The organism is Bacteroides sp. 1_1_14, assembly GCF_000162515.1.
In the GTDB taxonomy this organism is placed as follows: domain Bacteria; phylum Bacteroidota; class Bacteroidia; order Bacteroidales; family Bacteroidaceae; genus Bacteroides; species Bacteroides thetaiotaomicron.
In genome coordinates this window covers 692,879-737,299 of record NZ_GG774704.1, presented here as the reverse complement: position 1 = coordinate 737,299, position 44,421 = coordinate 692,879, and the positions used below count along the sequence as shown (strand labels likewise).

Sequence of the window (44,421 nt, the reverse complement as noted above, 5' to 3'; positions counted from 1 at the left end):
ACTATCACACCATCGGGGAAAGTAATAGAAGCTCCTTTTATTACTTCTGATGGTTGCAGAACATAGGAGTCTGAATGCATCTCCGGGTGAGACAAAGGAAAATCATATTCGCGCTTTATATGCGTAAGAGCTGTTTCAGGAGAATGATTGCATTCTTCCAAAAGGGCATCGTAACGCATGGTGGTAACATCCAAGCCGTGACGATGCATCCATTGACGGACACTTTTTATTCTTACCTTGTACTGACGGCAGAAAGAATGAAAACTTAAATGAGGAATAGAAGCATCGCGAAGATGAGCCTTGTAGTCCGCAATAATTAAGGGGTAAATGGGGTTGGCTTCCATGTTTTTTGAGCCAAAGGTAAGAAAATACAAAAATTAAGGAAAGATGGCATCGCGGAGACGCTTACAGACGGCAAAAAGCGTAAAACTCTTGCCGTCACTTAGCCATCAGCATTTGCCGTCACCGCTATTGGTCTATATATTAATACTTTATTCTAAAAAGTGACGGGTGACGATAAAAAACATAGTTTCAACTCTAAAATAATTATTTTATCTTAAGGGCAAAACCTCCTCCCGGTGCCAGATGAACTTTCAGTTTACCGTCCTTCTTTATCGGGAAGGACTCACACTTATAATCACGACCTGCCCGATGAGCATTCACACCATCTTTAAACAAAGTAGCATGATAAGATTTATCACCCAGGAAAGAACAATCGACTTCAATATCACGTGCACTCCAATCTGTAATTCCACCTACATACCAGACATCCCCTTTCCGGCGTGCTGTCACAATATACTCTCCCATTTTACCGTCAAGAACGATACTTTCATCCCATACAGTTGGTATTTCTGCGATAAATGCCGTTGATTCCGGTTCGCGCATATAGTTGCTCGGAGTATCGCACAACATATTAAAAGGAGATTCAAACACCACGTACAAGGCTAGTTGGCGGCAACGGGTTCCCTGACTCATCGGTTCTGAATAACAAGGATAATAGTTACCCTTGGAAGCATTCCTCATCGCCCCCTGCGTATAATCCATCGGACCGGAAACCTGACGGATGAAAGGAATCATCACATCATACTTCACCTGATCTACTGACGGTGAACTCCATTTCATCTGCTCCAACCCATTGACTCCTTCGAAATTCAACACATTCGGATAAGTACGGTTCAATCCGGCAGGCTTATGAGTGCCGTGCAGGTCAAGAATCAGCTTGTATTTAGCACACATTTCAGCGGCACGATAGTTGAATGCAGTCATTTCCTGATCGTCACGGTCCATAAAGTCCACTTTGAAACCCTTTACTCCCATTTCGGCATAATGACGGCACACATTTTCCATATCACATTCGAATGCATGATAACCGGCCCAAAGGATGATACCTACATTTTTGGAAGCTGCGTAATCTACCAGTTCTTTCAGGTCAATCTCCTTGACAACCTGCATCAAATCCGCCTGTAAGTTCACTGCCCATCCCTCGTCAAGTATCACATACTCGATACCGTTTGCAGAAGCAAAGTCTATATATGCCTTATAAGTCGGATTATTTACTCCGGTCACAAAATCAACGCCATCCAGATTCCAGTCATTCCACCAGTCCCAAGCAACCTTTCCCGGTTTAATCCATGAAAGATCGGACATACGTGAAGGCGCACCTAACAGGTAGCTGAGATTGGTAGCGGCAAGGTCCTTATCGGTGGTAGTAACCACGGCTATACGCCAGGGGAAGTTTCTCGGCTTATCCACTTTGGCAATGTAGTCTTCATGCTCCTTCACCAACATCTGAAGCTGGTTGTGACCACCCTGTACCGTACGCTTCGGATAAGGAGCATGCATACTGCTCAGACGATTCGCGCCTTCCGAAGCAGAAAGATAAAGTCCCGGATAATTTTCCAGATCGGACTCTGTGATACAGACTTTCACTCCATCGCCCGCATCTACTACCAACGGCAAGAACATCAAGCGCTGTTTATTCAGCTTCGACAGTTTGTCCGTTGTATACGTATTCTCGAAAGAATTAAAAAACTGGGAGTTATAATCGCCATCTTTACCGCTTTTTACATAAGGCACGGAGGCAGTCATATCCGATGGAAAACAATAATCAGATACTTCTGTCACCACATGAAAAGGCTTCTTCCCCTGATTCACAAAACGGTAGGCGATACCGTCATTGTATGCACGAAACTCTACATTCCAGTCTTTTTTGAAACGCAAGGTCAGTCCATTATAATGATTTCTCAATTCGCTGGCACGGTAGAAAGGAGATGGTATCATCTCGTCCACACTCTTCCTGAAAGTTCCGGATAATTTCGCATTTTCTCCCCAGACAGTCCCGTTATCCAACGTCATTGATATGGGAGAAGGAGTCAGAATCTGCCTGCCGTTGCATGTAATGTCATAAGTCAGCCGGTCGCCAATGGTTATTGTCGTTTTCAGATTTCCATCAGGTGAGGCTAGTGTAAATTGCTTCTGAGCTTGCAACGAAAGCGTACACAAGACACATAATAATAAAAATGTAAGTTTTTTCATGGTTGTAACTAATATATTAGATTTCAAAATAATTATTCCGCAATAAAGCGCTTTGTCTGTACATCACGACTGTTCGTACCTATCATCACGTCAAACTCTCCCGATTCGTAGATATATTGCAGCCCGGAATTATAAAATTTCAGGTCATCTTCCGTAAGTACAAACTTCACTTCACGGCTTTCTCCTTTTTTCAGGAAGATACGATCGAAGCCTTTCAGCTCTTTCACCGGACGCGCTACTTCCGCATAGATATCACGCAAATAGATTTGTACCGTTTCATAGCCGTCATGGTTCCCTTTGTTGGTGACGGTAACGGAAGCTGTCAGGTTTCCATTTTTCGGCAAGGTTTCCGAACTGAGCTGCAGGTCGCCATATACAAAGTCGGTATAACTCAAACCGTATCCGAAAGGATAAAGAGGTTCGTTACTCTCATCCAGATAGTTGCTGGCATACCGGTTGAAAACACGGTTGTCCGGGTCCGGACGTCCGGTGTTCAAATGATTGTAGAACAAAGGAAGTTGCCCTACCGAACGAGGGAAGGTAGTAGTCAGCTTACCGCACGGGACGGCTTTGCCAAACAGAACATCGGCAACGGCATCCCCTGTCTCACTACCTCCGAACCATACATTCAGAATAGAAGGAATGTGTTCGCTTTCCCAGTTCAAGATCAAAGGACGACCGGTGAACAGGAGCAGTACCACAGGCTTACCTGTTTTCACCAATGCTTTCAATAAGTCCTGCTGAGCGTCAGGGATTTCCAGATTAGTACGGGAAGGAGATTCACCACTCATTTCCGCACATTCACCCACAGCAGCCACAATCACATCGGCACGGGCAGCCGTACGCAATGCCTCGGCCAGCAGTTGCTGATCATTACCACGTTCCAACGGACGGATGCCGACAGCTCCTTTTTCCATTTCCGCATCATAATATACATTGCTGCCTTTGGCATAAAGTATTTCAGCCTTGTCTCCTACTGCCGACCGGATTCCTTCGAGTAATGTACCATGTCTGGACGGAGTACAGGTCATGCTCCACATTCCGCACATATTATTGCGTGCATCTGCCATCGGACCTATTAATGCAATTTTCCCTTTTTCCTCCAACGGAAGCAGGTGATTCTCATTTTTCAGTAGAACAAACGTCTCTGCCGCAACCTCGCGTGCAACTGCACGGTGCTCAGGTGTATAAAGTTCTTTTTCCGCACGTAACGTATCGCAATATTTATATGGATCGGCAAACAAGCCCAGTTTATACTTAGCCTCCAGCACACGACGGCAAGCTGCATCAATCTGTGCTTCGGTGACTTTCCCCTCTTTCAGCGATTCTTCCAACGTATTGAGAAAGCCGCAGGAAACCATGTCCATATCCGTCCCCGCCTGCAAAGCACGGACAGAGGCTTCCTTCAAAGGAGCCACACCATGAATGGACATTTCAGCAATGGAATTGTAGTCTGTGACCAAAAGTCCCTGAAATCCCCATTCGTCACGAAGCACGTCTGTCAACAGCCATTTATTTGCCGTAGCCGGTATGCCGTCTACTATATTAAAAGAACTCATCACACTACCGACACCAGCCTCAACCGCCGCCCGATAAGGAGCAAAATATTCGTTATACATACGCAGATGGCTCATGTCGACTGTATTATAATCCTTACCGGCTTCTGATGCTCCATAGAGGGCGAAATGTTTTACACAAGAAAGGATTTCATCTTTTCCCTGCATACTGTCACCTTGATAACCGTGCACATAGGCCTTTGCCAACAGTGAACCCAGATAAGGGTCCTCACCGCTTCCTTCGGCAATACGTCCCCAACGGGCATCCCGGCAGATATCTACCATCGGGCTGAATGTCCAGCAAATGCCATCCGCACTGGCTTCAATGGCAGAAATCCGCGCCATCCGCTGAATAGCCAACGTATCCCAACTGCATGAGAGGGCCAACGGTATCGGGAAAATCGTTTCATAACCATGTATGACGTCCGCCCCGACTATCAAGGGAATTTTCAATCGGGTTTCTTCCACTGCCAGCCGTTGCAGGTCATAGATTTTTTTTGATTCCTTTTACATTGAAAAAGCCACCGATCTCTTCTTTGCGAATCATATCACTAAGCTCACTATTCATCACCGAGCCTGTCACCAAGTCGCCACCGGAAGGAAGGTTCAACTGTCCCAGCTTCTCACGGATCGTCATTTTACCCATCAGGTCTGTGACAAAGCGATCCATCTCTACCTCTTTTCCCCCACCAGACTCCGAACAGGAAAAGAATATAATGCCACAAATGGCACCAAACACCAGATTTCTTATTTTCATAAGCTCTTCAAATTATTTATTTACTTTTCTGACTTTACCTTCTATACAATAACGGCAACATCGGTCAACAGAATCTATTTCGCCAAAGTTAACACTTCCTTCTAAATAATGAGACATATACCCGCAAAATAGATTATTTATTTCTGTCAACTGAATCTATATACAATAGACGGTTCAGAAAGAAAAAGCCACATTAATTATGTTACATAAAGTATAGGTTAAGAAAGAATCAATATGCAAATCGAGAGAATTATTCGAATTTAAAGCATATAAAGCCAAAAATCCCTCCAAAGAAAAAAACTTTGGAGGGATCTTCTGTATACTACTCTGTATACAATCTATTTCATCTTATATACGAGTGTTCCACCTTTCAGAATATCTTCATGAGAAATCGTATTCTTTGTATAAGGTTCGCCATTCAGCGTGATACTATCCACATATTTATGTTCCTTCGACAAGTTTTCAGCGATCACAGTAAAGGTCTTTCCATCAGCCAGATGTAACACAATCTTCGGTAACTGAGGAGCACCGAATACATAATCACCGCTTACCGGATCTACCGGATAGAAACCCATTGCACTGAACATATACCATGCGGACATCTGACCACAGTCATCATTACCACAAAGTCCGTCAGGCTTGTTCTTATATTGAGTATCAAAGATTTCACGGACTAGTTCCTGTGTACGTTCCGGACGACCTGCCAAAGCATATAAATAAGTAACATGATGACTTGGCTCATTACCATGTGCATACTGTCCGATCAAACCTGTCACATCAGCCTGAGTTGTTTCCAGTTTCACTGTAAACAGGGAATCCAGTTTGTTCAGGAAAGGTTCTTCTCCACCGAAGAGAGCAATCAAACTGGGAACATCGTGTTGCACATGCCAGGTATATTGCCATGCATTTCCTTCCGTATAGTCACCGCCTGTACTTTCCGCATGTCCTACATCACTAGGATTAAACGGAGATTTCCAGGTTCCGTCAGCTTTACGCGGACGCATAAAATTCGTCTGTGAATCGAATAAGTTCTTATAATAATCTGCACGTTTCGCAAAGTAAGCAGCATCTTCTTCTTTTTCCATACGACGGGCCATGTCAGCTGCCGCATAATCGTCATATACCGATTCCAGAGTTGAAGAGACGGATTCCGCTTTTGTCAGGTCGGTCGGGAAATATCCGTATTTCGTATACACTTCCCAGTCGGACTTCAACGGATGAGATACAGTCTGTGTCTTCTTCACCATATTGAAAGCACGTTCCGCATCAAAGCCACGGAAACCTTTTCGGTAGGCTTCAGCAATAACAGACACACCATGATTGCCGATCATACAGAAGTTTTCTTTTCCCCACAATGCCCAAATAGGCAGGAAGCCTTGTACTTCACCTTGTTCTATCAATGAATTAACAAAGCCATCCACACGTTCGGGAACCATTAATGTATAGAATGGATGAGCGGCACGATAAGTATCCCATAAAGAGAAGGTTGAATAGAATGTTCCTGTTCCGGCCTTCACAATCGAATCGGCAGCATTACGATACATACCGTCTACGTCTGAAATCTGGTTAGGCTGAATCAGTGCGTGATAGAAACAAGTATAGAAATTCGTCTTTTCATCATCCGTACCCTCTACGTCGATGCGACTCAGATAGCTGTTCCATTCGTCATGGGCAGCCAGCTTCACACCGTCAAAGTTCCAGTCTGGTATTTCAGCCTGCAAGTTCTTCTTTGCCCCCTCTACGCTGGTAGTCGAAAGAGCCACCTTCATCATCAGTTCATCTCCCGGCTTCAAGTCGAAAGTAGCAATGATTCGCTTTCCTTTCTCAGTTTCTCCCATCGGAAGGTAAAGCGAATCTATTACCGGACGGTTAAACTTCATCACAAAGAAATAGTCCTGATCGACCCAGACCGTGTTATTCACGTGTCCGGTCAGCGTCTGAGCATCTTCCCAGTTCACCTCGCAACTATTCACTTGTGAATGATATTGTTCTTCTCTCCAGGCAGGTCCGTGCTGCAAGTCAATCAGCAGAGAAGCTGAATCCGCTTTATGATATGTATAACGATGAAGAGCCGCATGGATAGAAGCAGTCAGTTCCGCCTTTACCTGCGGATCGGATAATTCGACTGTATAATATCCCGGAGTAGCAGCTTCCTTGTCTTTTGGGAAATGGCTGCGGTAAGCATCCCATGCACGGGCACGGGTACCAGTAACCGGCATCACCAGAATATCACCCAAATCCATACATCCGGTTCCGTTCAGATGAGTCTGAGTGAAGCCCCAGATCAGAGAGTCCTGATAAGTATATTCCGAACAATATCTCCAACCTACTGCACCCGTCACCGGACTGGTCTGTATCATTCCGAAAGGATAGCAAGCTCCGGGGAATGTATGCCCATTGTCAGCAGCACCAATAAAGGTATTCACATACTGGGTGTAATCTTCCGTTTCCGCTTGCTCCGTCGGAGAACAGGAAGTGTACATAAACAGTCCCGCCAAAGCAACGGCCATCACAGGGGATTTTCTTTTCATGATAATCATAATGTTAAGTTAATGCTACAAATTTAGAGAATAATTCTCAATGCTACACTAAAATACAATAGAAAAATGGTCCCCAAGTCCGATCATTCAAAATTTATATCTACCCTGTTCCGGGCAGCATTCTAAAAGCAAATAAACCTGATTCATTGTGACAAAACAAAAATTCGCACGACTTATTGAATAAATATCAACTCAATTATTTATCTTTGTTAGCTTTAAAACAAGCTGACTCAAAAAAACAATAGTATAATGAAAGATTTCTTGAAATTTACGCTTGCTACTGTGACCGGTATCATCCTGTCAAGCATTGTATTATTTATTATCGGCATGGTAACATTGTTCGGCATTGTATCAACCGCAGATACAGAAACAATAGTGAAAAAGAATTCTGTGATGATGCTCGACCTGAACGGTGTATTAGTCGAACGCACTCAGGAGAGTCCGTTAGGTATCTTATCACAGTTGTTCAGCGACGACTCCAATACATACGGGCTGGACGATATTCTTTCTTCCATCAAAAAAGCAAAAGAAAATGAAAATATCAAAGGAATTTATCTGCAGGCAAGTATGCTCGGAACTTCGTATGCATCTTTGCAGGAAATCCGTAACGCATTGCTCGACTTTAAAGAAAGCGGAAAGTTCATCATAGCCTACGGAGATAGCTATACACAAGGACTTTATTATCTTTCCAGTGTAGCGGACAAGGTATTGCTCAATCCGAAAGGAATGATTGAGTGGAAAGGCATCGCTTCCGCTCCTCTGTTTTATAAAGACTTACTGCAAAAGATCGGGGTAGAAATGCAGATATTTAAAGTAGGTACTTATAAATCCGCCGTAGAACCGTTTATTTCTACAGAAATGAGTCCTGCCAATCGTGAACAGGTGACAGCTTTTATCAACTCGATCTGGGGACAGGTTACCGAAGGGGTATCTGCTTCCCGCAGCCTCCCCGTAGATTCACTGAATGCTTTAGCTGACCGTATGCTGATGTTTTATCCGGCAGAGGAAAGTGTGCAATGTGGCTTGGCGGACACATTGATTTACCGCAATGATGTTCGCAATTATCTTAAACAGTGGGTGGACTTGAAAGAAGATGACCGCCTTCCGGTGCTAGGGTTGAGTGATATGATCAATGTGAAAAAAAACATGCCGAAAGATAAAAGCGGTAACATCGTAGCGGTCTATTATGCCTCCGGAGAAATCACAGATTACAGCAGTTCTTCAACTTCTGAAGAGGGAATTGTAGGCACAAAAGTTATTCGTGACTTGCGTAAGCTAAAAGATGACGAGGATGTAAAAGCTGTCGTTCTCCGTGTTAATTCACCGGGTGGAAGTGCTTTTGCATCCGAACAAATCTGGCATGCCGTGAAAGAACTGAAAACAGAGAAACCAGTAATTGTTTCTATGGGTGATTATGCCGCATCAGGTGGTTATTATATCTCTTGTGTAGCCGATACAATCGTTGCAGAGCCGACTACATTGACGGGATCCATCGGAATTTTCGGTATGGTACCAAATGTTAAGGAATTATCAGAAAAGATCGGTTTGACCTACGATGTGGTAAAAACAAATAAATTTTCAGATTTTGGAAATATCATGCGTCCTTTCAATCAGGATGAGAAGACACTGATGCAGATGATGATTACCCAAGGTTATGATACATTCGTCAATCGCTGCGCTGAGGGGCGCCATATGAGCAAAGAGGCCATTGAGAAAATAGCTGAAGGTCGTGTATGGACAGGAGAAGCTGCTAAAGAACTTGGACTGGTAGACGTACTCGGAGGTATTGATACAGCTTTGGAGATTGCTGTCAGGAAAGCAGGAATCGAAGGATATACAGTTGTTTCTTATCCGGCAAAACAAGACCTCCTTTCTTCACTGCTCAATACGAAACCCACTAATAATTATGTGGAATCACAAATATTGAAAAGCAAGTTAGGAGAGTATTATCAACAATTCGGTATGCTGAAAAATTTAAAAGAGCGTTCCATGATTCAGGCACGCATTCCGTTTGAACTAAATATCAAGTAAACTGTACTGCATGGACGAACACTTTATCAAGATACATAAGTGGCTTTACCCTGTCTCATGGATTTACGGGGCAGTGGTAACAGTAAGAAACAAACTCTTTGACTGGGGATTCCTCCGGTCAAAGAGTTTTGGTGTTCCTGTCATCTGCATCGGCAACCTGTCTGTAGGCGGCACGGGAAAGACGCCGCACACCGAATATCTGATAAAGCTGCTTCGTGATAACTATCATGTGGCAGTATTAAGCCGGGGATATAAAAGGCATAGCCGAGGATATGTGCTTGCCACTCCCCAAAGTACTGCACGCAGCATCGGTGACGAGCCTTACCAGATGCATACCAAGTTCCCGTCTGTCACACTAGCTGTCGATGAGAACCGCTGCCATGGCATAGAACAATTACTATCCATCAAAGAACCGTCCATTGAAGTTGTATTGCTGGATGATGCTTTCCAGCACCGTTACGTCAAGCCGGGACTAAGCATCCTGCTGACGGATTATCACCGCCTCTTCTGCGACGATACTTTACTTCCGGCAGGTCGTCTGCGCGAGTCTGTCAACGGTAAAAACCGGGCACAAATCGTCATTGTCACAAAGTGTCCGCAGGATATTAAGCCGATTGACTATAATATTATCACAAAACGACTGAACCTTTATCCTTATCAACAGTTATACTTCTCATCGTTTCGTTATGGAAATCTGCAACCGGTATTTCCATCAGCAAATTCAGAGATTGATTCTACAGTGAATGAGTTACCGCTGAGTGCTTTAACGAATACGGATATTTTGCTGGTAACGGGCATTGCATCACCTGCACCTATTCTCGAAAAGTTGAAAATATATACCGATCAGATTGATTCGCTTTCATTCGACGACCATCATCATTTCAGTCATCGGGACATACAACAGATCAAGGAACGATTCGGAAAACTGAAAGGTGAACATAAACTGATTGTCACCACCGAGAAAGATGCAACCCGCCTGATTCATCATCCGGCATTGAGCGAGGAACTGAAACCGTTTATTTACGCCTTGCCGATTGAGATTGAGATATTACAAAATCAACAAGATAAATTTAACCAACACATTATTGGCTATGTTAGAGAAAATACAAGAAACAGCAGCTTTTCTAAAAGGGAAAATGCACACCAGTCCTGAAACAGCCATCATCCTTGGCACCGGACTTGGCAGTTTGGCAGACGAGATCACCGAGAAGTATGAAATAAAGTATTCGGATATTCCTAACTTCCCGGTGTCTACTGTCGAAGGTCATAGCGGTAAACTGATTTTCGGCAAGTTGGGCAACAAAGACATCATGGCAATGCAAGGGCGTTTTCATTATTATGAAGGTTATTCCATGAAGGAAGTGACTTTCCCTGTACGTGTAATGCGTGAGCTGGGTATCAAAACATTGTTTGTATCCAACGCCAGCGGTGGTACAAACGAAGCTTTTGAAATCGGTGACCTAATGATTATCACCGATCATATCAACTACTTCCCCGAACATCCGCTTCGTGGCAAGAATATTCCTTATGGTCCACGCTTCCCGGATATGAGCGAAGCATATGATAAGGAACTGATTCGTAAAGCTGACGAGATTGCTCAGGAAAAAGGCATTAAGGTACAACATGGAATTTATATCGGTACGCAAGGCCCTACTTTCGAGACTCCTGCTGAATATAAACTATTCCACATTCTGGGTGCCGATGCAGTCGGTATGTCTACCGTTCCCGAAGTGATCGTAGCCAACCACTGCGGAATCAAGGTATTTGGAATCTCCGTCATCACTGACTTGGGAGTAGAAGGAAAAATTGTAGAAGTATCGCATGAAGAAGTTCAGAAGGCAGCGGACGCAGCCCAACCTAAAATGACCACTATCATGCGTGAACTTATCAACCGTGCTTAATACTAAACTCTATTTATGCGAACTGAAATAGCAACTCTCGGCGAGTTCGGTCTGATCGACCGCCTCACCGAGGGAATTAAACCAGAAAACGAATCAACCAAATACGGAGTGGGTGATGATGCCGCCGTCCTCTCCTACCCTTCGGAGAAACAACTATTAGTAACAACCGACTTATTAATGGAAGGTGTTCATTTCGACCTGACTTATGTCCCTCTGAAACATCTGGGATATAAATCGGCCGTAGTCAATTTCTCCGATATCTATGCAATGAACGGTACGCCCCGGCAGATCACCGTATCGCTCGCTCTTTCCAAACGCTTCAGCGTAGAGGACATGGAAGAGCTTTATTCAGGCATTCGTCTGGCATGCCAACAGTATCATGTTGACATTATCGGAGGCGATACATCCTCTTCTCTTACGGGACTTGCCATCAGCATCACCTGTATCGGAGATGCCGATAAAGACAAAGTGGTCTACCGCAACGGAGCCAAAGACACTGACTTAATCTGTGTCAGCGGTGACTTGGGCGCCGCCTATATGGGTCTGCAACTCCTGGAACGTGAGAAAACAGTACTGAAGGGTGAAAAAGATATCCAACCGGACTTCACCGGCAAAGAATACTTACTGGAACGCCAGTTGAAACCGGAAGCCCGTAAAGATATCATCGAAAAACTGGCGGCTGCCAATATTGTCCCCACATCCATGATGGACATCTCCGATGGTCTGTCGTCCGAATTAATGCATATCTGCAAACAAAGTAATACGGGATGCCGTGTCTATGAGGAACATATTCCTATTGACTATCAGACGGCTGTCATGGCAGAAGAATTCAACATGAACCTGACCACTTGTGCCATGAATGGCGGTGAAGATTATGAATTGCTTTTCACTGTCCCCATCGCCGATCATGAGAAAGTATCACAGATGGAGGGAATCCGCCTCATCGGGCATATCACCAAACCCGAACTCGGTTGCGCATTGATTACCCGTGACGGACAAGAATTTGAATTGAAGGCTCAGGGATGGAATCCGCTAAAAGAAGATAAATAGATTTTCTCAGTTATATACTGAAAAATATTTCATTCCATACAACACTGATAATAAGCAAAGTAGCTTTTTATCAGTGTTTTTTATTTATAGAAGCCTTGCAGAATCCAAAACTTTAACTACCTTTGCAACCGCAAAAGAGAAATAACTGAGTTGAATTAGCCTTACGGTGCCATAGCTCAGTTGGTAGAGCAAAGGACTGAAAATCCTTGTGTCCCCGGTTCGATTCCTGGTGGCACCACTTTAAGAGAAAACAAAACGATGTAAATCCCTGAATTTCAAAGAAGTTCAGGGATTTTTCTTTTCCAAGAATAGGCAAAATTAGTGGGACTAAAGCAAACTGTACGTCCTTATTCGGGGGACGGTTTTAGAAAGCCCCGAATGTTCCACTACTCAATAGTTACTTCGTTCTTTTACAGCACGTTGCGCTATTTTACATAACAGAGTCCTCGGTTCGATTTCCTAACTTTGTATCATTAAAAATTGAGCAGTATGGAAAGAAAAAGATTCAGCGTTTTGTTCTTCATCAAGCGTAGCAAACTGTTAAAAAACGGGGAAGCTCCCGTGCGTGTACGCGTCACTTATGACCGTTTATATGTGGAACTTCAACTAAAACGAAGTGTAAAAGTCCCACTTTGGTCGCAGGACAAAGAGAAATCAATAGGCAAAGACCGCAATTCCGTAGAACTAAACCATTACATTGATGCCTTGCGTGTGAAATTCTATCAAATCTATCAAGATCTAGAACTGGAGGGAAAGATTATTTCTGCCCGTGCCATCGTAAACCGCTATCAGGGAAAGGACGAAACTTTCAAGACATTATATAATGTATTCAAGGAACATAACGACAACTGCCGGAAACTAATCGGAACGGATTATGCCGACATTACCGTAAGACGTTACGATAATTGTCTGAAATATCTCATGGAACTGGTAAAACGGGATTATAAGGTAGATGATATGCTGTTGCGTGAGGTGAACGGGGAACTTGTCCGCAAATTCGACCTGTACCTAAAGGCAGAAAAGCATTGTGCACAGAATACCGTTATCCGGTACATGAAATGCTTTAAGAAAGTGATAAACCTTGCCATTGCCAACGAGTGGCTGACGAAGAACCCGTTTGCCGGAATCAAGTTTCACGAGGTGGAGGTAAACAAGCAGTTCCTAAGCCAAGCCGAAATAAACCGGATATGGCAGAAAGAGTTCAAGATTGAACGGCTGGAACTGGTGCGGGATGTTTTCATCTTCTGCGTATATACATTTGTTGCACTAACTAATGTATGCTTGATTATCAATAAATTGCAAACCAATAATAAAGGTATAGGTAATGGTTTAGAAACCACCTATCTTCATCATTTTGCATGATTCCCAATCATTTCAAATAACTCAATGCGAAGATAATATTATTTTAAGAATTAACCAAATTCTGATAATCAAAATCATACAAATCCGGTGAATTGCCGGCTATGGTTGCTGAAATTTATATTTCAATCCATATTCTTCCAGTTTGCTGTACAGTGTTGTACGTCCTATTCCGAGCAGTTCAGCGGCAACCTTGCGGTTCCCGTTTGCCTGCTTTAACGCACGTAAAATCCGTTCCTTATCCTCTGTGTCATTGCGCAGGGCGAAGCTGACAGGTGAGTTAGGTTTTGTTACGGCAAGTTCCAGATGTTCTTTCGTGACAAGTCCTGTCTGTGCCTGCAACACCGCACCCATGATTTTCTGCCGAAGCTCACGGACATTTCCCGGCCAAGCATGGGTCAGCAATGTCTTCCGGGCTTCCCCGTCAAAACCGATAATATTACATTCCAGTTCATTGTTCGCAATCTCACGAAAAAACTCCGCCAGCGGCATGATGTCCTCCTGACAGTCACGCAATGGCGGAACGGTTATCTCAAAATCATGCAGACGGTACAGCAAGTCCTGACGAAAACGCTTCTCATTGACCGCCTTTTCCAGATTCTCGTTGGTAGCGGCAATGATACGGATATTGAAACTCTTATCCGCTCTGTCTCCTATCGGGCGGTATCGCCGTTCTTGTATGGCACGCAGAAGCATCTGTTGGGTTTCCGGTGCGAGATTACCCACTTCGTCCAAAAACAGCGTACCGCCTTCCGCCTCATGGAAATAACCTTTCTTGGCACTGTCCGCACCAGTGAACGCCCCTTTGACGTGTCCGAAGAATGCCGACGGCGCAAGCTCTTTGGTGAGTGAACCGCAGTCCACAGCCACGAATGGCTTGCCGGAACGTTTGCTTTTATCATGCAGATGGTGGGCGATATGCTCCTTGCCCGTGCCGTTCTCTCCGAATATCAGTACGCTCATGTCGGTAGGGGCTACCAGCCTTATCCGGTGCATGATTTTCTGAAAGGCGGAACCGTCACGGGCAAACACGGGCATACGGCTTCGCCCGATATTCCGTTCTTTCAGTATGGTACGGAGCAGAGGCACGAGTTTGTCCTCCACGAGTTGTTTGGGTATGTAGTCCAGCGAACCGAGTTTCATGCTTTCAACTGCCGTATGCACTTCGGCATAGTCGGTCATGATGATGAACGGCTGCGTCATACCCTCCTTGCGCATCCAACGCAACAGGTCGATGCCGTCACCATCGGGTAAGCGCAGGTCGGAAACCACTATGTCCCCGTCAGCGGCTTGTTGCAGAAGTTTCCTTGCTGTCGAGAGGTGGAAAGCCTGCACGGTACGGAATCCCTCACGTACCAGCAGGTTGCAGACAAACTCGCAATACACGATATTATCTTCCACCACGATGATTTTTGTCTTATCCATTGTTGTATTTCTTCCTTTCTTCTTTTGCCAGCCGGATTATCTCCGAACCCTTATCCAGCACGGCTCTTACGGCATTGCCTATTGCTTTGTCGTCAGGTGTGCCATTGTGATGAGTCAGTTTATAAAGTTCCCTCAACGGTCTGTCGGCACGGAGTATCTCCCAAGAGCTGCGCAGGTGGTGTGTTAGGGCGTCCAGTTCCGGAAGGTCTTTCCGTTGTTCCGCATACCTGAGCGACTGCATTTCCTTTTCGGTTTCCGTTATCAATTTCTCCAGCATGACGGCTTCATTGCCGTATGACAGCAGAGAGGTGAAATCCGGCTTTTCATTCTGTTTGCCTTTTATGGCGCACTTGTCAGAAATCTCCATCAGTTCCGATATGGAGAACGGTTTGAGCAGGCATCCGGCAAATCCACGTTCTATAAGTTCCTCCTTGCTGCAACTGCTCGAAGCGGTTGTCACGACCACCGGAATGGTCCTTGAATTTCCCACGTTGGAAGCACGCAACAATTCCAATAACTCAAAGCCGTTTATATCCGGCATGTTCAGATCCGTAAGCAACAGACTGTATTCCTTTTTTCCTTACCATTTCCATAAGTTCTGCCGCATCGTTGCAAGTGTCGCAGTGTATCCCTTCCTGTGCATACATTTCTTTCAGCATCAGAAGCAAAACTTCGTCATTATCGATAGCAATTACTTCATGGAATGTTCTGTTATGGTGAACTTGTGTTTTATTTATCTGTTCCGGCAGTTCCTCGGCTGTCTGCATGGGGATTTCCACCGTGAAACGGCTACCTTTGCCCTTATCGCTCTCCAGCCGGATTATGCCGCCGAGCATTGTCACAATACGCTGAACAATGGAAAGACCTAATCCGAAGCCGTCCTTTGCGGCAGCGTTGGACAAACGTTCAAACGCACCGAACACACGTTGCTGTTCCTCTTCGGTCATGCCCGTACCCGTATCTTTGACGATAAGTTTCAACATACCGTTATCATATCCCATTGTCAGAGAAACGCTACCATTCTCCGTGAATTTGATGGCGTTTGACAATAGATTATTTCCGATTTGCAGGATGCGTTCCTTATCTGTACATACAAAGGCATCCTTGTGGCAATGTATTGTCAGAGTCAGTCCTTTATTTATGGCGATTGGCATAAACTCCGTTTCGAGCGTATGTGTAATTGCGGAAATCCTACATGCGGAGAAATTAGGCTGTTCCTTGCCGTTGTCCAGCCGGAAAAAATTCAGCAGGGTGTTCAGCATTTCACGCATGCGGTCAGAAGATTCCTGAATGTTTCGGATATACGTCCCGGTTTTATCCGTATTGCAGTCTTTCCGCATCAGTCCGGCATAACCCGTTATTGCCGTCAGTGGAGAACGTAATTCATGGGTGATGGTATGAACGGCTTTTTTACGAGAGGCAATCAGTGCCTCGTTTTGTTTGATAGACTGTATCTGCTGTTCTATTAAATCCGCAGTTTCTCGTTTGTACCGTTTGATACGGGTGATATTTCGGTGGATGATTATGTAAGAGATTACCAATAACAACACAACGAATCCTGTCAAGCCACCTATCTGAATAAAAGAACTTTCACGCATGGCGGCTATTTCCGCTTCCCGTTTCTGTAAGTCTGCTTGAACCTTCTTGTCTATTTGAACTACCAGTCCTTGCAGTTGTCTGTTGAGTTCCGCATTTCGTGCAGCAAGACTGTCGGCGTGTTCCGACAAACGGCGGCTTTGTGCCTGTTGTTCAGCTATCATATTCCGATTAAGGGAACGCAGCATCGTAGTAGTCGCAGTTGGTTTCGCTTCTTCCTTTTTGCCAAAGATGCCTAAGAAACCCTTGCGCTTGGATTTCTTGGGCTGTTCCTGCACACTCTTCTGCACGATTACAGGTACTTGACTGGTTATCTTATCGTTGATGGCTTGTTGCTGTTCAAGTATCTGCACGATTTGGCACATCTGCCGTTCCTTGTCTTCGAGAAAATGGCGTACACTGTCTATGCGTTCTACCGGATAGATAGCTTTGAACCGACAAAGCATACTGTCCATTGTCATACGCCGAGCATGGTAAAGTCCTAAATCTTCATCATCCCATTCCAATATCGTTTCACCTAATAAAGAAAACTCTATCAAATGAATATGAATATTGTTTACCTCTTTTCGAAATTCATCGATTTCTCGGTTTTTGGCTTCCAGTCCCTCCATGTCTCGCCATTCGCCAAGCCATGTGTACATGATGCCGCCTACCAGCAAAGCTATTAGTAGATAGCCTATGGAAGTCAGCATACGGAAGTGTCTTGTTTCAGCGTTATGTCGATTCATGCGTTATTGCCATTGATTATTGATAATACAGCCCGTAGGTCTTTATAGGCTTACGGGCTGTATGGTCTTTGAAGCTCAGTCTAATAAAGATGCTATATCAAATTGGATTATAGAACATCCTCAATAGACAATTCAAAATTTCTTTCCGATATCATATATCTTTTGTAGATGTTCGGTATTTGAAATAGCCCCCTTCTCATTGACACTATTTACAAGATAATGGCCTCTGTTTTTCCATCCCCTATCTTGCGCAATGAGTTCAAAGGAACGCACTATACCGTCAAATACATGTGGGTCTTCCAACTCTCCACACGAAAGAAGCATACATTCCTTAATAGGCACATCTTTTTTACCTATGATGAAAGAATAAAACTTGTCTATGGCAGCTTTTATCTGGGTAGGAAACGAGTACCAATAAAGAGGGGTACAGAATATGATGACATCACTTTCTGCCATCAAAGATGCCAGTTCATTGAAATCATCATTAAAAATACAGGCTTTATTCTCCTTGCTAAAACAATTATCGCAAGCTCTGCATCCTTGAATATGTTTATGCGCAGTATTAAACTGCACAACACTGTTGCCCGCTTCGGATGCTCCTTTCGCAAAAGCGTCCGCCATAAGGTCGCTGTTACCTCCCCGTCGTGGGCTGCCGGTTAAAATCAAAATTCGTTTGCTCATATCCTTTACATTTATTCACCCATACGGAAATCTCCTACGTTGTCATGACTAAGAGTTATATCTTCGATGATGCTTGTGCATCCACCATGTTGCGGACACTGGCTGCTGATGCCGAGATATATTTGATCGGGATATTCATTACGATACAGACGCACCATATACCACTCTTTTTTGTCTAATGAATAGTAGCTGGCGATAGTGCGAGTATCAGAAGATATTTTCATATAGACTGATTTTGCGTCTATCTTATCATGGTTATTGTCATCCGATGTACCTTGTGTTCGTACCGTTACGATGCGGTGGTTGCCATATTCGTCCTGCTCAAAGGCAAGTTTCTGCCAAAGTGTATCGTTGACATACACAAAAAGATCGGCGGCATTGTAAAGTCCATCAGAGGTAAACTCAGGGGTTACTTTAGCTGTCAGCGTGAATGGCTTTGTATTATCGGTCGGAATCAGTAACACAGGCAGTGTATTGTTGGACAGCTTACCCTCGTTAGGATCACAGAAGAAGTCAAGTCCTCCGGGACAGTTGAATTCCAATCCTCCGTCTGCAAGTATGGTTACACATGTATCTGCGCCATTGATGGATTTGGTAAAAGTGACATCTCCCACTTTTATCTCACAGTCTGTGATTTGGCTTGTTTCAGCCACTTTACCGGTCAAATCCGGTTCACTTATTTTGGACTCTTTGTGCTGCTGACATGCAGCTAAAGAGAGGCATCCAACAAGAAATGCTCCATATAAAACGGTTCTTTTCATCTTTGAATCATTTATTATTCGTAATTTTGTGGCAAAATTAGGACTATTGGCGCAATCCCGCAATGGTGAAAATTAACCAATTCACTATGGAACAGGAACATCAACTAAAATCACTTCTGACTGAGCAGCAGTTTGAAGATGCTGAAAATAAGGAATTTATGCTTGCTCAAGCAAGAGCGTGCGCAAATGGTTATGCTCTTGCAACAGAAGGTATAGCAGTTGTGTCAGATTTTCAAAACAACGAATGTCATATATATTCTGGCAGATTCGGTCAAACTATAATGGACTTCCCGGAATATATGGTTGACCATACATCTGCCTTTGAAAATACCGTTTTCAGCCACGCGAATGAAGAAGAGCTTATTCAACGTCATATACTCGAACTTCGTTTCTTCAACTTTATAAAAGAACTTCCCATAAATGAAAAGACAAATTTCTCGGCTTCGTGTATCATCAGTTTCTATCGGACAGGGAGTGATGAGACAATAAAAATATTACATACAACGAGATATTTTAGTTGTAGCAACGGTGGAAGTGTCATTCTCGGTCTATGCACTTATTCTCCATACTTTGGTTCTCATAACAAACAAGACGGTATTATTGTAAATCTCGTGACAGGAGAAACCGTTAGACGAAACGTGTACGAAGCATGCGACCGAAAAATCCTTAGTCGGCGACAACTTGAAATACTATCACTAATAGCGAAAGGGGTGCCCAGTAAACAGATTGCAGACAACCTAAATATTTCCGTTTATACCGTTAATCGCCATCGTCAGGATATTTTAGCTTCATTAAAAGTCGCTAATACTGCGGCTGCTGTAGAAATCGCATTAAGAATGAATCTTATTTAATGAGCCCTCTTGCTTTATGATTGGTTAAAAATCAGTGTTGTACCAGTTATTATTGGTTCGTAATTTTGCGGGCATATAAAAGCGAAAAAGATGAATCAATTTGCTGGTAAATTAGAATTGGAAGCAGGCATAACAGTTCTGCAAAATGAATGTGAACGTATTTCTAGTTCTGTGCCCATTCATTTTGGTAAAGGCGTTTCTCTTACACACGGAGCTTCTATTTATTGCACAGGAGTAGGTGATGACATCTATATCGGAGATAATAATATCATAGGAGGAGAACTTATTTTGTTTCCGGGAGCAAGAATAGGCAATCGTTGTGTTTTTGGTACAGGAACTATAATTGTCGCGGGTAGCTTTAGTGTTGGTAATGGTTGTGTCATGTCACATGGATGTACCATAACCCAAGATGTTCCTGATAATTCGTTGGTAGTAGGCCGTAGAGGATTGATATTCAACAAATAATAGTTAATTCCTATTGCTATTGATGCGAAAATTGGTTAGAAATCAGTATTGTGCACATCTTTTGTTCTATCTAACTTTGCAACCGCAAATAAATCACAAGGAAATTGCAATTTAATAATAATCAAATCAATATCATAATGAAAAAATTAGTATTTATCGCAGCCATTGCAAGTCTTGTAATGGCTGGATGCACCCAGAAAGAACCAGAGAAAAAAGCGGGAAATTCTGACAAGAAAGCTACAACAGAAAACGTTGAACTCGCCACATGCGACATCAATGTAGGAGGAATTCGTTTTACAAAGTCGAAAAACGGCGGAGAGAATGGCATCACACTTCTTGGCGACACGCTCAAATTTGTGGCCGGTCCTCAAACTGATTATTTCCGTTCCCCGGATGGAAGCGTAGTCAATAACTCTGCGGTCATCTTCACAGAGGTTGACAACACCAAACCTTTCACTTTCACGGCTAAAGTGCAGCCTGAATTCACTGAAACCGGAACTTATTCGGCAGGGGTGATATATGCTTATGAAAACGACACACATTGTCAAAAACTATGTTTCGAGCAGGATGAGTATGGCGATCACCGAGTGGTGTCAGTTCGCACATTAGGCACCTCTGATGACAATAACCATCAGGCAATCACGGCTCCATACGTTTATATGAGATTATCCTCCGATGGCACAACCCTTGGTAGCTATTTCTCAGAAGATGGTAAAATATGGCGTATGGCCCGACTCTATAAGAATGACTTTCCTGAAAAATTGCTTATAGGCATCAGTTCACAGAGTCCTAAGGATAATGAACACACCTGCCTATTCACCGAAGTATCTCTGACAGATAAACCTGTCGCTGACTTTAGAAAGGGTAATATAGCAGAATAATAAAACAATCTAATCATTTTCAAAGGCGCACACATATTCAAAATGTGCGCTTTTCTTATACCTTTAAACGATGAGTAAACATCCAATTATCGCAAATCGCACCGCTTTTCTCGTCATAGGTTGTCTTGAGGCTGCATGGGCACCTCTTGTACCGTATGTTAAACGTGCATTTAGTTTGGACGAAGCTTCCTTAGGACTTCTGATGCTTTGTACCGGGTTGGGTTCAATAATAGCACTTCCTTTATCAAGTTGGCTATGTGTGAGATTTAGCGCAAAACGAGTAGTTTATTTCTCCGGATTTTTAATGGCTTTTTCTCTATTGACGATAAGCCTATTGGCTAACTTCACCCTGACGGCTATAATGTTATTGGTATTCGGCGGTTGTACTATCACCATCGATGTTGCTGCTAATGTGAATGGTGTTGCAGTTGAAGGTCAGACAGGAAAACATCTGATGTCAGGATTTCATGGGGGTTATTCACTTGGTACGCTCATCGGTGCCGGTGTGATGAGTTCTCTTTTCGCATTCGGAATAATCCCTATGTGGTCGGTCGTAATATTTATGATATTGGTATTGGCTGCGATGATGGCCGGATGCCGTGACCTTCTATCCTCAAAGGTACTTAAAAGCAACGACCATCCGAAACAGGATGTGAATAAGAAATTTTATATTCCACCTATGGTGATAGTGGTCGGTTTGTTATGTTTTATCATGTATGCGTCGGAAGGTGCTGTAATGGGGTGGTCAGCAATTTTTGTTAGTCAAGAGCGTGGCATTGACATGTCCGTGGCCGGATTTTTCTATACCGCTTTTGCCATAGCAATGACTATTATGAGACTTTGCGGCGACAAGATCGTCGATCGATTTGGACGAAGGACTGTGATTAGCGGAGGGGCATTATTTATTTCCGCTGGTTTCCTGATTGTGGTATCAATTGATAGTGCGATCGCTTCTGTAGCTGGTTTTGCTATGGTCGGTTGTGGTGCGGCCAATGTAGTTCCTCAATTAGTATCTTTTGCGGCCCACATAAAAGGGATGGCAGTACACAACATCATTAGTTTTATTAATGCTCTTGGATATTCCGGCATACTTCTTGGTCCGGTTATAATCGGATTCATAGGAAAACGCTACGGTTTGCATGTGTCATTTATAGGTATTGCCGTGTTTGCTTTGATTGTTGCTATAATTTCATCTATAATATTAAGAAGCAAACAGATTACACTGCAAGTAGATTTGCAAAACGAAAGAGAAACTTGTTCGCTGTAATTCTGCAAAATAAGAAATCAGTGTGCAACGTATAAAAAAATTGCATTGCTTTTTTGTGTAACTACTCAGGTATCTAAATGTGCCCAAATGCTTGATTATCAACAGTAGCAAACTTGTTGATTTACTATATTTCGATGAAAATCGGGCATTACACAAGATTGACCTCGTGCAATAGAGTTGATACTCAACGACTTTGCATAGCTGAGTAGTGACTTTTTTTGTTCTATTTTGTTAAATTTGTCTGTACCAACTTCTATCAGCCAATATCCAAAAGCGATAAGGATTATTTGTTATTGTGGGCAGTAACGAAAACAATGACGTTACTGCCCACAATAAAAGTTATATTTTTATCCCTTTCGGACGGTTATCATCCTTGATCTGAAAACCCGGTCGTCCGATGATGACATGGTCGGCAATGAAATTGCCTGACGGACTACGCTCATTCACCGGACTGCGAATCTGCGGAACATCTTCGGTGTGTTGTGGTGGCACGTTCCGTACATCTCCCGCATCCGGCTTGACCTCCTGTCCATCCTTTTCTTTTTCGGCAATTTCGGGCGTAGGCGGCGCAAGCTCCAACTGTATCTTGCGGTCGAGTGCGGCAAGTTCGGACTTCAACTGTTTCAACTCATCTTCCTTGTGACACAGACACCGTAGGTTTACAAGGCTTCCCGACTTTGGAGGGCAAGCCCAGCCCCCTGCAGGGGCAAGTGCTTTTCGTGGCTGCTCAAAACGTTTTGAGCGGCTGAAAAGACATCTTGCTGTGTTCATGTGAACACTAAAATCCGTCTGTGACGGATTGGGCAGATATCATTCAAATTCAGGGCGGAACCACCTGATTTAATCGAACAATGATTTAAAAGATGAAAGACCTGAATACATGAAAACCGAGAAATTCAAATACTTGCCAAAAGGATTTATCGAATAGCTGCCAAACCGGATATTGAAGAAAATAAACCAATGCTTGTCCGACAATTTGGTGATACATTGATTCAATGATTTCATGACGTAATGTTGTCACTCTCCAAACAACCAAAACTTTGTTTCACCACACAACTATATAGAGAACTATTAAATAATCGGATTATGAAATAGCCAGCCTTTCCGTTGGATTAGCATTCATGCGAAAAGAGCCGTTTCTGTATGATGTCCACGGACAATGGCTGCCGTATCAGCGCAATACGCTGCCACTTTCAGAGAAGCCATTGTCGGATAACGTATCATATGTTCCTTTGCGGTAAAAGGAACAATAACATCAAAAGAAAAGTATATGGAAATCGTATCAATCGAAAGAAAGACTTTTGAGGCGATGGTCACCACGTTCGACCGTTTCGTCAGCCGCATGGATGCAATCTGCCGGCGGCATGGAGAAAAGACAATGAGCGAGTGGATGGACAATCAGGACGTGTGCCGGATGCTCAACATCAGTCCCCGCACGTTACAGACCCTGCGGGATAACGGCACGCTGGCTTACTCGCAGATAAACCACAAGACATATTACCGTCCAGAAGATGTGCAGCGTATAGTCTCCGTTGTGGAGGACAGGCGAAAAGAAGCGAAATTCAAAGGCAGGACTATTTAATCATTAAGTATAGTAATCACACTAAATCCAATGTTTATGAATGAACTGATTAACAAGGACAGCGAGTGGATAATCCACTTCATGGGCAGTCTTGACCGTCTGCTTGACGGCTTCGAGCATCTGACCGCCAATTACCGCCCGACATTGGGCGGTGAACGTTTCTTCACCGACAAGGAGGTGTCGGCACGGCTGAAAGTGAGCCGCCGGACACTTCAGGACTACCGTAACGAAGGGCGCATAGCCTATATCCAGTTGGGCGGTAAAATCCTCTACCGTGAATCCGACATCGAAAGGATGCTTGCTGACGGCTACCGCTCTGCCTATCGGCTGACAGGTACATGATTTTCTTGAAGGAGCGCAGTTTGCCGGATGCCCTATAATTGCGGAGCAATGGACTTCCGACAAAAGAAAAAAGGAACGGCTTACGGATGAAGCACCAATATCCTGCTTCGTCTGTAAGCCGTTCCTCTATATTCTCTGATTTTCCGTCAGTCGCTTGTTTCCGTTGCCGGATGCCTTTTTAAGCGTGTGGCAGGCAGTGGCAAGGTTTTCGGGCTGAATACGCTCAAACAGGTTTGAGGAAGATTCTGCCCGAAACGGCTCTGCCGCCCGACCTTGCCAATGCCTTCAAAGCCATACGCTACCTTTGCATCCGTGCATCGGGAACGAGTGGCTGACGGAAGAATATAATTTTAGCGACATTTTATCGAGTTGAAAAATACTCTTCTCTTTGTCGATAAATTTTATCCATTAAATATTTGAACATCCGATGATCTAACTCTCCCCCACAATTCATCATGATTTCCTCTGTATCACGCATTAACTTTGTATATTCTCGATCAGCTTGTTCTATATCCATTTTCAAAGAAGAAATTTTATCTAATTTATTAACAATTCGTTCATACTCAATAGCTGCAATTGAGCTACGCCTAGATATACCTTTTCGCCCCTCGTGTACCATCATTTCCATCATCATTTTCAGGTCATTCATTTGTGAACGCATAACATCTAAAGCAAGTACTTCTTTATTAGAATTGTCAAGATTGGGTATAATAGCAGGAGAACTTAAGGCCATTAACTTTACAATAGAATTTATATTTCCAGAATCTCCTTCTGCCGCTTTAGTTGCTTCAATGGCTTCTTGTAGACTTTTTTGGCTTTCCAGAACTTCATGATATTTCATCTCTTTTGAATATTCAAGATATCTCAAAGGAGCAATATCAAATATTTTAGGAGTGCCTTTCTCTTGTATTAATACAACAGGCTTATCAAATGCCTGTCGTATTCCCAATTCAAACAATACATTAGGATTACGTGTACTTAAATCACAAACAGCTATCGGAGCATCTATAAGCTTTTTCAGTATATCTAAATGGATAAAGTTTGTTTCCTTTACTTCATCTGCCCTTATTGCGGTAAACTCTGTTTTATCTATTGCTGGTTTTATAATATCGTCATAGACATGAGCAAAATGTCCTTTTTCATACCCATCACAATCAGCAATAGGCATGATTACAAAACAATTTTTATTTTCTCCTTTTGACATATCGTATTGAATTAGAATGCAAATATAGAAAATTCCTTTGAGAATGTATTATAAAACAAGTCTTTATATAACTCTATAGCTACAAGAACTAAAAATAAAGATTTAGCAAGCCATATCATAAAGTTTTGTTATCATGGCATTTTATTTTCTTTTCAGTTGCTTGTTTCTGTTGCTAAATGCTTTTCAAACGTATGGCTTGCCGCTGCCGTCAAAGCCATGCGCTACCTTTACATCCGTGCATCGGAAACGAGTGGCTGACGGAATAAACCTTAATTATAACATCGGTTGTTACTATTATCATAAGAAACAAACAATGTAATCGGTGTTTCTTTCATGGTTAAATTCATTTTACTGATTATAAACCGCCTGAACAAGATACTCTCTTTACTGCATATCCTGAATGCAACTGCTATAACCATTTCAATATCATAAATGTCATAACTGATACCGTCCGGTTGGCTGATATACTTCATCGTGTCAAGTTCGTTCAGTTCCTTGTTCTTGTAGATGGTATGAATCGCCTTGCGGACATCACATGAGAATACTCCGAACAAGTCGGCAATCTCAAATTTGGTCATCCATATGGGTACGGTCGGCATAGTGACCGTACCCGTTTCACTGATTGTTATTATTCCTCTATTCATTGTCACTTGATTTTAGTTTCATCATTTGATGCACACTCCTTTTTCCAACCGCTGTAATTTCCGCATTTGAACACTCTCGACGGCATACCGTCATCAGGCAACGCATATTTGCCCTTGGTATTTTCAGACAGGGTTTCCAAATCCCTGCTCACTTTGTGGTTGGTTATCTCGGCATATATCTGAGTGGTGCGTATGGAATAATGCCCCATCATCTTACTGATGGTCTCTATCGGAACACCGTTGCTCAGGCAAATAAGGGTCGCGAAACTGTGCCTCGCCTGATGGGAACTCATTAGCATAGCAACATCAAATAGAACAGCGCGTTAGAAACATAATCTGTTAGAAATGAGCTACATTTCATTATCTGGCACACCTTTCTGAAACGGATTCAGACGGAATGCCGAATCGGTTCCGTTTCTTAACCGTTAACAGGTTGTTTCGGAAACCTGCCGTGTTAACCGGATGATTGAAAAAAGTTCTCCGACGGGTTGTTTTTCTATGATACTCAGTATTTTGCGTAGCGATGAACGCTTACATTCATAATAACTTTGCACTCAAAAAAATGTAGGCGTATGAAAATTGAGAAATTCAAGGTCTTGCTGTTTTTGAAGAAGACCGAACCCGACAAGTCGGGCAAAGCTCCCATCATGGGACGCATCACATTGAACCGGACGGTGGCGCAGTTCAGCACCAAGCTCTCGTGCACGCCCAAGCTGTGGAACGTGCGTGAAAACCGTCTGGAAGGAAAGAGCCGCGAGGCGGTGGAGACCAATGCGAAAATCGAGAAACTGCTGCTGGCCATCCATGCGGCATTCAATGAATTGCAGGAACGGAAACGCGATTTCGGCGCTGCGGACGTGAGGAACCTTTTCCAGGGAAGCATGGAAACCCAGATGACCCTGCTCCGGCTGTTCGACCGGCACATCGAGGAAACGAGGGAGCGCATCGGCATCGATGTGTGCGCGTCCTCCATGAGCACCTACCATTATGCGCGGAAAACGCTCGGCGAGTTTGTCAGGAAAAAATACAAGGTGAAGGACATCGCCTTCGGTGCGTTGAACGAACAGTTCATTCGGGAATACCAGTCCTATATCGAAGTAAAATGCGGGTATTCCAACCAGACCTCACGGCATCATCTGGCCCTGCTGAAACGGATCTGCCGGATAGCGTACAAGGAAGGGTTCTCCGAGCGGTACCATTTCCTGCATTTCAAGATACCCAAGCAGAAGGAGACCACCCCGAAGGCGTTGAGCCGCGAGGACTTCGAGAAGCTGCGTGACTTGGAAATCCCGGAAAAGCGCCGCTCCCTCGTCCTTACGAGGGACCTGTTCCTGTTTGCCTGTTATGCCGGAACCGCCTATGCGGACACCATATCCATTACCCGCGAGAACCTCTTCACCGACGATGAAGGCAGCCTGTGGTTGAAATACCGACGGAAAAAGAACGAACTGACGGCGCGCGTCAAACTGCTACCCGAGGCCATTGCCCTGATAGAGAAATACCGGGACGATTTGCGGGAGACCCTGTTCCCTAACCAGCTGTACAGTACGCTTCGGGCGAACATGAAAATCCTGCGCGTGCTGGCCGGACTGACGACCGAACTCGTCTATCATATGGGAAGGCACTCGTTTGCCTCGCTTGTCACGCTCGAAGAGGGCGTGCCCATCGAGACCATCAGCAAGATGCTGGGACATAACAATATAAAGACGACCCAGATCTATGCCCGAGTCACCCCGAAAAAGCTGTTCGAGGACATGGACCGCTTCATTGAGGCGACCAAAGACCTTGAACTGGTTTTATGAGAAAGGGTTGTAAAAACGAGATTGGAAAAAAATAAATGTAGAACATCAGCTAAAATGAACCATCATGCGTAGCACTTTCAAGATATTGCCCTATATCAATAGGAAAAGAATCAAGTCCGACGGCACGACCGCCGTCCTTTGCCGTGTGTCCATCGACGGCAAAAGCATCCTCATCACGACCGGCATCTTCTGCCGTCCGGAGGATTGGAACAGCCAGACGGGAACCATCCGCCAGCCCCGCGAGAACAACCGCCTCGCAGAATTCCGCCTGAATCTCGAACGGGCTTATGACCGCCTCCTGAAAGAACAGGGCGCAGTCAGCGCCGAACTGCTGAAAAACGCCGTGACAGGTGTGGCGACCATTCCCCAGACCCTTCTCAAAGGCGGCGAAGCGGAGCGGGAACGGCTCAGGCTGCGTGCCGAACAAATCCATTCGACTTCCACGTTCCGGCAGTCGAAGACCACGCAGCTCAACCTGCAACAGTTCCTCCAGTCCCGTGGCCTGGAGGACATCGCCTTTTCCGACATCACGGAGGAGTTCGGCCATTCGTTCAAACTGTTCCTGAAAAAGGAACTGGGTTATGCCTCCGGGCATGTGAACCACTGCCTGTGCTGGCTGAACCGCCTTATCTATATTGCGGTGGATGAGGGCGTGCTCCGGTGCAACCCCTTGGAGGACGTGCATTATGAGAAGAAGGACCCGCCCAAGATGCGCCACATCAGCCGCAGCGAGCTGAAACGCCTTATGGCCACGCCGATGCCGGATCCCAAGGTGGAGCTGGCCCGCCGCATGTTCATCTTCTCCTCGCTGACCGGTCTGGCGTACGCGGACGTGTATAACCTGTACCCCCGACACATCGGCAAAACTTCTGAGGGCAGGCTCTATATCCGCAAGCCGAGGGAAAAGACCGAGGTGGAGACCTTCGTCCCCCTGCACCCGGCCGCTCGGCAGATTCTGGAACTGTACAATACCACGGACGACACCCGTCCCGTGTTCCCCCTGCCCAAGCGGGACATCCTTTGGTACGACATTCACGGGCTGGGTGTCATGCTGGGCATCCAGAAGAACCTTTCCCATCACGCCGCAAGGCACACCTTCGGTACCCTTTTGGTCTCCGAGGGCATTTCCATAGAAAGCGCGGCGAAGATGATGGGCCATGCCGACATCAACAGCACCCAGATTTATGCGCAGATTACCGACTGCAAGATATCGAAGGACATGGACCGTCTGATGGAACGGCGCAACAGCCGGAACGAAATGCCAATGGATGAATAACAAAAAAGTCAGGAATCATGGAACGTTACATTATCACTTTGGACGAACACGGCACACTTCACGTGCCGGATGTTTCCGCAACAGCCATCTGGATGAATGAACCGGAACTGATGGAACTGTTCGGCGTGGTTGCCCTCACGCTCCGGGCGGCGATAAAGGCCGTGTACAAGAGCGGCATCCTGAATCCCGGCGAAGCGGAACGTCGTGTCCGCCAAGCGGACGGGTACGGGATGGACGTGCTGTACGGCCTCCCGTTGGTCATTGCCCTTGCCTTCCGCCTTCATACCTGCGGGGCAAAACGTCTGCGAGAACGGGTCATCGGAAAATTCACTTGCCACGGTGGACGGAATACCGCCCGCCTGTTCATCTTTCCGGTCAGTCCGCATTGGCAAATGGTGCGGAATTGACCGTATTATCAACTCACGCACAATAAAGCGGCGCATCATGAGAGGATTATCTCCCGTGATGCGCCGCTTTCGTACATTCCTACAGGTGGCCGGGTCATTTGCAAGTGTTTTTTGCAAATACCGGAAAGGGTGGTCCACTTTTCAATGCGTACACGACTTCTACCGCCACCTACATTTTTCCCATGTCCTTCTCAGGTTCCGATACGGAATGCCTCCCGATAACCCTCCATCAGCAGCCGTTCGATATCCGACTCCCGGTACAGGATTTTCCCTCCCAGCTGGATATAAGACATGCGCCCCGCATCCCGGTATTCCTGCAATGTCCGGCGGCAGGTCTTCAACAATTTGGCCACTTCCCGGTCTGTCAGGTAGCGTTCCCCGCCCAATACGGGGCGGTAGTTTTCGGCCAATAATTCAATGTGGTCCAATGCGTGCTCCAGCATTCTGAACAGCGCGGCCATCTGTCCGCTTTCCCTTGTCATCAATTCGTTCATTGTCAGTCTGATTTAAGTGATACTCATTTAACCTTCCTCAAATAGTTTTTCCTTTCAAGGCCGCCAGGGTGCGGCGTTCCTCCACCAGCGGCACGATGCGCCGCACGTCCTCCGCCCGGTAGAACATCTTGCGCACAATCTGTGAGTAAGCCAGCGTGCCGTTGTCGCGCAGCGTCTGCAAGGTGCGCGGGCTGATTTGCAGGATCTGGCACACCTCCGTGCTGTCCAGCCATTCACTGAGGCGTTTCTCCTCCGCCTTGCGGCAGAACCTGTCCACCATTCCGGCCAGCCGGTTGAAACGCGCCATCAATTCCTCAAAAGTCTTTTGCTCGATTACGATTACATTTTCCATAAGATTACCGTTTAATTGTGATTATGCCGCAAAGTAAACGGAATTACGGGCAGAGTCCACCGCTTGTCAGGCGCGTGGCAGCATTTGGCGTTGTCGTGGCAGCCGTTGGCGTTCTTCGGGTACATCTATCTCCCCATCATTCCTGTTCCAGTCCCTGCCCCACACCTTATATATAATATATGGTAAGGCAAGACACCTTATGTACCTTGAGGGATGGAAACAGCGGCATAAAAGCTTTTTCAGACCTGCCGGACGGGACTTTTCAAAAAAAATCATTGCCGACTCGGTAACGACTATGGAAAACGCCTCTTGCACAATACCGATTTTTGCAGCGTAATCATCAACAAGGAACGATATGGACACAGAGAAAGTGAAACAGAACCCGGCCGTGGAAGCGGCGGGAAGCAGTGGCGGGCAAGCCGCAAGAATCTTCAAGAAGGAGAATATCCCGAAGACGGCGGAAACGGTCGGGCGGGACACCTTCGAGGAATGGATGGGACGCATCATGGAACGTTTCGACCGCCAGGACCGGATCATCTCGGTGCTGGTGAACAAGGATGCCGCCGGAGTGAAGTACCTGGACGGGGAACGGTTGTACGACAACCAGGACCTGTGCGAGATGCTGAGGACAAGCAAACGGTCGCTGCAACGCTTCCGAAGCAAGTACAGGCTCCGTTACCAACGGATTGGTCACAAGACCTATTACAAGGAATCGGACGTGCTGGAGTTCATCAGCCAAAATATGGAGGAAGTGCTGCAAGGCGGTACCAAGGTGCTCCGCATGAAAGAGCAACCCGGCATGGAAGCCCCAAAGAACAAATCCGGCAAAAGACCGGGCCACAAGAAGTATTCACCTAAAAAATAAAAGTAAAAATGATGGCAACGGAAAAAGAAAACATGGCCATGACGGCTGAAACCAGAGAACAGAAACCGAGTATGGCCACCTGCAAGGAAGCCTTGGCGGATTACAGGCGGATTTACCTGCCCGTGCCTGCCATTGAAGACCGCAAGCCGGTATTCCTCAGCAAGGAGACCCGTGACAGGCTGGACCGGATAGTCCGGTTGTTCGGTGAGCGGAAAATGAGCGTTTCAGGATTGACGGAAAACATCGTCCGCCGCCACTTGGAAATATATGAGAAGGAAATAGACGAATGGCGCAAGCTGTGATTTTGATAACCCATTAAAAACATCGAAAAAAATGGAACAGAAAAAGAAAAAGCAAGAGGACGTGCTGGTCGTCCGCGACGAGAAAACGGGCGAGATCAGCGTGGTCGCCGGGCTGGACGGCAAGGGCTACCCCAATACGAAGCCCGCGAAGCCGGAACACTCGCAGGACTTCCTGCGCTTCGACCGCCACGGGGACATGGTGGACAATTTCTTCAAGAACTTCTACCGCCAGTGCAAGGAGCCGACGCGCTTCGGCTTCTATCGGGTGGCGGCGGATGCGGTGGACACGCTGCTTCCCGTCATCAAGGACTTCCTGAAAGACCCCGTGGCAAACGCGGAGATACTTGCCTCGCACAAGGTGGACACCGCCAAGTACCAGCAACAAGCAGAAACAGAGAATGTCAAACAAGAAAAAAATAACAACGAACCCATTAAAAAGACAGAAGAAATGGAAAAGAAAGAAGAACTGAAACAAGAGAAGGATGTTCAGCAGCCACAGGTAGCTGAAACACAGGAGAAGCCTAATCTGATAGCGGACGACCAAGTAAACTGGGAGGAACTGCGCAAGTGCGGCATTGACAAGGAGAAACTCTCGGAAAAGGACCTAAAAGCCCTGATGAACTACGGCAAGACGGGATTAGTGACGGTAAAGCCGACCTTCGGCTATGAGAGTTACGAATTGCAGGCCCGATTGTCTTTCCAGAAGATGGAGGACGGCTATCTGAAGCTGACACCCCATTTTATCCGCAATGAACCACGCCTTGACATCCCCCACAGGGGCTACACCTTCACCGAAGAGGACAAGAAGACGTTGAAACGCACGGGCAACCTCGGCAAGCCCGTCAACTTCGCCAACGAGAAGACAGGTGAAATCAAGCCCCACTACATCAGCATCGACCGCCTGACGAATGAAATCGTGGACATCCCTGCCGACAAGGTGCGCATCCCTAACAAAATCGGACAGACCAACCTGTCAAGGGAAGAGCAGGACATCCTACGTGCGGGATTGCCTTTGCCCAAGGAAGTGATGCTCTCCAACGGGCGCAAGTTCCAAGCCTTGTTGCAGGTGAACGCCGACAAGCGCGATGTGGAGTTCGTGCCGGGACAACCGAGGCAGCAGCAATCCCAGCGTCAGGGAAACGGCCAAGGTAAGGCGCAGGACAATTCCAATTCGCCCCAACAGTCACAAGGTGAAGAAGATGGGAATAACCAGCAACGCCGTAACCGCTCGTGGACAAACGAGGACGGGAGCATCCGCCCCATCAAGAAATGGAAAGACGATGTGTTTACCGACCAGCAGATAGCCGACTACGTGGCGGGCAAGACGGTGGTGCTCGCCAATGCGAAGGACGACCAAGGCCAGCCCTGCACGAAGTACCTGAAGTTCAACTTCGAGAAAGGCCGACCGCTGACCTACTCGCAGAACCCCGACCTCGCGCAGACCGTCGCACCGTCCAACGAGAGCCGGACACAGCTCGCCGTGAACAACGAAGGGAAGACCAACGAAGCGACCAAACACGTGAAAGAGCCGTTGCAGCAGGGTCAGACCACGCCGAAGAATGATGCGCAGCAGAAGCAGCAGGCCAAGAAATCCAAAGGCATGAAAGTATCTTCCTGATTGCCGCCACTAAATCCATCCGATAAGTATTGACGGGCTGAAACGGGGAACATGCACCGCCTTGTGCGCATATCCCACAAACAATGCCGTGCCCCGTTTCATCCCCATTAAAGACAAAAGTATCAACGAATAAAAAAACAGAGAAAGACATGATTACCATATTGGCAGAAAAACCGAGCGTCGCCCGTGAGATAGCACGGATTGTCGGCGCGATGAAAAGGGAAGAAGGGTATTTCACCGGGAACGGCTACCACGTGACATGGGCGCTGGGGCATCTGGTGCAGCTTGCCCTGCCAGACGGCTACGGCATCAAGGGCTTCCGGCGCGACAGCCTGCCTGTCATTCCTAAAAACTTCGAGCTTATACCCCGACAGGTAAAAACGGACAAGGGCTACAAGGCGGACGCGGCGGCGGTGAAGCAAATCAAGGTGATAACCAAGCTGTGGAACGAAAGCGATGGCATCATCGTGGCGACCGACTGCGCCCGTGAAGGCGAACTGATTTTCAGGTATTTGTATTCCTATATCGGCTGCACCCTGCCGTTCCAAAGGCTGTGGATAAGCTCGCTGACAGATGCCGCCATCCGCAAGGGATTAAAGAAACTGAAGGACGGCCGCGAATACGACAACCTCTATCAAGCCGCCAAAGCCCGCAGCGAAGCCGACTGGCTGGTAGGCATCAACGGCACACAGGCGTTGTCGGTGGCCGCCGGGCGCGGCACGTATTCCGTGGGACGGGTGCAGACACCCACGCTGACGATGGTCTGCCAACGTTTTTGGGAGAACAAGCGTTTCCAGCCCGAACCGGTATACCAGCTCCATTTCACCACGCCGTCGGTGAGCGTGGATGAGGTCGTGAAGTTCGCCTCGGTGGAGAAATGGAAGGACAAGGAGGAAGCCGCCATACTATATAATAAGGTAAAGGAACAGATGGCAGCAACCGTTACCAAAGTCGAAAAGAGGGAAAAGATAGAGAACCCTCCGCTCCTGTACGACCTGACCACGCTACAAAAGAAGGCGAACACGAGGCACGGCTTCACGGCGGAACAGACGCTCGCCCTCGTGCAGAAGCTCTACGAGGCGAAGCTCGTCACCTATCCGAGAACATCAAGCCGCTACATCCCGGAGGACGTGTTTGACGAAGTGCCCATGCTGTTCGACCGTCTGGCAACCCATTCTTCCTTTGCGGAGAAGATTGGAGCCTTGGACGGACTGAACCGCCGCAGCGTGGACGCCTCGAAAGTGACCGACCACCATGCCCTGTTGGTGACACCCAACCGTCCATTGGCGCTCTACAAGGACGAGCAGACCATCTACGACATGATTGTGGGGCGCATGGTGGAAGCGTTCTCCCCGGAGTGCGTCAAGGACACGACCACCGTCCGGGCGGAGTGTGAGGGCATAGCGTTCGAGACAAAAGGCTGCATCGTGCGCAAGGCGGGCTGGCGGTCGGTCTATGGCGAGGACAACATAGACACCGTTTTGCCCGACTGGAAAGAAGGTGATATATTGGCAATGAGCGGCTGTTCGATGAGTTCGGGCATGACACGCCCGAAGCCGTTGCATACCGAAAGCACCCTGCTGGCGGCGATGGAGACCGCCGGGCGCGAGGGCTTGGAGGACGAGGAAGCGCGGCAGGCGTTGAAGGACTGCGGCATCGGCACGCCCGCCACCCGTGCCGCCATCATCGAGACCCTGCTCAAAAGGGAATACATGGTGCGCGTGAAGAAGTCGCTCGTGCCGACGGAGAAAGGGCTTGCCCTGTATTCCATCGTCAGGGGCATGGACATCGCCGACGTGGAGATGACGGGACGCTGGGAGGCGGAACTGGCGGAGATAGAAAAAGGCAGGATGCCGCACGAGGCATTCATCCGCGACATTGAAAGCTATACCCGGAAAATCACCACGGAACTGCTTGCCTCGGACAAGCTGTTCGGGCACAAGGCATCGGACTGTGCCTGCCCCAAGTGCGGCAAGGGTACGATGCAGTTCTACGGCAAGGTGGTGCGCTGCGACAACCCGGACTGCGCCCTGCCCGTGTTCCGCCAGATGGCGGGCAGGACGCTCACCGACGCGGAAATGAACGAACTGCTGGCAAAAGGCAGCACGGGTGTCCTCAACGGCTTCAAGAGCAGGCAGGGCAAGCCGTTCAGCGCAATGGTCACATTCGATGCGGATTTCAATACAAAATTCGTGTTTCCCGAAGCCAAAGGCACAAAAAAATTCACTAACAGGAAAGGAGGAAGAAAATAATACGTACCTTTTAATAAAGTAAGCTGCATCTCGGAATAAAAAATAAGCGAGCTTATTTTGTTCTCCCCTCGATTTGCATTACTTTTGCCACTGATTCATGTCATAATCTGTTTCAATTCGTTGATACTCGTTATTCACATGGATTTAGTGGCGGCACTCGGAGGGATACCGGGTGCCTTTTTTCTTCTTTCCTATCCATTCCACAATCTGATTTTTCACCACTAAATCCATCAGAAAATGAAACAGAACAAGAAAACCGTCCCAGCGGAACTGTCCTACTACGGGCTGTACCTGCTGGACTACCTGAGAAAATACCATCCCGACAAAGTTTCCGACACGTACCTTATTGCAGAGAGGGAGGAAGCTGCCGCCACCACCTTTGAAAAAGAAAGGTCGGCAGGAAGTACGGTCGAGTATGCCCACGAGGAAGCCATGCGCGTCCTGCTGCACGGGCTGCACTTCTCGCCCTACGCCCTGCTGCGCGAGGTCGTGGAAAACGAGTTCGCCGACGAGGTGGCGGAATCCGGCCGCGAGGCGTTCTGCAACGAGCTTTATCCCTACTTGACAAACCTGTTCGCCGGTTACGACACGTCGGACGACACCTTCGCCCTGTCGCCCGGACACGACCTGCTCTACACGGAGCTGGTGGGAACCGTCATGCTTTATCTGGAGTCCTATGGCGTTCAATAGGAAACAGAAGATGCGCGACAACATCGAGGCGGTACGCACGGCGTTCACGCTGGACCGGGAGCGGCGCACACCCACCGAGAGGGAACGTGCGCTATTAGAGCGTTACTGCGGCTTCGGGGGCCTGAAGTGCATCCTGAACCCGGCAAGGGAACTGGCGGACGCCGCGCGTTGGGCGAAGTCCGACCTCGAACTGTTCGCGCCTACGGTGGAACTGCACCGAATCATTAGAGAGAACAGCAAGGATGAAACGGAGTACAAACGCTACGTGGACTCGCTTAAAGCCTCGGTGCTGACGGCGTTCTACACCCCGAAAGCAATAACCGACACCATCGCGGACGTGCTGCACGACAAGAAGGTGCGCCCCAACCTCGTGCTGGAGCCGTCAGCGGGCATGGGCGCGTTCATCGGCTCGGTGCTGTCGGACAACCCGCAGGCGGAGGTGATGGCCTTCGAGAAAGACCTGCTGACGGGCAAGATGCTGGGACACCTGTACCCGCAGCAGAAGATACGCACGGAGGGCTTCGAGAAGATAGAAAAGCCGTTCCTGAACCGTTTTGACCTTGCCATATCCAACATCCCTTTCGGGGACATCGCGGTGTTCGACCCGGAATATGCCAACGGCTCGGTGTTCAAGAAGATAGCGGCAAGGAAGGTGCATACCTATTTCTTCCTGAAAGGGCTGGACGCGGTGCGTGACGGCGGCATCGTGGCGTTCATCACCTCGCAGGGGGTATTGAATACGGAAAGCAACGGCGGCACACGCTACATGATGACAAGGAAAGCGGACTTGGTGTCCGCCATCCGCCTGCCGAACAACCTGTTCACGGAAGATGCCAACACGGAGGTGGGGTGTGACCTGATAATCCTGCAAAAGAATGAAGGCAAGGAGGAACTTTCCGAGGAAGACAAGAGGTTGGGCGATGTGGTAAAGAGCAACCACACGAACATTGTTTCCAACGGGTATTTCCTCGACCACCCGGAACGCATCATCCATACCGACGCGAAAAGGGACACCGACCCTTACGGTAAGCCCGCTATGGTTTATACGCACAGCGGTGGTGTGGAGGGCATCGCAACGGATTTGTACCAAATGCTGTCGGCGGACTTGTCGGCACGGCTGGACTTGGAACGCTATAATGGCATCAAGGAAAAAAGGCAGGAGACTCGGCAGACGATTGTCGTACAACCTATGCAGACGGAGGCGAAAAAAGAAGAAAAGTCGGTACAGTTGAAAGCGGAACCGGTGCAAGCCGTGGCTCAGGAGGTGGAAAGCAAACGCCCCGAAGCCCCGGTTATGGACTTGTACGACCTGTTCGGCTACACGCAGGAAGAGCGGCGGTTGGCGGAACGGGGGCTGAAACCGGAACGGAAGAAAAGCGGTAAGTCCAAAGGGAAGAAAGCCGTACAGCCAACATTGTTCTCCCTCCCGAAGAGCGGAAAGGAGGAAGCGGCGAAAAAAGAAAGCGGAAAAGTGAAAGCCAAATCCACAGAAGCGGCTTCCGACATCACGTCCTTGACTCCGGAAGAAGCGCAGGAAATGGAGGAAATTATCCGCAACAGGATGGATGTGCCGCAAGCGTCCCGACAGGAAACCGTTTCTGCCACTTCACCCGATGTGAAAGACGCTTCCGAAACCACAGAGGACGATGACCCGGAGGATGCCATCTACCGCAGTCTGGACTGGGAGACCAACCCGCCCATCAACGGCTTCTATGAAATGATGATGTCGCTCACGCCGGAACGCCGGGCGGAACTGCGCCGCCTCGGTCGGGAGAAGATGGATGCCAATGCAGCCAAACAGGCGGAAAGGGCGGCGGAGGCGAAAAAAGAAGAAAGACAGGCTACGGAAATGGAGCAACCATCGTCCGTGCGCCCATTTTATCCCGTTGAGAACGGTTTTGAGGCGGAAGGGAAAGCGCAAATCGAGCGTGTGGAAAGGGAAATGCGCGAGGAAGAAGCCGCCTTGACACCCGAAGAACGGCAACGCCGGAAAGAGGAAGCGATGATGCCACGCCCGTTCAAGGGCATCATGGAGCCGCACTTGAAAGACGGCTCTCTGGTATGGGAACACACAGGCGGCGTCCGCTTCCAAATCGGGGTGCTGAGGGATGTCACCAGGTACGGGGCGACTTTCCAGCCGCTCGACATGGAGGGGATGCAGGCGCAGAAGGCACAGTTGTACATCGACCTGCGTAACACCTACGAGCGGCTCTACGTCCACGAAGCGGAGAACCACGAGGAAAACGCCCTGCTGCGCCGCAACCTGAACACCTACTACGATGAGTTCGTCATGCGCTACGGCAACCTGAACGCCAAGCACAACGCAAAGTTCATCCTGATGGACGCTTCGGGGCGCAACATGCTCTCGTTGGAGCGCGGCGAGGACGGGCAGTTTGTCAAGGCGGACATCTTCGACCGTCCCGTTTCCTTTTCGCAGGAAACATTGGTCGAAGTGGAATCGCCCGAAGAAGCCCTGTCCGCCTCGCTCAACCTGTACGGCGGCGTGAACCTGCCCTACATGGAATCCCTCTGCGACCTGCCGCAAGCGGAGATGCTGGAAGCCCTGAAAGGGCGGGTGTTCTACAACCCGTTGGCGGAGGGCTACGAGATTGCCGACCGCTTCATCGCCGGGAACGTGGTGCAGAAAGTCGCCGACGTGGAGGGCTGGATTAGGGAACACGAGGGACACGCAATGCTGCCGCAGGCGCAGGAGTCATTGGCGGCTTTGCGCGAGAATGTGCCCGAACAAATCCCCTTCGAGGACTTGGACTTCAACTTCGGGGAGCGTTGGATACCCACGGGCGTGTATGCCGCCTACATGAGCCGCCTGTTCGACACGGACGTGCGGATAACCTACTCGGAAAGCCTTGACGAGTATTCCGTGAACTGTGCCTGCAAGACGATGAAAATCACAGACGAGTTTCTGGTAAAGGGCTATTACCGCAACTACGACGGCATGAACCTGCTGAAACACGCGCTGCACAACACCTGCCCGGACATGATGAAAAGCATCGGCAAGGACGAAAACGGGAACGACATCAAGGTGCGCGACAGCGAGGGCATCCAGCTCGCCAACGCGAAGATTGACGAAATCCGAAACGGCTTCACCGAATGGCTGGAAGAACAGTCGCCGGAGTTCAAGAAACGCCTGACAGATATGTACAACGGCAAGTTCAACTGCTTCGTGCGCCCGAAGTACGACGGCTCGCACCAGAAGTTCCCGGGCTTGGACCTGAAAGGCTTGGGCATAAAGGACTTGTACCCCTCGCAGAAGGATTGCGTATGGATGGTGAAACAGAACGGCGGCGGCATAGGCGACCAGGAAGTTGGCGGCGGCAAGACGCTGATAATGTGCGTCGCCTCCTACGAGATGAAGCGTCTGGGCTTGGCGCACAAGCCGATGATTATCGGGTTGAAAGCCAACGTGAGGGAGATTGCCGAGACCTACCGCAAGGCTTACCCCAACGCCCGCATCCTCTACGCCTCGGAGAAGGACTTTTCCGCCGCCAACCGGGTGCGCTTCTTCAACGACATCAAGAACAACGATTGGGATTGCGTCATCATGTCGCACGACCAGTTCGGAAAGATCCCGCAGTCGCCGGAGTTGCAGCAGCGCATCTTGCAGGCGGAACTGGACACGGTGGAGGAAAACCTTGAGGTATTGCGTAGTCAGGGCAAGGACGTGTCACGCGCCATGCTGCGGGGCTTGGAGAAACGCAAGTTCAACCTGCAAGCCAAATTGGAAAAGGTGGAACACGCCATCAAGACGAGGGCGGACGACGTGGCGGACTTCAAGCAGATGGGCATCGACCACCTCTTTGTCGATGAGAGCCACCAATTCAAGAACCTGACGTTCAACACGCGCCACGACCGAGTGGCGGGGCTGGGCAACTCCGAGGGGAGCCAGAAGGCGCTGAACCTGCTGTTCGCCATCCGCACCATACAGGAACGGACGGGCAGGGATTTGGGAGCCACGTTCCTCTCCGGCACGACCATATCCAATAGCCTCACGGAGTTATATCTGCTGTTCAAGTACCTGCGCCCGAAGGCGTTGGAGAAGCAGGACATCCGCTGTTTCGACGCATGGGCGGCGATATTCGCTAAGAAGACGACCGACTTTGAGTTCAACGTAACGAACAGCATCGTGCAGAAGGAACGTTTCCGCTACTTTATTAAAGTACCCGAACTGGCGGCGTTCTACAACGAGATAACCGACTACCGCACGGCGGAGGACATTGGCGTGGAACGTCCGAAGAAGAACGAGATACTGCACCACATTCCGCCCACGCCCGACCAAGAGGTGTTTATCGGAAAGCTGATGCAGTTCGCCAAGTCCGGCGATGCGACTATCTTAGGCAGGCCGCCGCTGTCGGAAACAGAGGAAAAGGCGAAGATGCTCATCGCCACGGACTATGCCCGGAAGATGGCATTGGACATGCGCATGATTGACCCGAATTACGAAGACCACCCCGACAACAAGGCGAGCCATTGCGCCAAGATGATAGCGGAATACTATCATAAATACGATGCGCAGAGGGGTACGCAGTTCGTGTTCAGCGACCTCGGTACATTCCAGCCGGGCGGCGGATGGAGCGTCTATACCGAAATCAAGCGCAAGCTGGTGGAGGACTACGGCATACCCGCCCATGAAATCCGCTTCATTCAGGAGTGCAAGACCGAGAAGGCAAGGAAGGCGGTCATCGAGGCGATGAACGAGGGGCAGGTGCGTGTGCTGTTCGGATCGACGAGTATGCTCGGCACGGGTGTGAATGCCCAGCGCAGGGCGGTCGCCATCCATCACCTCGACACGCCGTGGCGGCCGTCCGACCTCGCCCAGCGTGACGGACGGGCGGTCAGGAAAGGCAACGAGATTGCCAAGCTGTACGCGGACAACAAGGTGGACGTCATCATCTATGCCGTGGAGAAGTCGCTGGACTCGTACAAGTTCAACTTGTTGCACTGCAAGCAGACGTTCATATCGCAGTTGAAGTCCGGCGCGATGGGCGCACGAACCATCGACGAGGGGGCGATGGACGAGAAGTCGGGCATGAACTTCTCAGAATACATGGCGATACTGTCGGGCAACACGGACTTGCTGGACAAGGCGAAGCTCGAAAAGAAAATCGCCTCGCTGGAGGGTGAGCGCAAGTCGTTCAACAGGGGCAAGCGCGATTCTGAACTGAAGCTGGAAAGCAAGACAACCGCTCTGCGCAACAACCAAGCCATTATCGCCGCCATGACGGAGGATTGGGAGAAGTTCACCGCTGCCGCACAGATCGACAAGGACGGAAACCGGCTCAACCTGATAAAGATTGACGGGCTGGACACCACCGATGAAAAGGCCATCGGAAAGCGGTTGCAGGATATAGCCAAGAACGCCACGACAGGCGGAGTACCCCAGCGTATCGGTGAATTGTACGGCTTCCCCATCAAGGTGGTGAGCGAGCGGACGCTCAGCGAGGGGTTGGAGTTCATCGACAACCGTTTCCATGTCGAGGGTAACTACAAGTACACCTACAACAACGGGCATTTGGCGATGGCGGACACCCATGCCGCCGCCTTGAACTTCCTCAATGCGTTGGAGCGTATCCCGGCGATTATCAAGCAGTACGAGGAAAAGAACGAGGTGCTGGAGCGTGAGATACCGCAGTTGCAGGAGATAGCGGGCAAGACGTGGAAGAAGGAGGAGGAACTGAAACAACTGAAATCCGAACTTTCCGCTCTTGACCGCAAGATACAGTTGGAACTGGCTCCTAAACAAGAGCCAGTACTGGAAGAAGACGGAAAGGGAAAAGAATCCCAGAAAGAAAGTCTCCATGCCGGGGTATCTCATGAAATCGTCCCGACTCCGCCATCAGACAGGCACACTTGGCATATCCGTCCGGAAATGCAAACGGAGGCACCTTTACCGCAGGTAAAGAAAGTGAGGATTTGAGGCGCTTGGATAAAAACAGTTAAGGGGCATACGGGAGGACAACCGTATGTCCCCGGCTCACTTATATTTTATCAGCAAAAAAAACGATTATTATGGCAACAATAAAAATCAAGTTCAGGTCCTCTTCGGTCGCAGGCAAAGAGGGCACGTTATGTTATCAAGTGATACACGGGCGGCAGACCCGCCTGATTAGTACGGGGTATAAATTGCACCTTTATGAATGGGACAAGGAAGCGGGCAAAATCCGCAGCGTGAAAGGCAATCCGGACCGGGAACGCTATCTGGAAGCCTTGCGTTTCCGTATGGAGGAAGACCAGAAACGGTTGAACGGCATTATCCGGAAGCTGGAACAGTCAGGGAAACTTTCTTCCGAGCAGATAGTCCTTGCCTATCACAGTCCGGAAGGACATGACGACTGTTTCTTTGTCTATGCCCGGAAAGTCATCGACCAGACCAAACGCATGGGGAAAGAGCGGACATCCGAAGTCTATGCCAGTTCACTCAACAGTTTCATCCGTTTCCGGGGCGAAGCGGGAGATGTACCTTTGGATGCGATGGATTCCGTCATGATGATGGAATACGAGGCTTACCTGAAGCAGAACGGGAAATGCCCGAATACGGTATCTTTTTACTTGCGCAATCTGCGTACCTTATATAATAGGGCATCGGAGGAAGGATTGGTGGAAAACCGCAGTCCGTTCCGCCATGTCCATACGGGAGTTGAGAAGACGGTCAAAAGGGGCGTATCCTCAGAAATCATCGGACGGATCAAGAATCTGGATTTGGAATTATATCCGGCCTTGGCTTTCGCCCGGAACCTGTTCCTGCTCTGCTTTTATCTTCGCGGCATGTCTTTCGTGGACTTGGCTTTCTTGAAAAAGAAAGATTTGCAAAACGGCGTGCTTGTCTATCGGCGGCACAAGACCGACCAACAGCTTTGCATCAAATGGGAGCAGCCCATGCAGGAAATTGTCCGGAAATACACAAATCCGGATTCTCCTTACCTTCTTCCCATCATCAAGGTGCCGGGAGAAAAGGAAAGACGGCAATACCTGAATGCCTCGCATGTGATGAACAAGCGGTTGCAAAAGATTGGCCGGATGGTTGAATGTCCCATCAAGCTCACGTTTTATGTCGCAAGGCATGGGTGGGCCAGCATCGCCAAGAGTCAGAATGTGCCCGTGCCTGTCATCAGCGAGGCGTTAGGGCATGATTCGGAAGATACGACCCGCATCTATTTGGCCCTACTGGATTCTTCGGTGGTGGACAAAGCCAACAGCAAGGTCATCCGGTCTATTGGCAGATAAGAATGATTGGGTACCCCCAAACACATTTTGTAAGTTGAGAGATTCCCCTTGAACCTTTCCCGTTCAGGGGGATTTTTGTTGGACAAAGTGGTAAATCTCTCTTTAAGAGATGTATCCAACCTGCTATTTATTTGAAAATAAACAGTTTGTTAATTCATACACTTTTATTTGTCAAACAATTCTTCTTCTTTTGTCGAACAAATCCTGTGGGAAGGTTCGCCCAAAACGTAATTTTCAGGATTCATCCTGTGTGGATTGCAGTATTTTTTGTAATTTTGCGGCGTGCGAAACATCTCTTAAAGAGAGATGTACCGATTCAAGGCCTGAGAGCGCGATGTACATTCTGTAGTGGTAGCCTCATTAAAGGTACAGCTATCCTTTGTATATAAGCGGATTAGGGGGGGAATAAAATGCGAATCGACAAGAAAACCGTTGGGAAAAAGGCTTGGCGGTAGAAAGTGGATTTGTTCGACAAATCGGTGTATCTCTCCGTAAGAGATGTATTTCGCATGCAAAGTTACACACAATTGTTGGGAAAACGGTGATAAATACCAAAAAAGTTAAGAAATGAATAGTTTCCAATACGTCCTTAAAAAGGATTTGTCGAACAGTTGTTTGACAAATTGTAATTATTACATTTTATACTTCATTGGATATCACCTAATTATCTCCAATTGCTAAACATGATACATCTCTTACGGAGAGATGTACCGATAATGTACATGATTTCGAGTCTACCAAAGTACGATTGAGGTCATGCCGAAATAAGATAATGATAGCATATATAATGCTGGGGAATTTCCCCGAACTTTTGGATAATACCGTTGTAACTACATGTGTTTCAATATATAATAAACACTTGGAGGAGTCGGAAATGTATCCCTTCACCAACTAAGGCGTAAGGCTATCCATTTATTATCATGGACGAAATACTACCTATAGGAGGATAAACCTGCACTGGTATG

30 protein-coding genes, 1 tRNA gene and 5 pseudogenes are annotated in these 44,421 nt (G+C 47.6%); 22 read left to right on the top strand and 14 right to left on the bottom strand.

The window, feature by feature from the left end; genetic code table 11:
* From HMPREF9007_RS14920 to HMPREF9007_RS14935, 4 genes and pseudogenes are all read right to left on the bottom strand, one after another.
* Positions 1 to 344, bottom strand: a 344-nt coding sequence (locus HMPREF9007_RS14920; RefSeq protein WP_008761230.1) for a hypothetical protein, incomplete at its 3' end; no start/stop codon positions are given.
* Positions 345 to 546: 202 nt separating this feature from the next.
* On the bottom strand, positions 547 to 2,535 hold the full coding sequence (locus HMPREF9007_RS14925; RefSeq protein WP_008761229.1) for a glycoside hydrolase family 97 protein: 1,989 nt from the start codon (positions 2,533 to 2,535) through the stop codon (positions 547 to 549).
* A 32-nt stretch (positions 2,536 to 2,567) separates the two neighbouring features.
* Positions 2,568 to 4,848 (bottom strand): annotated as a pseudogene (bglX, locus tag HMPREF9007_RS14930) (beta-glucosidase BglX).
* Between the two features lie 338 nt (positions 4,849 to 5,186).
* Positions 5,187 to 7,379, bottom strand: a complete 2,193-nt coding sequence (locus tag HMPREF9007_RS14935; RefSeq protein WP_032850338.1) for a GH92 family glycosyl hydrolase — start codon at positions 7,377 to 7,379, stop codon at positions 5,187 to 5,189.
* 258 nt (positions 7,380 to 7,637) lie between these two features.
* Here HMPREF9007_RS14935 and sppA point away from each other — a divergent pair, with 258 nt between their 5' ends.
* The 6 genes and pseudogenes from sppA to HMPREF9007_RS14965 all read left to right on the top strand — a co-directional run.
* A complete protein-coding gene (gene sppA, locus HMPREF9007_RS14940) occupies positions 7,638 to 9,419 on the top strand; it encodes a signal peptide peptidase SppA (RefSeq protein WP_008761227.1) in 1,782 nt (593 codons plus the stop codon).
* Positions 9,420 to 9,429: 10 nt separating this feature from the next.
* Entirely contained in the window at positions 9,430 to 10,572 is a 1,143-nt protein-coding gene (gene lpxK / locus HMPREF9007_RS14945) for a tetraacyldisaccharide 4'-kinase (RefSeq protein WP_008761226.1), read from the top strand.
* A complete protein-coding gene (locus tag HMPREF9007_RS14950; RefSeq protein WP_008761225.1) occupies positions 10,511 to 11,320 on the top strand; it encodes a purine-nucleoside phosphorylase in 810 nt (269 codons plus the stop codon). The genes lpxK and HMPREF9007_RS14950 overlap by 62 nt, the downstream gene beginning before the upstream one ends.
* Positions 11,321 to 11,335: 15 nt before the next feature.
* Positions 11,336 to 12,370, top strand: a complete 1,035-nt coding sequence (thiL, locus tag HMPREF9007_RS14955; RefSeq protein WP_008761224.1) for a thiamine-phosphate kinase — start codon at positions 11,336 to 11,338, stop codon at positions 12,368 to 12,370.
* Positions 12,371 to 12,535: 165 nt separating this feature from the next.
* Positions 12,536 to 12,608 (top strand) — tRNA-Phe (locus HMPREF9007_RS14960).
* Between the two features lie 251 nt (positions 12,609 to 12,859).
* A pseudogene (locus HMPREF9007_RS14965) lies at positions 12,860 to 13,636 on the top strand (phage integrase SAM-like domain and Arm DNA-binding domain-containing protein); the annotation flags it as partial.
* A gap of 195 nt (positions 13,637 to 13,831) precedes the next feature.
* Here the strand turns inward: HMPREF9007_RS14965 and HMPREF9007_RS14970 are convergent.
* The 4 genes and pseudogenes from HMPREF9007_RS14970 to HMPREF9007_RS14980 all read right to left on the bottom strand — a co-directional run bounded on the left by HMPREF9007_RS14970 (position 13,832) and on the right by HMPREF9007_RS14980 (position 18,920).
* Entirely contained in the window at positions 13,832 to 15,154 is a 1,323-nt protein-coding gene (locus HMPREF9007_RS14970) for a sigma-54 dependent transcriptional regulator (RefSeq protein WP_008761222.1), read from the bottom strand.
* Positions 15,147 to 17,478, bottom strand: a pseudogene (locus HMPREF9007_RS0124930) (ATP-binding protein). Before HMPREF9007_RS0124930 ends, HMPREF9007_RS14970 begins: the two are co-directional and overlap by 8 nt.
* Positions 17,479 to 17,610: 132 nt before the next feature.
* The gene (locus HMPREF9007_RS14975) at positions 17,611 to 18,159 is read right to left on the bottom strand and encodes a flavodoxin family protein (RefSeq protein ID WP_005678299.1); all 549 of its coding nucleotides are present in this window, start codon (positions 18,157 to 18,159) and stop codon (positions 17,611 to 17,613) included.
* Between the two features lie 11 nt (positions 18,160 to 18,170).
* Positions 18,171 to 18,920: a DUF1349 domain-containing protein gene (locus HMPREF9007_RS14980; RefSeq protein ID WP_008761219.1), complete on the bottom strand. Its 750-nt coding sequence runs from the start codon at positions 18,918 to 18,920 to the stop codon at positions 18,171 to 18,173.
* An 86-nt stretch (positions 18,921 to 19,006) separates the two neighbouring features.
* On the opposite strand from HMPREF9007_RS14980, the gene HMPREF9007_RS14985 reads away from it, so the two are divergent.
* The 4 genes from HMPREF9007_RS14985 (at position 19,007) to HMPREF9007_RS15000 (ending at position 22,384) form a co-directional block, all read left to right on the top strand.
* Positions 19,007 to 19,771, top strand: coding sequence for a LuxR C-terminal-related transcriptional regulator (locus HMPREF9007_RS14985; protein ID WP_008761218.1), 765 nt, complete (start codon positions 19,007 to 19,009; stop codon positions 19,769 to 19,771).
* 90 nt (positions 19,772 to 19,861) lie between these two features.
* Positions 19,862 to 20,236, top strand: coding sequence for a transferase (locus tag HMPREF9007_RS14990; RefSeq protein WP_008761217.1), 375 nt, complete (start codon positions 19,862 to 19,864; stop codon positions 20,234 to 20,236).
* A 137-nt stretch (positions 20,237 to 20,373) separates the two neighbouring features.
* The gene (locus HMPREF9007_RS14995) at positions 20,374 to 21,117 is read left to right on the top strand and encodes a DUF1349 domain-containing protein (RefSeq protein ID WP_008761216.1); all 744 of its coding nucleotides are present in this window, start codon (positions 20,374 to 20,376) and stop codon (positions 21,115 to 21,117) included.
* A 70-nt stretch (positions 21,118 to 21,187) separates the two neighbouring features.
* Positions 21,188 to 22,384: an MFS transporter gene (locus tag HMPREF9007_RS15000; protein WP_008761215.1), complete on the top strand. Its 1,197-nt coding sequence runs from the start codon at positions 21,188 to 21,190 to the stop codon at positions 22,382 to 22,384.
* Between the two features lie 339 nt (positions 22,385 to 22,723).
* On the opposite strand, the pseudogene HMPREF9007_RS27635 reads toward HMPREF9007_RS15000, so the two are convergent.
* Positions 22,724 to 23,023 (bottom strand): annotated as a pseudogene (locus HMPREF9007_RS27635) (DNA methylase); the annotation flags it as partial.
* Between the two features lie 631 nt (positions 23,024 to 23,654).
* On the opposite strand from HMPREF9007_RS27635, the gene HMPREF9007_RS15010 reads away from it, so the two are divergent.
* Together HMPREF9007_RS15010 and HMPREF9007_RS15015 are read left to right on the top strand one after the other, a co-directional pair.
* Positions 23,655 to 23,966: a helix-turn-helix domain-containing protein gene (locus HMPREF9007_RS15010; protein WP_008761213.1), complete on the top strand. Its 312-nt coding sequence runs from the start codon at positions 23,655 to 23,657 to the stop codon at positions 23,964 to 23,966.
* A gap of 36 nt (positions 23,967 to 24,002) precedes the next feature.
* The gene (locus HMPREF9007_RS15015) at positions 24,003 to 24,308 is read left to right on the top strand and encodes a helix-turn-helix domain-containing protein (protein WP_005679684.1); all 306 of its coding nucleotides are present in this window, start codon (positions 24,003 to 24,005) and stop codon (positions 24,306 to 24,308) included.
* 361 nt (positions 24,309 to 24,669) lie between these two features.
* Here the strand turns inward: HMPREF9007_RS15015 and HMPREF9007_RS15020 are convergent, their stop codons facing one another.
* The 3 genes and pseudogenes from HMPREF9007_RS15020 to HMPREF9007_RS0124925 form a co-directional block, all read right to left on the bottom strand.
* Entirely contained in the window at positions 24,670 to 25,512 is an 843-nt protein-coding gene (locus HMPREF9007_RS15020) for a hypothetical protein (RefSeq protein ID WP_008761211.1), read from the bottom strand.
* 269 nt (positions 25,513 to 25,781) lie between these two features.
* On the bottom strand, positions 25,782 to 26,156 hold the full coding sequence (locus HMPREF9007_RS15025; RefSeq protein WP_008761210.1) for a hypothetical protein: 375 nt from the start codon (positions 26,154 to 26,156) through the stop codon (positions 25,782 to 25,784).
* Between the two features lie 2 nt (positions 26,157 to 26,158).
* Positions 26,159 to 26,449: pseudogene (locus HMPREF9007_RS0124925) on the bottom strand (tyrosine-type recombinase/integrase); the annotation flags it as partial.
* A 279-nt stretch (positions 26,450 to 26,728) separates the two neighbouring features.
* On the opposite strand from HMPREF9007_RS0124925, the gene HMPREF9007_RS15030 reads away from it, so the two are divergent.
* From HMPREF9007_RS15030 to HMPREF9007_RS15040, 3 genes are all read left to right on the top strand, one after another.
* Positions 26,729 to 27,958, top strand: coding sequence for a site-specific integrase (locus tag HMPREF9007_RS15030; RefSeq protein ID WP_004292747.1), 1,230 nt, complete (start codon positions 26,729 to 26,731; stop codon positions 27,956 to 27,958).
* A 64-nt stretch (positions 27,959 to 28,022) separates the two neighbouring features.
* Positions 28,023 to 29,234, top strand: coding sequence for a site-specific integrase (locus HMPREF9007_RS15035; protein ID WP_004322054.1), 1,212 nt, complete (start codon positions 28,023 to 28,025; stop codon positions 29,232 to 29,234).
* Positions 29,235 to 29,251: 17 nt separating this feature from the next.
* Positions 29,252 to 29,641 (top strand): hypothetical protein, encoded by a 390-nt coding sequence (locus HMPREF9007_RS15040; protein ID WP_004292749.1) that lies wholly within the window; start codon positions 29,252 to 29,254, stop codon positions 29,639 to 29,641.
* 191 nt (positions 29,642 to 29,832) lie between these two features.
* Here HMPREF9007_RS15040 and HMPREF9007_RS15045 read toward each other — a convergent pair whose 3' ends face one another.
* Positions 29,833 to 30,135, bottom strand: coding sequence for a helix-turn-helix domain-containing protein (locus HMPREF9007_RS15045; protein ID WP_004292750.1), 303 nt, complete (start codon positions 30,133 to 30,135; stop codon positions 29,833 to 29,835).
* A gap of 37 nt (positions 30,136 to 30,172) precedes the next feature.
* The gene (locus HMPREF9007_RS15050; RefSeq protein WP_004292751.1) at positions 30,173 to 30,487 is read right to left on the bottom strand and encodes a helix-turn-helix domain-containing protein; all 315 of its coding nucleotides are present in this window, start codon (positions 30,485 to 30,487) and stop codon (positions 30,173 to 30,175) included.
* A 355-nt stretch (positions 30,488 to 30,842) separates the two neighbouring features.
* Between HMPREF9007_RS15050 and HMPREF9007_RS15055 the strand changes: the two genes are divergently transcribed.
* The 7 genes from HMPREF9007_RS15055 to HMPREF9007_RS15085 all read left to right on the top strand — a co-directional run bounded on the left by HMPREF9007_RS15055 (position 30,843) and on the right by HMPREF9007_RS15085 (position 43,456).
* Complete coding sequence (locus HMPREF9007_RS15055) at positions 30,843 to 31,352, top strand: helix-turn-helix domain-containing protein (protein ID WP_004292752.1); 510 nt, start codon at positions 30,843 to 30,845, stop codon at positions 31,350 to 31,352.
* Positions 31,353 to 31,360: 8 nt separating this feature from the next.
* On the top strand, positions 31,361 to 31,654 hold the full coding sequence (locus HMPREF9007_RS15060) for a DUF3408 domain-containing protein (protein ID WP_004292753.1): 294 nt from the start codon (positions 31,361 to 31,363) through the stop codon (positions 31,652 to 31,654).
* A 31-nt stretch (positions 31,655 to 31,685) separates the two neighbouring features.
* The gene (locus HMPREF9007_RS15065) at positions 31,686 to 33,272 is read left to right on the top strand and encodes a DUF3945 domain-containing protein (RefSeq protein ID WP_004292754.1); all 1,587 of its coding nucleotides are present in this window, start codon (positions 31,686 to 31,688) and stop codon (positions 33,270 to 33,272) included.
* 149 nt (positions 33,273 to 33,421) lie between these two features.
* Positions 33,422 to 35,524, top strand: a complete 2,103-nt coding sequence (locus tag HMPREF9007_RS15070; protein ID WP_004322053.1) for a type IA DNA topoisomerase — start codon at positions 33,422 to 33,424, stop codon at positions 35,522 to 35,524.
* 237 nt (positions 35,525 to 35,761) lie between these two features.
* Positions 35,762 to 36,214, top strand: a complete 453-nt coding sequence (locus HMPREF9007_RS15075; protein WP_004292755.1) for a DUF1896 family protein — start codon at positions 35,762 to 35,764, stop codon at positions 36,212 to 36,214.
* A complete protein-coding gene (locus tag HMPREF9007_RS15080; protein WP_017140768.1) occupies positions 36,201 to 42,149 on the top strand; it encodes an N-6 DNA methylase in 5,949 nt (1,982 codons plus the stop codon). The genes HMPREF9007_RS15075 and HMPREF9007_RS15080 overlap by 14 nt, the downstream gene beginning before the upstream one ends.
* Positions 42,150 to 42,241: 92 nt before the next feature.
* Positions 42,242 to 43,456, top strand: a complete 1,215-nt coding sequence (locus tag HMPREF9007_RS15085) for a site-specific integrase (protein WP_004292757.1) — start codon at positions 42,242 to 42,244, stop codon at positions 43,454 to 43,456.
* The last annotated feature ends 965 nt before the right edge of the window (positions 43,457 to 44,421 follow it).

Excerpts from the sequence above, each read along its gene's own strand:
- HMPREF9007_RS15055 (WP_004292752.1), top strand. The coding sequence starts at position 30,843 with ATGGACACAGAGAAAGTGAAACAGAACCCGGCCGTGGAAGCGGCGGGA.
- HMPREF9007_RS15000 (WP_008761215.1), top strand. The coding sequence starts at position 21,188 with ATGAGTAAACATCCAATTATCGCAAATCGCACCGCTTTTCTCGTCATA.
- HMPREF9007_RS15040 (WP_004292749.1), top strand. The coding sequence starts at position 29,252 with ATGGAACGTTACATTATCACTTTGGACGAACACGGCACACTTCACGTG.
- HMPREF9007_RS15065 (WP_004292754.1), top strand. The coding sequence starts at position 31,686 with ATGGAACAGAAAAAGAAAAAGCAAGAGGACGTGCTGGTCGTCCGCGAC.
- HMPREF9007_RS15025 (WP_008761210.1), bottom strand. The coding sequence starts at position 26,156 with ATGAATAGAGGAATAATAACAATCAGTGAAACGGGTACGGTCACTATG.
- HMPREF9007_RS14970 (WP_008761222.1), bottom strand. The coding sequence starts at position 15,154 with ATGGATAAGACAAAAATCATCGTGGTGGAAGATAATATCGTGTATTGC.
- HMPREF9007_RS15080 (WP_017140768.1), top strand. The coding sequence starts at position 36,201 with ATGGCGTTCAATAGGAAACAGAAGATGCGCGACAACATCGAGGCGGTA.
- HMPREF9007_RS15020 (WP_008761211.1), bottom strand. The coding sequence starts at position 25,512 with ATGTCAAAAGGAGAAAATAAAAATTGTTTTGTAATCATGCCTATTGCT.
- HMPREF9007_RS14975 (WP_005678299.1), bottom strand. The coding sequence starts at position 18,159 with ATGAGCAAACGAATTTTGATTTTAACCGGCAGCCCACGACGGGGAGGT.
- sppA (WP_008761227.1), top strand. The coding sequence starts at position 7,638 with ATGAAAGATTTCTTGAAATTTACGCTTGCTACTGTGACCGGTATCATC.
- HMPREF9007_RS15085 (WP_004292757.1), top strand. The coding sequence starts at position 42,242 with ATGGCAACAATAAAAATCAAGTTCAGGTCCTCTTCGGTCGCAGGCAAA.
- HMPREF9007_RS15070 (WP_004322053.1), top strand. The coding sequence starts at position 33,422 with ATGATTACCATATTGGCAGAAAAACCGAGCGTCGCCCGTGAGATAGCA.
- HMPREF9007_RS14925 (WP_008761229.1), bottom strand. The coding sequence starts at position 2,535 with ATGAAAAAACTTACATTTTTATTATTATGTGTCTTGTGTACGCTTTCG.
- HMPREF9007_RS15050 (WP_004292751.1), bottom strand. The coding sequence starts at position 30,487 with ATGGAAAATGTAATCGTAATCGAGCAAAAGACTTTTGAGGAATTGATG.
- HMPREF9007_RS14935 (WP_032850338.1), bottom strand. The coding sequence starts at position 7,379 with ATGAAAAGAAAATCCCCTGTGATGGCCGTTGCTTTGGCGGGACTGTTT.
- HMPREF9007_RS14980 (WP_008761219.1), bottom strand. The coding sequence starts at position 18,920 with ATGAAAAGAACCGTTTTATATGGAGCATTTCTTGTTGGATGCCTCTCT.
- HMPREF9007_RS15045 (WP_004292750.1), bottom strand. The coding sequence starts at position 30,135 with ATGAACGAATTGATGACAAGGGAAAGCGGACAGATGGCCGCGCTGTTC.
- HMPREF9007_RS15030 (WP_004292747.1), top strand. The coding sequence starts at position 26,729 with ATGAAAATTGAGAAATTCAAGGTCTTGCTGTTTTTGAAGAAGACCGAA.
- HMPREF9007_RS14985 (WP_008761218.1), top strand. The coding sequence starts at position 19,007 with ATGGAACAGGAACATCAACTAAAATCACTTCTGACTGAGCAGCAGTTT.
- HMPREF9007_RS14995 (WP_008761216.1), top strand. The coding sequence starts at position 20,374 with ATGAAAAAATTAGTATTTATCGCAGCCATTGCAAGTCTTGTAATGGCT.
- HMPREF9007_RS15075 (WP_004292755.1), top strand. The coding sequence starts at position 35,762 with ATGAAACAGAACAAGAAAACCGTCCCAGCGGAACTGTCCTACTACGGG.
- HMPREF9007_RS15010 (WP_008761213.1), top strand. The coding sequence starts at position 23,655 with ATGGAAATCGTATCAATCGAAAGAAAGACTTTTGAGGCGATGGTCACC.
- HMPREF9007_RS15035 (WP_004322054.1), top strand. The coding sequence starts at position 28,023 with ATGCGTAGCACTTTCAAGATATTGCCCTATATCAATAGGAAAAGAATC.
- thiL (WP_008761224.1), top strand. The coding sequence starts at position 11,336 with ATGCGAACTGAAATAGCAACTCTCGGCGAGTTCGGTCTGATCGACCGC.
- HMPREF9007_RS15015 (WP_005679684.1), top strand. The coding sequence starts at position 24,003 with ATGAATGAACTGATTAACAAGGACAGCGAGTGGATAATCCACTTCATG.
- HMPREF9007_RS14950 (WP_008761225.1), top strand. The coding sequence starts at position 10,511 with ATGTTAGAGAAAATACAAGAAACAGCAGCTTTTCTAAAAGGGAAAATG.
- HMPREF9007_RS15060 (WP_004292753.1), top strand. The coding sequence starts at position 31,361 with ATGATGGCAACGGAAAAAGAAAACATGGCCATGACGGCTGAAACCAGA.
- lpxK (WP_008761226.1), top strand. The coding sequence starts at position 9,430 with ATGGACGAACACTTTATCAAGATACATAAGTGGCTTTACCCTGTCTCA.
- HMPREF9007_RS14990 (WP_008761217.1), top strand. The coding sequence starts at position 19,862 with ATGAATCAATTTGCTGGTAAATTAGAATTGGAAGCAGGCATAACAGTT.